This is a genomic window from Vreelandella nanhaiensis (assembly GCF_003990185.1).
GTDB lineage: Bacteria > Pseudomonadota > Gammaproteobacteria > Pseudomonadales > Halomonadaceae > Vreelandella > Vreelandella nanhaiensis.
On record NZ_RZHF01000004.1, the window covers coordinates 1 to 57,391 of the forward strand.

Genomic DNA, 57,391 nt, shown 5'->3' on the forward strand with positions numbered 1-57,391 from the left:
GACGTGGAGGTTCAAGTCCTCTCCTGGGCACCATTGAATGGTCCCGTCTGCATCATTACCTTCTTTACTCTCCCTGTTATTATTTTATTGCCTGTTTATCTAGTTTAGAAGCCGCCATTCTCACTTTGCGGCATGCATGTGCACTACCCCTTACTTTTCCCTAAATTTAATTAAAGATCTAGCAGTATGGGTCAACATTTAGATAGCTGGGAAGTAGCGCTAGCCTGTAGCGGTTTACACCACTTCCCAACGGAAAACTCATACCTTACTAAAACCGCCCCGGACGTTTTGAAACCTCTTCCAATGCCCACCCCTGAGTGCGCAGCTCACCTTCCAGTATGGCTTCAATTTCCGGCGAAAGGTTTGGGAAGAAATTGAGCCCGGTGCGCTCTTCTATCTCGTTGATAGTGACCAGATAGTCTTCCAGTGGCTCATTGCCGCGTACATCTTGTGGCATGATAAAGGCCAGGGCCAGCGGCGCTTCATTATGCGGGGCGACGATGATTTTATAAAACGCCTCAGGCACTTCGACAAAGCCTACCCGGTTAAACACATTATCCATGAAGTGCTCAGGGAAAATCGGGCCAGTAATGACCTGCAAGCGGCCAAAGCGCGGTACGAAGTGGTCCATGACCGACTCTTCCAGTCGCTGCCAGAGCTGACGATTCAGATTGGGCCGCTGGGGGGTCATGTTACTCATTAAAAACGTATCCACTTGAGCGCTGCGTCCGTGAACTGCGGCAATGGCATAGTTAGGCGCCATGTGCCCCCGGTCGTATCCACTGCGTGAATAGCTGTCTGCTTTTATCGGCCACAGGGTGCGCCAATCAGCTTGAAAGCTGGGTCTTGGGCCGATACGAGTATCTTCAGGTACGGCTTCCAGTTGATAGCTCACCCAAAGCGGATTCACACGCACATCAGACCAGCCCACCAGAAACCCATCGTTGCGTAATACACGGTGAAACGTAGTAGGATGAAAACCATCCCAAGTAGGTACGCCCATCCAAGTGTAGTCATCTTGATGCTGGCGCTCTTGAAACTCCCATAATCCGGCACCAGCTACTACAAACAGTACGGCAATACCCAAGCGTCGCCCTTGCTGACGCAAGCGCAGAAGCGATCTTCCCAAGTTCCCCACTCCCTACTCTTTAATTTTTTATCTCTTGCTTATAACGCGCAGCCATTGCCATGGCTGGTGCCTATTCCAAAGTTACCAGCCAAGTGAAAACATGGTTTCAAGATCATGACGTGAATGTACCTGCATGGCATTAAGCGTTTCCGTATCACTGATGCCCTCCACCGCATTAAGACGCTCGGTGACAAGCTCAGCAAGGCTTTCAAAATCCCGGGTACGCGCAATGGCTACCAGGTCGTAACGCCCACAGGTGGAATACACTTCGCTAATGCCTTCCACATCCGCTAAACGCTCGGCCACCGCTTTAACTTGGCCTTTTTCGGTATTGATCAAGATAACTGCGTTTTGCATGGCGCCCTCACTAAAATGTAAGTGATACGGAAAAGAGACTGGAGTATAACAGGCCTGATTTAATCCGCAGCTTGCGCTGCACATGACCAAGCACTGTATCTTGGCCTTTTTGGTCATACACTGCGCCAATACACGCTAGCATGACTTTATATAAAGAGTATCGGGCGAAGAGTGGTATGGATGGATAGCATGAAGGGATAGTTTGACGTCATTAGCTGTCTTAGATGCTCTGACAGTTGTCGTTGGCGGCTCAAAAAAATGCAAATAAGCATCCGGTAAATAGTAAAAGGTGGTCTACCATCCGGTCACCGTGGCACAAACAGGTAAGCGATCTTAAGGAGAAATCATGGTAAATCAAAGCCGTCGGCATTTTTTACGTAGCAGCGCACTGGGTTTAGCCGCCCTGCCCTTGGGCCTGGGGATTTTATCCAAAACGGCCTTTGCGCAGTCGCTTCCGCGTCTTGACCCATCCGCTCCCAGCGCGCAGGCGCTAAATTATGTCGAGAAAGCCAGCGACGCCAGCGATCATCCTGCTTTCGAGTCAGGTGAGCGCTGTGATAACTGCATGTTTTATACCCAAGACACCCAGGGCTGCCAGCTTTTTCCCGAGAACAGTGTGGCACCCGGCGGCTGGTGCCAATCCTGGGTGGCTCAAGGCTAAGCCAGCATATCTATTGAGAGTGCGATTTTTACTTTTTCTCTTTGGGCTCCTCCTCTACTGGCCAATGATAGCGGTGCGTAACGCGCCCTTCATCCATGGATATCAGGCGGACAGGAAATCCCCAAAGCTCATGCAAATGCCGGATAACGGGATAAACGCTGCGCCCGAGCGGGCGTCGGCTATCTTGCACATGGTGTAGCGTCAATGAACGATCGCCACGAATCGCTGCCTCCACCACCTGCACGTTCGGCTCTTTCACGGAGAGCGCGTACTGAGTGGAAAGCGCATCGCGCACCCGCCGGTACCCCTGCTCATTATGAATGGCTGCCACTTCAAGCGTTTCTGACTGATCATCATCCACAATTAGAAAAAGCTTGAGATCCCGCATTACCTTGGGTGATAGGAATTGCTGTATAAACGATTCGTCCTTGAAGTTGCGCATGGCAAACTCAAGTGTCGTGCGCCACGGCGTACCGGCAATGTCCGGAAACCACTGACGATCTTCATCCGTAGGTTCCTCACAGATTCGCTGGATATCCCTGAAGATGGCAAATCCTAGCGCATAGGGATTGATACCGTTGTAGTAAGGACTGTCGAAATCAGGTTGATGGATCACCGCTGCGTGAGATTGCAGAAACTCAAGCATCAAGCCCTCATCGACATCACCCTCGTCATACAACCGGTTCATTAATGTGTAATGCCAAAAGCAGGCCCAGCCCTCGTTCATTACCTGGGTTTGACGCTGCGGATAGAAATATTGCGCCAGCTTACGCACAATCCGCACGATTTCACGCTGCCAGGGTGCCAGCAGAGGAGCGTTTTTCTCGATAAAATAGAGCAGGTTTTCCTGAGGCTCGGACGGGTAGACTCCGCCTACATGCAGGCCCAGCGGGTCTTCATCACTATTCAGACTGCCGGGTAACGGCGAGGCGTCAGGGGGTGGCTCAGGAATCGTCCGCCACAGCATATTGACCTGGGTTTGCAGGTACGCCTCACGTTCATCCTGACGCTTGGCCTCTTCCTCGGCGGAAATGGGCGAAGGGCGCTTGTAGCGGTCAACGCCATAATTTTGCAGCGCATGGCAGGCATCCAGAAGCTGCTCGACCGCATGCACACCGTGGCGCTCTTCGCACTGAGCAATGTACTGCCGCGCAAACACCAGATAATCGACGATCGAATCGGCATCGGTCCAGGTACGAAACAGGTAGTTGCCCTTGAAGAACGAGTTATGGCCATAGCAGGCGTGAGCCATTACCAACACCTGCATCATCAGGGTATTCTCCTCCATTAGATAGGCGATGCAGGGATTGGAGTTGATCACAAGCTCGTAAGCCAAGCCCATCTGGCCGCGCTTATAGGCCTGCTCGACAGCAAGAAACTGCTTGCCAAACGACCAGTGATGATAGCCTACCGGCATGCCGACACTGGCATAGGCATCCATCATCTGCTCGGTGGTGATCACTTCAATCTGGTTGGGATAGGTATCCAGGCGATACTCATCGGCAAGCGCTGCCAGCTTGTCATTAAAGCGTTCAAGTACATTGAAGTTCCAGTCAGAGCCAGTGGCAATGGGCTTTTGCGACGCATTCATGGCGCACTCCTCAACACATGGTTCACGCACTTAATCTGCTTGACTCAAGCGGCGCTTAAACAGTTCACGGAAAACAGCGTAGATCTCACTGGCTTCAACTATCTGACGCATGGCAAAATGTTCAGGAAAGTGGCCCGCCACGCTTTCATACTCGTGCCACAATGACTGATGATCGTGAGGGGTAATTTCCACATAGGCGTAATATTGAAGCTGTGGCATAAGCTGCTTCACCAACAGGTCGCGGCAGGTGTTGGAATCGTCATCCCAGTTATCCCCATCCGAAGCCTGGGCAACATACAGGTTCCATTTCTCAGGTGGGTAGCGAGCTTGAATAATGCTATTCACCAGCTTTAACGCACTTGAAACAATCGTTCCCCCGGTTTCCCGAGAGTAGAAAAACTCCTCCTCACTCACCTCGCGTGCCGCGGTATGATGGCGTACAAACACCAGTTCCACTTTCTCGTAATGCTTTTCCAGAAACAGATACAACAAGAGAAAGAAGCGCTTGGCGATATCCTTGTGGTTCTGCGTCATTGATCCGGAAACGTCCATTACGCAAAACATGACGGCCTGACTTGAAGGCTGCGGCTGAGCACTGAGTTGGTGGTAGCGCAAATCGTAGGTATCGATGAAGGGCACCGCTTCGATCCGTTTTTCAAGGCGCTCGATTTCCGCCTTCAGCTCAACGATTCGTGTAGGATTGCGCAGCACCGAATCCTTACGTTCTTCGTCTTCCAGCGCCTGTTGAGCCGCTTGCAAAGCGCGCTTGATCGGCGCGCGCATGGCAATCCGGCGGGCATAAGCTTCACGCATGGAGCGGGTAATACTGATGCGCGCAGGTACCCCATCGCGAGACAAGCCCGCACGCACCATCTTTATCTCCTCCATTGACTTGAGCGGCTTGCGCTGCAGATGGGGAAGCTCCAGACCGTCAAACACGAATTCCAGAAACTCTTCGCGGGTTAGCGTAAACGCAAACTCATCGTTGCCCTCCCCTTGATTGGAAGCGCCACCCTCGCCTGCGCCACCTCCGCCTCCCTGGCCGCTGGGCCGGCGAATTCTGTCACCTTCTAGAAATTCCTTATTGCCCGGCGAGACAATACTACGTGCCCCGCCTGGGCCATGTTGGAACACCGGCTCAGAAATATCCTTGGTCGGAATAGAGATTTTTTCGCCGCGCTCCATATCGGTAATGGAGCGGCGGTTCACTGCCTCTTCCACCGAGCGCTTGATATGCTTGCGGTAGCGCTCCAGAAAGCGCTGCCGGTTAACCGCGCTCTTGTGCTTGGCGTTCGGTCTTCGATCTATAAAGTAGGTCATGCGACCTCCTTAAACCCGGAAGGTAGGCGTTACTATTGCGACTTGCGTACGCGCAAATACCACTCTGAAAGTAGCCGTACCTGCTTCTCGGTATAGCCGCGTTCCACCATTCGGGCCACAAAGTCCTCGTGCTTTTTCTGATCCGACTTCGAGGCTTTGGCGTTAAACGAAATTACCGGTAAAAGCTCTTCCGTATTGGCAAACATTTTGTGCTCGATGACGCCTTTCAGTTTTTCATAGGACTGCCAGCTGGGGTTCATGCCGTTGTTCTGGGCCCGGGCACGCAGTACAAAGTTCACCACTTCATGGCGGAAGTCTTTCGGGTTGGAGATACCGGCAGGTTTCTCAATTTTCTCAAGCTCCTCGTTAAGCGATTGCCGATTTAGAAGCTCGCCGGTTTCCGGGTCGCGGTACTCCTGATCCTGAATCCAGAAATCTGCATAGGTGACATACCGGTCGAAGATATTCTGGCCGTATTCGCTGTAGGATTCGAGGTAGGCGGTTTGAATCTCCTTGCCGATAAACGCCACGTAGCGCGGCGCCAAAAACTCTTTGATAAAGCCCAGGTAACGATCAAATACTTCAGAGGGCAGTTGCTCGCGCTCCAGGGCCTGCTCAAGCACGTACAGCAGGTGCACGGGGTTGGCGGCCACCTCATGGCTGTCAAAGTTGAATACCTTGGAGAGAATCTTGAACGCAAAGCGCGTGGAGAGCCCCTGCATACCTTCATCCACCCCAGCGGCGTCACGGTACTCCTGGATCGATTTAGCACGCGGGTCGGTATCTTTCAGGTTCTCGCCGTCATACACGCGCATCTTGGAATAGATGCTGGAGTTCTCCGGTACTTTCAGGCGCGAGAGCACTGAAAACTGAGCCAACATGCGCAGCGTATCCGGCGCGCAGGGAGCGGCGTTGAGCGAGGAGTCCTCCAGAAGCTTCTGGTAGATCTTGATCTCTTCTGAAACACGCAGGCAGTACGGCACCTTGACGATATATACTCGGTCGAGAAACGCCTCATTGTTGCGGTTATTGCGAAATGCCTGCCACTCGGATTCATTGGAGTGGGCTAAAATAATGCCATCAAACGGGATAGCTCCCATGCCTTCTGTGGGGTTGTAGTTCCCCTCCTGAGTAGCGGTCAACAGTGGGTGCAGCACCTTGATGGGCGCTTTGAACATCTCCACAAATTCCATCAGCCCCTGGTTGGCGCGGCACAGCCCGCCTGAGAAGCTGTAGGCATCCGGGTCATCCTGGGAGTAGAGCTCCAGCTGGCGGATATCCACCTTGCCCACCAGCGAAGAGATATCCTGATTATTCTCATCTCCGGGCTCGGTCTTGGAAATCGCGATCTGATTAAGGCGGGAAGGATAGAGCCGCACCACGCGAAACTTAGAGATATCACCGCCATACTCCTTCAAGCGCTTGGCCGCCCAAGGCGACATCACATTTTTAATATACCGCTGGGCAATGCCGTACTCTTTTTCTAGAAGTTCGCCATCCTCTTCGGGTGAAAACAGCCCAAGCGGCGACTCATAAACCGGCGACCCCTTGATGGCATAAAAAGGGATACGCTCCATCAGTAATTTTAAACGTTCAGCAAGCGATGACTTGCCGCCACCGACAGGCCCGAGCAGATAGAGAATCTGCTTACGCTCTTCAAGGCCTTGAGCGGCATGGCGGAAGTAAGCCACGATCTGTTCGATGGCTTCCTCCATGCCATGAAATTCGGCAAACGCCGGATAACGGCGTATCACCTTGTTGGAAAAGATACGCGACAAGCGCGGATCCTTTGCCGTATCGATAACATTGGGTTCGCCGATGGCTTCCAGCATACGCTCGGCAGCGCTGGCATAGACCTTGGGGTCACGACGACAAAGCGCCAGATACTCTTCAAGGCTCATGTCTTCTTGCTGAACGCGGGCGAAACGGTCTTGAACGTGATCAAAGATGCTCATGGAAATCTCCTATGGCTATCCCCAGGCAGTCACCACCAAGACAAGTATTGTTATTGTGGTGTGCCAATCGAGGTGTCGCTCTATTAGCGTAGCCAGCATTAGCAAAATGTGATGACGAAAACTTCAACGCAAGCGTATACCAGCCTTGGCGGGGCACTAGCGCGAGCCAGGATTAACAATATAAGATATTGATAAATATAATTTTTTACACAAAACTCAATAGCTAAATAGCGTTTAACGCTTGAATAAACATGCATCAAAAAAACGCCGCTGGGAGGCAGCGGCGTGATAAAGATTAAAGCGAAAGGCCCGTGCGGGCTTCACGCATCAACGACTGTTTTCAAGCGCGACCTTGATGTCGGCAATCAACAGGTCGAGCAATTCAACGGTCGTGTTCCAGGCACACACAAAGCGCGCACCACCTGCGCCAATAAAGGTGTAGAACGTCCATCCTTTGGCTTTCAGCGCGTTAATCGTATGCGCTGGCAATTCAACGAAGACGCTGTTGGCCTGGGTGGGGAACATGAGCGACACCCCTGGCAACGCTTGCAGCCCCTCGGATAGATAGCTGGCCATGGCATTGGCATGCTGGGCGTTGGTTAGCCAGGCACCGCTTTCCAGCAATCCAAGCCAAGGCGCTGAGATATAGCGCATCTTGGAGGCTAGCTGGCCCGCCTGCTTACAGCGATAGGAAAAGTCTTCCGCCAGGTCGCGGTTAAAGAACAGGATAGCTTCGCCCATCGCCAGGCCGTTCTTGGTCCCCGAAAAGCACAGCGCATCAACACCTACCTGCCAGGTCAGCTCGGCAGGCGTGGCATTCAGACTTGCACAGGCGTTGGCAAAGCGTGCGCCGTCCATATGCAGGCGCAAATCATGCTTATCAGCAATGGCACGAATTGCCAGCAGCTCCTCACGGGTATACACAGTGCCCACTTCAGTGGCCTGGGTCAGCGAAACCACCTTGGGCTTGGGGTAGTGAATATCGCTGCGTCGGGTAACCAACGCCTCAATGCCTTCAGGAGTAAGCTTGCCGTTAGCCCCCGGCGAGGTCAGCAATTTGGCTCCATTGGAAAAGAACTCAGGGCCGCCACATTCGTCAGTTTCAATATGTGCAAGCTCATGGCAAATCACGCTGTGGTAGCTGCGCCCCATCGCCGAAAGCGCCAGTGAGTTGGCGGCCGTACCGTTGAAAACAAAAAACACGTCGCAATTGTAGTCGAACATTTCACGAAAGCGGTTCGCGGCACGCTCGGTCCAGCGGTCATTGCCATACGCCAAATCATCGGCCTGGTTTGCTTCCAGCAAGTATTCCATGGCCTCTGGGCAGATACCGGAGGTGTTATCGCTGGCTAAAAAACGGGGTGTACACTCCGAAGTCATGACGATTATCCTTTTCCCTGACGTTGTTTTTCACTGACACTGTTTTTCACTGACAATGTTACAGCGCAAGCTGGGTGCCACTCGCGCCTTAAGCACCACTTTATGCTTAATAAGGTGATGGGCCTGTCAGTCTATCGCCATTTGCGGATAAGCGTTACCTGCTACTCTCAACGACTTCAAAGCGCCGCGGCCAGACGCGTACCTTGGTCGATAGCCCGCTTGGCATCCAGTTCCGCGGCCTCATCGGCGCCGCCAATGATGTGTACAGCCTTACCGGCAGTTTCAAGTGGCGCGATCAAATCACGCACCGATTCCTGGCCCGCGCACACCACGATAGTATCCACATCAAGCACCTGCTCTTGGCCGTCGCGGCGGATATGTAGCCCCTTATCATCGATTTTCAGGTATTCACAGCCGGTCAGGGTTTCAACGCCTCGCGCTTTCAGCGACGCGCGGTGTACCCACCCCGTGGTTTTGCCCAAATACTTGCCCGCCTTGGACGTTTTACGCTGAAGCATCACAATCTCGCGAGAGACAGGTGGGGCCACGGGTGCTTTCAAGCCGCCCCGCTCGCTAACCGCAAGATCCACCCCCCATTCATCGCACCAAGTGTCGATATCTAACGCCGTATGCTCTTGATGGGCGAGCAGCTCCGAGACATCAAAACCGATGCCGCCTGCGCCAATCACGGCTACTCGGCGCCCCACCTGGGCAGGGTTTTCAATTGCTTCGGCGTAGCTGATCACGCTTTCATGATCGGCCCCGGGTAACGAAAGCGTGCGCGGACGCACCCCGCTTGCCAGTACGACATCGTCAAACTCAGCCAACACTTCCGGCGTGGCGGAGGTGTTCAAGCGCACCTCGACGGCATGCTTTTCGAGCATGACGCGGTAGTAGCGTAGGGTTTCGTTAAACTCCTCCTTGCCAGGAATCTTACGCGCATAGTTAAACTGCCCGCCAAGCTGCGCACGCTTCTCGAACAGCACCACGCTATGCCCGCGGCTGGCAGCAGTAACCGCGGTGGCAAGGCCAGCTGGCCCACCACCCACGATCGCCACGCGCTTGGGCGCAGCAGCAGGTTCAATAACAAGCTCGGTTTCATGGCAGGCGCGGGGATTCACCAAGCATGAGGTCAGTTTGCCGGCAAAGGTATGATCCAGGCAGGCCTGGTTGCAGGCAATACAGGTATTGATCTCATCTGCCAGCCCCGCCTTGGTCTTGCTGACCCAGGCAGGATCAGCCAGAAACGGCCGGGCCATGGACACCATATCGGCATGGCCTTCGGCCAGCACCGCTTCGGCCACACTGGGCATATTGATTCGGTTGGTGGTCACCAATGGAATCGAAAGCGCGGCTTTCACCCGCCGGGTCACCTCGGTGAAGGCCGCACGCGGCACGCTGGTTACAATGGTGGGCACCCTGGCTTCATGCCAGCCAACACCCGTATTGATCAGGTTCGCGCCCGCCGCTTCCACGGCTTGGCCAAGTGTGACAATCTCTTCCCAGGTGCTGCCCTCTTCCACCAGGTCGATCATGGAGAGGCGAAAAATCACCATAAAACGTTCGCCCACGGCCGCCCGAATGCGCCTGACAATCTCCACGGGAAAACGCATGCGGTTTTCAAAACTTCCGCCCCACATATCGCTTCGCTGGTTGGTGCGTCGGCAGATAAACTGGTTGATCAGATACCCTTCCGATCCCATGACTTCCACACCGTCGTAGCCGGCCTTTTGCGCCAGAAGCGCGCAGCGCACATAGTCGTTAATCTGCTGCTCGACCTCATCACTATCTAGCTCACGTGGCGTGAACGGATTGATAGGTGCCTGAATGGCAGAGGGGGCCACCAAATCCGGCGAGTAGGCGTAGCGCCCGGCGTGAAGGATCTGCATGCACAGATGCCCGCCTTCGGCGTGTACCGCTTCCACCACCTGGCGGTGCTCTGCCAGATGTGTGTCATCGGTCAGCGCATGAGCACCCTGAAATACCGCGCCTTCCGGGTTCGGTGCAATACCTCCGGTCACGATTAAGCTTACCCCCGCCCGCGCCCGCTCAGCATAAAACGCTGCCAGCCTGGCAAAGCCTTCGGGCGCCTCTTCCAGGTTGGTATGCATGGAGCCCATCAGCACGCGATTGGGTAGCGTTAAATGACCAATGGTAATCGGCTGAAAAAGATGTGGGTAGGCAGGCGCACGGGTCATCACGGTTCTCCTTGGCATTATTCAAACAAGCGTATGACATCCTTGGCACCACGTACAGCCCCAGGGCTTGCTCCAGGCGGTAAAGCACGTAACATTACCCAGCTAACGACAAGGAAAACTGCGATGCCCCTGATTTACTTTTTACCCCCGCTTGCCACCGTGCTGATTTGGTCGGGCAACATGACCATCAACCAGTTAACGGTGGGTGCCATTGCGCCCAGCAGTATCGCCTTTTTACGTTGGCTACTGGCGCTTATGGTCATGACGCCTTTTGTGCTACCTGCCGCCATTCGCTATCGCGATGAAATAGGCCGCAACTGGTACAAGCTGGCCGCGCTAGGGCTTTTGGGCATGGGGTTATGGCAAGGGCTTGCCTATGTGGCGGCGGAAACCACCACGGCCACCAATATGGGAATTTTGGCTGCCATGGTACCGCTTCTCACTGTGCTGCTGAGTGCGCTTATTCTGCGTGAGCCACCCACGCTTGGCGGTGTTATGGGTGGTGTGCTGGCCTTTATTGGCGTGACTGTGCTACTTGGCCGTGGCAATCCCCTCTCGCTGCTTAACCTTGAGGTTGCCCGTGGCGATGCGCTGATGGTGGTGGCTGCAAGCTGCTACGCGCTTTACGGCGTCATGCTCAAACGCTGGAAAATGAACTTACCGCCCTGGGTGATGCTCTATGCCCAGGTATGTTTTGCGGTGCTGTTCCTGCTGCCCCCTTACTTGATGGGTCCCATGACCCCGGTGGATAGCCAGAATATCGGGCTGATTGTGTATGCGGGCATTCCTGCCTCCGTTATTACCACCTACTTGTGGATGCGCGCCGTCCGCCAGATTGGCGCCAACCAGGCGAGCATTTTTATCAATCTGATGCCACTGTTCAGCGCGTTGATTGCCATGGCGATGCTTGGCGAGCAGGTGGCAGGCTTTCACTTTACCGGTGGACTTCTGATTCTGGCAGGCGTGGTCATGGCGCAGACCCTGACCCGCCCGCTGGTGCGAAGAGTAGCGGCAAATAAGCCAGGCAGCGCCTAGCCATCCTGTACTAAGCTGTTTTCTTTTTTATTCTGGAACCCCCTGATATGTCGCTAGAAGAACTGCATCTGAATCTGCGCAACCTGACGAGCGATGATTACGATCAGCTCAAGGCATTGATGGACGCTGTCTATCACGATATCGGCGGTGCCTGGCCCAGGCACACGATCGACAAGCTGATTCAGGAATTTCCCGACGGCCAGATTGCCATTGAAGATGACGGCAACCTGGTTGGCGTAGCGCTGACGGTGCAGGTGGATTACGACGAGTTCTCCAACCCGCACAAGTATGACGACCTGATTGGTCACCGTGAAACCATCCTCAATAACCAGGAAGGCGACGCAATGTACGGGCTGGATGTGCTGATCCACCCGGACTACCGCGGCTACCGCCTGGGGCGGCGCCTTTACGAAGCGCGCAAGGAGCTGTGCCGCTCGCATAACCTCCGCGCCATCCTGGCCGGCGGTCGAATCCCTGAGTACTACCAGCACGCCGAAGAACTGACCCCCGCTCAGTACATCGACAAGGTCTCCCGCAAGGAGATTTACGATCCGATTCTGTCGTTCCAGCTGGCCAACGACTTTCAGGTAAAGCGCCTGCTGCGCAAATACCTGCCCGAAGACGAGCAGTCCAAGGGCTACGCTACACTTCTTGAGTGGAACAATATCCTTTTTGAGCCAGCCGAGAACGTGCTGGATACGCGCCCTACCCAGGTGCGCGTGGGCGCCGTTCAGTGGCAGATGCGCGAATTTGCCTCAGTCGAAGCCGCGCTCCAGCAGATTGAGTACTTTGTCGATGCGCTTTCGGATTACCAGAGCGACTTTGCCGTCTTCCCGGAGCTTTTTACCACCCCGCTGATGGGCTTGCAGGACCGCGCCGCCCAGCAGGACCAGATGGGTGCCATCCGCTTTCTGGCAAGCTTTACCGAACGTTTTAAAGCCGAGCTTTCGCGTATGGCGGTTTCCTACAACATCAATATTGTCGGTGGTTCGATGATTGAGGTAGGCGAGGACGACCGGCTCTACAACGTCTCCTATCTCTTCCACCGCGACGGCGATGTGGACAAGCAAGCCAAGCTGCATATCACTCCCCAAGAGCGCCGCGACTGGGTGATTGAAGGCGGCGATAGCCTACAGGTATTCGATACCGATGCAGGCCGTGTGGGCATTCTGATCTGCTATGACGTGGAGTTTCCGGAGCTCGGTCGCCTGCTGGCCGACCAGGACATGGATATCCTGTTCGTGCCTTTCTGGACCGACACCAAGAACGGCTACTTGCGGGTTCGACACTGCGGTCAAGCGCGTGCCATCGAGAACGAATGCTATGTGGTGCTATGCGGTAGCGTGGGCAACCTGCCTTCGATTGAAAACCTGGATATCCAGTACGCTCAGTCGGCGGTCTTTACCCCTTCTGACTTCGCCTTCCCCCATGATGCGGTGCTGGCGGAAACCACGCCCAATACCGAGATGATCTTCTTCTCGGATCTGGACCTGACCCGCCTGACCGTGGTGCGCGCTGAGGGCTCGGTGACGAACCTGAAGGACCGCCGCAAGGATCTATTTGACTTACGCTGGCGCGACTGGTCGCTGAAGTCCGGCTCTAATCGGGATGAGTGAGGTATGAGGTAAAAAAGAAAAGCCACTTCTACCCATGCAAAAACGCCGCCCTTTTGGGCGGCGTTTTTGTTTTAGTCACTGACTTCTTCAATCGGGCCAGACCAGATGGGCGGGTACACGACCTTTTGCGTCAAATGCAACGCCTTCATCACGCAACTTTTGGTGCTGACGGGCAGCGCCACCATGATCGGCGAGTTTAAGAGAGGCAGCAATTACCCGATGCCAGGGCAGCTCATGACCATCGGGCAAGTGGCGCATGGCAGAACCTACCATGCGCGGAGTGGCCCCTTCGGTCATGGCGGCGATACGCCCATACGTGGTGACTCGCCCCGCTGGAATCTGATCGACGATGGTATAGATCTGCTCCAAGAGCTCGGGGCGTGCCATGACTGACTCTCCATCATTATTTCAGGCGGGCCGTGATTACCTCAGGCTAGCGGGCTTACAGTGCTTCAACCAGTTGATCGATTGCCTGGAAAGCCTCTTTTAGCGCCGCATCACGCTGTGCCTCGCCCATGTTTAAACCTTCTGCGTACACCACTTCAACATCGGTAATGCCCATCAAGCCTAGCATGCTCTTCAGGTGCGGCGTTTGACTATCCATTTCCGTACCCGCATACATGCCGCCACGTGCAGCCAGGATGATCGCCCGCTTGCCTTCGATCAACCCCTTCGGGCCATTTTCCGTGTAGCGGAAGGTTTCTCCGGCACGTAGTACGCGATCAAACCAGGCTTTAAGTTGCGAAGGGATACCCAGGTTGTACATCGGCACCGCAATCACCAGCACATCGCTCGCCCGCAATTCTTCCAGCAGGTTATCAGATTGAGCGGCCAGCGCTTTTTGCTCGTCGCTGCGCTTATCAGCCGGTGTCTGCCAGGCACCCAACTCGGCGATATCTAAGTGAGGAAGCGCATTGGCGACCACATCGCGTTTAGTAACAGTTACGCTGTCACGGGCAGCCGCTCGGCTTTCAAAGTGGTTGGCCAGGGCGATAGATTGACCGTTTTCACCAAGTACGGAAGAGGTTACCAATAGGGCGCGAGTCGACATGAAAATACTCCAGACACATAATAATTAAGAGAATGGGGACTATTTTACGGTGGTTTTGATTAATCAAAAGCGCAATGATCTGCGTGTTATATTCGATAAAATCGAATCGTTATGCCCCATAAAAAACCCCGCACGCGGCGGGGTTGTTAACTGGCTGGCGTTACTACTTTTTAGGCCATGCTTTGGGGTCGACCTTATTAGCCAGTTTGGGGAACTGGCTGGGGTCGAAAGTGGGCTCTTTGCCCGCCTTTAGCTGCGCTTCATAATCCCGGAACAGGGAGAAGGCCGTGGGCGAAAGCAACAGAATTGCCACCAGGTTGATGATAGCCATCATGCCCATGGAGAGATCCGCAAAATTCCAGATCGCACCCAGGCTTGCCACCGAGCCGACCATGATCATCGCCAGCACCGCCAGACGATAGATGAAGACGGCTACCGGTGCGCGACGACCGGCCAGGTACTCGATATTGGACTCGCCATAGGAGTAGTTGGCAATCACCGAGGTAAACGCGAAGAGCAAAATGGCGATAGCCACGAACATAGCGCCCCAATCGCCCACATGGCTGGATAGCGCCATTTGGGTCAATTGAATGCCGTTATTCTCGTTACCGGCCAGAAGTTCAGGCCCTGCCATGATAATAATGGCTGCGGTTGCCGTACAAATAACCAGCGTATCCAGAAATACGCCCAGCATCTGGATAAAGCCCTGCGCGGCCGGATGGTTCGGGCGCGTGCTCGCCGTTGCCGCCGCGTTGGGCGCCGAGCCCATACCAGCCTCATTGGAAAACAGACCGCGCTGAATGCCGTTCATGATGGCCTGTGAGACGGCATAGCCCACGGCGCCACCCGCCGCCTGTTCAATACCAAAGGCGCTTCGCACAATGGTCATGATAGCCGCCGGAAAGTCACTGATATTAAGCGCAACCACAACCAGCGCCAGCACCAGGTAAAGCAGCGCCATCAGCGGCACAATCAGCTCAGCCACCTTGGCGATGGACTTCAAACCACCAAAAATGATGGGTGTCACTACCGCGACCAAGACTAACCCCATGGCCCAGGTGGGAACGGCAAATGCCTGCTCCATGGCCTGGGCGATGGAGTTGGCCTGCACACTGTTGAACGCCAATCCAAACGCCACAATCAAACAGATGGAAAACAACACCGCTAGCCAGCGCAAACCTAGTCCGCGCTCGATGTAACGGGCGGGGCCGCCACGGAAGGTGTTATCACCGTGATCCGTTTTATAGGCCTGTGCCAGGGTGGATTCGATAAAGCTTGTCGCCATACCGACCATCGCGGTCATCCACATCCAGAAAATCGCACCTGGGCCGCCAAAATAGATCGCAACCGCTACACCCGCCAAGTTGCCGGTACCTACGCGTGCGGCAAGGCTCGTGGAGAGCGCCTGAAAAGAGGATATACCTTCACCGGCATCACGAGAGGTTCGCAGCAGCTTGAACATGTGGCCAAAATAACGTACTTGGATGCCGCCCGTTCGTATCGTGAAGTAAAGGCCTGCACCGATCAGCAGATAGATCAGCACACTGCCCCATAACAGACCGTTGCCGCGATCGACGAACGCGGTCAACAGCTGAGGAATCGAAAAATCCATACCACACGCCCTTTTTAACTTATCGAAAGCGCTTCATTCTTCACGCCTGCACCAAAATGGCAAGAAAATTGGCGTATTTATTCGTAAAACGCTTGAAATAGACGCTAACTCTTATTTAGCGCCAGCTATTCAACTAAGATCACTTCGGAATAAATAAAAAAGCATAGCCGCGAGCTAAAAAGCCTAATAGCTTCTTAAAGATCTAGTGCCTCGCAGCCATTCAAGGTAGTCAATATACGCCGCGACCCGCCTTGGTCGCGGTGTTCGCCCAGCCAAATGCCTTGCCACGTGCCGAGCGCTATACGCCCATCGCGCACGGCTAACGTTAATTGAGTCCCCAAAAAACTTGCCACAACATGGGCTGGCATATCATCCGGCCCTTCAAGAGTATGGCGAAAGTAATCAAGCCCGTCGGGTACCAGCCTGCGCATAAAGGTGTCCAGGTCATGACGAACATCTGGGTCGGTATTTTCATTAAGCGTTAACGATGCCGAGGTGTGCATTAACTGCAGATGCAACATCCCCACACTGCACTCGGACAAACACGGCAGCGCATGCACCACCTCATCAGTAATAAGATGAAAGCCGCGTGCCAATTCCGGTAGATGAATTTCCTGCTGATGCCACATAAAACACTCCTTTGTCTTTTACCGCGTCAGGAGCACGTCAAAGCGCGCCCTTCTTGTCAGGTTCACTTCACCATAGCCTAATCGCAGGGCTAAGATACCCGTCATTGCGATTAGTTTTCTTCATGGCTGGCACGCACTATGCAAATATGGCTTGGGTGAGATATATCCCTACATCGTTTACCCGCCCATAATGTTTTGGGGTATGCCAGTTGTAACGACTTTATGACACAGCCGCCTTAACAGCGGCTGCTCGCAGGGAAGGCATATAATGAAACATCTGCTTGGAAGCAGCATCACCAGCTTGCTTATTCTTACCGGCTGTACCGGCATCCCCGACGGTACCGAACCGGTCACAGGCTTTGAGCTTGAACGCTATCTGGGCCAATGGTACGAGATTGCCCGGTTGAACCACTCATTTGAAGAGGGTCTTGATTGCGTTACGGCGACCTATAGCCTGCGCGATGACGGTGGCGTACGCGTTATCAACCGTGGCTACAACCTGGAAAAGCAGGCCTGGGAGGAAGCCGAAGGTCGCGCCTACTTTATTGATGAAGAAAACGTAGGCCGCTTGAAGGTCAGTTTTTTTGGCCCCTTCTACAGCGGCTACAACATCCTTGAGCTGGATGATGACTATCAGTGGGCGCTGGTATCCGGCCCTGATCGCGACTACCTGTGGATTTTATCGCGCACGCCTGAGCTGGATAACGATACTGAAACCGCCCTGCGCCAGCGCGCCGCCGAGCTGGATTTTCCAACCGACGAACTGATTACTGTGGAGCATGGGAACGCCTGCCCGGATCATTAAATGCGTCAGCCTCGGGTAACGGTGGCACCCGCCCGGCAATCTCCCGCTCCAGGTAATCAATAAACGCGCGAAGCCGGGTGGGCACATGTCTACGCTGTTCAAAAACAGCGTAGAAATCAGCCCGCACGCCCTGCCAGCCGGGCATTAACGGGCGAAGCGCACCGCTGGCTAGATGCTCGCTTGCATCCCACCAAGAGCGCAGCATGATACCGTGCCCATCCAAAGCCAAGCGGGTAATCACTTCTCCATCATTACTCGCCAGCCGCCCGCCGACCTTTACCGACTGAACATCACCGGGCTTGCCGCAGCGCTCAAAACGCCAAAGCGGAAAATCCGTGTCGTTCTCCCGGATCACCAGACACGCCTGCCTTCCCAGATCCGCCGGGGTAGCCAATGGCGGCATCCGGGCAATATAGCCAGGTGCAGCACACAGCACGCGTCGATTGGCGAGAATAGGCCGGGCGATCAGACGCGAGTCCGGCGGCTCGCCAATACGAATGCCTATATCAAAGCCGTGATCGCTCAGGTTAAGCGGAAAATTGGTCAGCTCCAACCAACCGTCAACCTTCTTGTGAGCCGAGCAAAACGTGGATAGCAGCGGAGCAATATGCCGTCTGCCAAAGCCAAAAGTTGCGTTTACCCGCAGCCGCCCGCCCAGCGCATGGCGCTGGTTATCACCCAGTGAATTTTCAAGCTCTCCCAGCTCATCCAGAATCAGCGCCCCACGAGCCAGATAGCGCTCGCCCTCCATCGTGAGCGTTAGCCGCCGCGTCGTGCGCGCTGCAAGCTCCACCCCCAGACGTGCTTCCAACTGTTTTAACCGCTTGCTTACCGCTGACAGCGAAAGCCCCAGCTCGCGGGCCGTCGCGGTTAAGCTGCCGGCTCGGGCCAGCTGTTGAAAAAACGCCAGATCATCTAACGCCGACATAGATTCTCTACTTTCAGGCAACAATAGCTTGCATGGTAACCTGATTATTTTCATTGCCATAGCCACTACACTTAGCTTGTCGTTATCCTCTCAACAAGAAGTCAGGAGTTCACATGGCCCACCGTATTGCAGTCATTGCCGGCGACGGTATTGGTACTGAAGTGATGCCCGAAGGCCTGCGCGCCCTCGAAGCCGCTGCCAAGCGTTTTGATATTGCCCTTGAGTTCACCACCTTTGAGTTCGGCAACTGCGATTACTACCTGGAGCACGGCAAGATGATGCCGGACGACTGGTTTGAACAGCTTAAGGATTTCGATGCGCTGTTCTACGGCGCAGTGGGCTGGCCTGACAAGGTGCCTGACCATATTTCGCTCTGGGGGTCGCTGCTGCAGTTTCGTCGCCAGTTCGACCAGTACATCAACCTGCGCCCCTGTAAACTGATGCCCGGTATCAAAAGCCCCCTTGCCGGTCGCGAGCCGGGCGATATCGACTTTTACGTGGTACGCGAAAATACCGAAGGTGAATACTCAAGCATCGGCGGCAAGATGTTCGAAGGTACCGAGCGCGAAATTGTCATTCAGGAAACCGTGATGAGCCGCACAGGCGTTGACCGGGTGCTGAAGTACGCGTTTGACCTAGCGCAAACTCGCCCACGTAAAAAGCTCACCTCGGCGACCAAATCCAACGGTATCTCCATCACCATGCCCTACTGGGATGAGCGCGTGCTGGAAATGGCCAAACAGTATCCGGAAATCAACGTCGATAAATTCCATATCGATATCCTGACCGCCAATTTTGTCCTGCACCCGGACTGGTTCGACGTGGTAGTCGGCAGCAACCTGTTTGGCGATATTCTTTCCGACCTGGGCCCGGCGTGTACCGGCACCATCGGTATTGCGCCTTCAGCTAACATCAACCCCGAAGGCAAGTTCCCCAGCCTGTTCGAACCAGTACACGGCAGCGCCCCGGATATCGCAGGCAAGGGTATCGCCAACCCGATTGGCCAGATCTGGTCTGGCGCCATGATGCTTGAACACCTTGGCTATAAAGAAGCCAGTGATGCGATGGTGGCGGCGATTGAAAACGTGCTCTCCGAAGGTGATCAGAACGTACTCACCGGTGATATTGGCGGGAAGGGCACCACCAAAACGCTGGGCGAAGCGATTGCTGACGCCATTGCCCAATAACGTTTATTTGTCATGATAACCAGCTGCCCGAATGAAATATGTCGGGCAGCCGTATGCATGACTTATAGCAGCTTATGTTCTACCTTTTGTTTGAGACAGTATTTAAGACAGTTTCGGATTCGCTTCTCCAATAGCGCTAATAACAAAAGCTAGGACAATCCCATGAAACTTGGACGTCGTCAGTTCCTCTCGGCAACGGCTGGCTTAGCCGCTGTCGGTACGTCACCTTCACTCTTTGCTTTTCAAACTTCACAGGGCGCTGTTCCTGATCGCTACCCTATTGAGGCCTGGAAAGTCGAAGATCCACGATTCAATGATTACATGATTTTCAATAGCCCCCTGGAACGCCACTGGAGCGGGGGGCTATGGACAGAAGGGCCGGCATGGAATGCCGTGGGACGCTACGTTGTATTCAGTGATATCCCTCGGGCCCTGCAAATGCGCTGGGACGAAGCGACCGATCAGGTCAGTGTTTTAAGACACAATGTTGGGTACTCCAACGGCAATACGTTCGATCACCAAGGACGACTCGTGTCTTGCGAACACCACCCGTCACGCGTATTACGCTACGAATGGGATGGCGCTACCACGGTGCTGGCTGAGCGCTATCAGGGTAAACCACTGAACGCGCCTAACGATTTAGTGGCACTGCCTTCCGGTGGTGTGATCTTCACCGACCCAGGATATGGCGCTCATTTCGACTACGAGGGTAAAAAGCGCGCCTTGGAGCTCGAAACAGCGATCTATTACGTCGATGATAGCCTTGATGAGCCGATCAAGCTCACCGAGGACATCCATAAACCCAATGGAATCGTGCTGGCCCCCGATGGTCGCGGGTTCTACGCCAGCGATAGCGCTCCAACCCACTTTGAAGAGCCGGCCCGGATCATTCGCTGGTCGCTTAGCGAGGATGGGCGAAGCGTTAGCGACCGGCAAGTGATTGTCACCAGTGAAGACACGATTTTCGACGGCATGGCCTGCGATATGGACGGCAATATTTGGTCGAGTGCCAACGGTGGCGAAGGCATCGACGGCGTAGTGGTATTCTCGCCGGAAGGAGATCTTTTAGGGCGTGTACTACTGCCTGAGGTTTGCTCCAACGTGTGCTTCGTCGGCAAGGATCGCAATCGCCTGTTCATGACGGCCAGTCAATCTGTCTACACCGTTTACACAGCGACTCGCGGAGCGTAGATATTGACGATATCTCCGGCCCTACAGCTCTACATTGGGTTTGGACCGACGATGCTCGCGTACAGGCTATAATAGAGCCTCACTAGATTTAGCTAGTGAGGCTTTCGCTTTACAAGCTATTAAAGTTTAGCGATTACCCAGCTAACTTCGCCGCAATTTTTGCGACATGCTCGCCCTGAAAACGGGCGAGTTTCAACTCGCGTTCGCTGGGCTGGCGGGAGCCGTCGCCACCGGCAATCGTTGCAGCGCCGTAAGGGTTGCCACCGCTCACCTCTGAAATATCGAACTGCTCTTCAATGCCGTAGCCGATAGGCACGATCACCATGCCGTGGTGGGCAAGCGTCGTCCAGGTAGATGTGACCGTCATCTCTTCGCCACCGCCCGTACCCGTTGAGGTAAACACGCTAGCTACTTTTCCGCGCAGTGCGCCGCTTGCCCATAATCCGCCCGTCTGATCCAGGAAAGTACGCATCTGGCCTGACATATTGCCAAAACGGGTGGGCGTGCCAAAAATAATCGCGTCGTAATCGGCAAGCTCTTGAGGAGTGGCTTCCGGCGTATCGTAATCCTGCTTGCCACCTGCACTTTTAAAAGCATCCTGAGGCATGGTTTCAGGCACTCGCTTAACAGCTACCTCCACGCCATCTACCCTCTTCGCGCCTTCAGCAACGGCCTTAGCCAGGGTGTCAACATGGCCATACATGGAATAGTAAAGTACCAATACCTTCGACATTGTTTACTCCTTCAAACTGTGTTCTAGAGGCTTTAACGGCATTCCCTACGGGAATAACTACACCATAGCCTAGCGTGAAGCTTATAAAAGCGAAGGTTTTCATCCACTCCTTCCGATTCTTTCGAAGGCCCTTTCCTTGCGCAGATAGAAAGCTACGACTAGTTTTTAACAATTGATTTTGTTGTAAATGAGAAGGAACTCATAAAATGACCATTTTTGATGCTCTGCGCAAAGACCATGACCTTCAACGTGACCTACTGGCCCGCTTGATCGAAACCCATGGCGACAGCGAAGAGCGCGATACGCTCTACAAGCAGGTAAAACACGAGCTGCAACATCACGCGGCGGCCGAAGAAAGAACGTTTTATATCCCGCTGATGGAGCTGGACCTGACCCAGGACAAGGCCCGTCATAGCGTTGCCGAACATCATGAAATAGATGAGCTGCTCGAACAGTTGGATAGCACCGAGTACAGCGCTTCAAGCTGGCTGACCTACGCCAAGCAACTACAGCACCTGGTGACTCACCACCTGGATGAAGAAGAGCAGGAAGTCTTCCAACTGGCCGGGCGCGGTCTGGAAAACGCGCAGAAAACTTCGTTTGCCGATGACTATCAAGAAGAGATGCAGCGCTTGCGTGCCGGGTAACATTTCCACTGATTCATAGGTACTACTCTTTCAAACGCCCGTACTTATGCGGGCGTTTCAGTGTCTGGCCTTACACCCAGACACCCGCCTTTTTCATAACCACGACGTCAACGCTTGCCTAGCCCTATGGGCATGTTAAACATGACACGTAGATATTTAACTAATAACAAGAGGCCGCACATGCTGGAGCACTGGTTCGACTGGATGCTTGATGGACAACCGCCCGCACAGCAACGTGGCCAATTTGCCAGTGGCAGTTATCAGCTTCACGCCCCAGGGGTGATGGAGCTTGTGCCTGATACCTTAACGCCCAATGCGCACAGCTGCGTTTTTTCAGCGGCCATTCACGGCAATGAAACCGCACCAGTTGAGCTGCTGGGCAGCTGGCTCAGCGCTTTGGAAGCAGGCACCATCAAGCTTGGCGCCCCAGTCCTGGTGATACTTGGCAATATTCCCGCCTTGCGCGCTCAGAAGCGCTTTATCGATACCAACCTTAACCGTCTTTTTAAACGTGACCTGGCAGACAGCGGCGCAGAGCCTGATCGCGCCCGGGAGCTGATGGCCGCCGTGGATCAATTTTTTGCCACACATGAGGCGCTACCCAAACTGCACTACGATTTGCATACCGCTATTCGGGGCAGTCTTTACCCACGCTTTGTAGTCGAGCCTTTTTCCAGCACGGCCACCACGCCTGAGCAATGGCAGTGGTTGGCGGCTGCCGATATGCAGGCGGTACTTCATCAGCATCAGACAAGCTGGACGTTTTCACACTACAGCAGGCACTACCATCAAGCCCAGGCATTTACGTTTGAGCTAGGCCGTGTGGCGCCTTTCGGCCAAAACAATATGACGGCCCTTGCTCCCATGCAGGCGCTGCTAACCACGCTGAGTGAAGGTAAAATACCGCCACGGCAATCCCCGAGTAACATGACGTTTTTCCGGGTGCAGCATGAACTGATGCGCCAAGCCGAGGATTTTACGCTCTGTTTTGATACCCATACGCCCAACTTCAGCCGATTTGAACCGGGCACCCGCTTGGCCTGTGATAGCGTGGCGGGGGATTTCATTGTGGGTGATACTCCTTTACACGTGGTGTTTCCCAATGCCAGCGTGGAGATAGGCGCCAGAGCGGCGCTTTTGGTAGCGCCGACTCAAACTGCATCTTGAATCAAAAAAACTTTATTAGCTTTTTAATAACAACAACCTAGAGGCCATTCACTGCCCCAGCATGCGTCGCATTTAGCAGGCTCCCTACATTTATCGTATAAGGAAAGCACGCAATTTCTGCTGGGCCTGATAGAATCGCCACTTTTTCGCGCCAGCCGCACTAAAGCCTTCGCCAATTAAACGCGTTGCTACCGCGGCAACTTTGTACTGGAGCCTATGTTTATGGCCGCTACCCCTCTTGAAGTGCGTAATATCAAAAAGCGCTTTGGCGATACCGAAGTCCTGAAAGGTCTCTCACTCGAAGCACAAAAAGGTGATGTGATCACACTGATTGGCGCTTCAGGGTCAGGCAAGAGTACCTTTTTGCGTTGCATGAACCTGTTGGAGCAGCCCGACGAGGGCGAGATTATTCTCCACGGCGACTCTATTCGGTTTAAGCAGACCCGGCACGGGCGCGAACCAGCCGATATGAAACAGGTCGTGCAAATGCGCGCCAAGCTATCGATGGTATTTCAGAACTTCAATCTCTGGGCGCACATGACGTTGCTTGAAAACATCATAGAAGCGCCGATCCATGTACTGGGTAAATCCAAGAAAGAGGCAACCGAGCACGCCTATGTACTGCTGGAACGTGTGGGCTTGACCGCACGCGCCCATGCCTACCCGGCGCAAATGTCTGGTGGCCAGCAGCAGCGCGGCGCTATTGCCCGCGCGCTTGCCATGGACCCTGAGGTGATGCTGTTTGATGAGCCCACCTCAGCACTTGACCCGGAGCTTGTAGGCGATGTGCTCAAGGTCATGCGCGATCTGGCCAATGAGGGGCGCACCATGGTAGTGGTCACCCACGAGATGAGCTTTGCCCGAGATGTTTCAAGCCAGGTGATCTACCTTCATCAGGGGTTGGTCGAGGAGGCCGGCACGCCAGGTGAGGTTCTGGGCAACCCGCAGTCGCCACGGCTAAAACAGTTTCTTACCCCTAATTACTGATCTGCGAGGCTACCATGCTGGATTTGCAAGGGTACGGGCCCCGATTGATCGAAGGCGCCGGGGTCACCGTCCAACTGGCCGTTTTATCGCTGCTTTTGGCCATTACGCTAGGGCTTTTTACCGCCACGGCCAAAATGTCACGCAACTGGTTGCTGCACGGTATCGCGACCGTCTACACCACCCTGATTCGTGGTGTACCGGACCTGGTACTGATGATGCTGTTGTTCTACGGTGGTCAAATTGGCGTTAACGCCATCAGTGATATTCTTTACTACGATTTCGAGATTGATCTTTATATCAATTTTAATGCCTTCGCCGCTGGAGTGTTGACCATCGGGTTTATTTTTGGCGCCTACATGGGTGAAACCTTCCGGGGCGCTTTCATGGCGGTGGATAACGGCCAGGTAGAGGCAGGCAAGGCCTACGGCATGAGTAGCGCCTTGGTGTTTCGCCGCATTCGCTTTCCACAGATGATGCGCCATGCGCTGCCGGGGCTTTCCAACAACTGGATGGTGCTGCTTAAAACAACCGCGCTCGTTTCGGTGATCGGCCTGACCGATATGGTTCGTGTAGCAGCGGAAGCTTCTCGAGCCACTCACGAGCCGTTTGTGTTTTTAATTCCTGTAGCGGTTGCCTACCTGTTGATTGCCAGCGTCTCAGAGTGGATCTTCGCCCGGCTGCAAAAGCGCTACGATATCGGCTTCGGGGAGCATTGACATGCCAGATATTTCCGCTTGGTTTAATGACCTTCTATCCGGCAATCTGATCTTTACGCCCACTACGCTGGGTTATTACTGGACCGGGCTTGTTACCACTACTCAGCTGGTATTTCTATCGCTGGTGATTGGCCTGGTACTCGCCGTACCGTTGGCTATCATGCGCAGCTCCCGGCGTAAATGGATCAGTCTACCCGTATACGTTTACACCTACGTATTTCGCGGTACCCCGCTGCTGGTTCAGCTGTATATTATTTACTATGGTGTGGTGTTTTTTGACGGGATTCAGCAAAGCTTTCTATGGCCTATCTTCCGTGAGGCGTTCTACCCGGCGCTGATCGCTTTTACGCTAAACACCGCCGCCTATACCACCGAGATTTTCCGAGGCGCCATCAAGGCAACGCCCAAAGGTGAAATCGAAGCGGCACGCGCTTACGGTATGTCTCAGGGTTTGATGATGCGGCGTATTATTATCCCCAGCGCTTTTCGCCGTGCCCTGCCCGCCTACGGTAATGAGGTGATTTTCATGCTTCATGCCAGCGCCATTGCAAGCGTGGTGACCCTAATGGATCTGACCGGCGCCGCCCGGTATGTCTATTCACGGTTTTATACGCCCTTTGAACCGTTTTTGTTCGTGGCGCTTATCTATCTCTGTCTTACGTTTGCCATCCTGTTCTTCTTCCGCTTTCTGGAGAAGAAATTACTGGCTCACCTTAAGCCACAAACCCTTTGAACGGTCAGGCTTAAGCACAAGCGTCAAACAAACGTTGGTTCACACGATGTTTTTCTCTTTTCGCCAACCTCAACCTGGGTTACGTTAAAGAGGATTACTTTGTGTGAACCTGTTTTACAACGGAGTTTAATAATGAAAAAACTGCTATCGGTTTCCTTGATCGGTTTGACTGTCGCTGCGGCCTCTACTGCCCAAGCTCGCGACTACGATCACGTGCGTATTGGCGTTGATGTTCCTTACGTGCCGATGGAGTACCGCACGGCTGAAGGCGACCTGACCGGTTTCGACATTGATCTCGGCAACGCCATGTGCGAACAAATCGGCGTGACCTGCGAGTGGATCGAGCAAGAGTGGGACGGCATCATCCCCGGCCTTCTGTCACGCAACTATGACGCCGTCATGTCCTCCATGACGATCAACGACGAGCGTCGACAGCAGGTTCTGTTCTCCGACCCCTACATCACCATGCCGTCAGCCTGGTTTGCGGCAAGTGATCTGGATATCGACGAAGCCAATGAAGAGACCCTTGAAGGTCTGACCATCGGTGTTCAGCGCGGCACGCTTCAGGACAACTACGTTACTGATAAATACAGCAGCGTGGCCAATATCAGCCGTTACTCCACTGCCGATGATATGGTGTTGGATATGGACGCGCAACGTCTGGATATCGTCTTCCTCGACTTCCCGATCGGCCAGTCAACGCTGGTAGAAAACGACAACGGTGACTACACCATCGTCGGCGAGCAAATCACCGAGCCTAAAGAATACTTTGGCGATGGTTTTGGTATTGCCTTCCGTCAGCGTGATGAGGCGCTTGCCGAGAAATTTAACGAGGCACTCGCCACGCTGAAAGAAGACGGCACCTATGACGAGATTTACGCTCGCTACTTCGGCGAGAAGTAATCTTTACCCTCCCCGGCTTCGCCCGGGGAGGTTCTCACCTTATTTCTCCCCTGCATTCATCCTTTCTCACCCCTTGCCTGATATTTACCGCTTTTTGGGCGTTTATCGCCGCTCGGTTTTGCCTGGCTTGCTCTCAAGATGAACAAATTCAGTGAACTAGCCGTGCTACTATCAGTCTTTCAAAGCAGGCTAGTGACCAACAGGGAGGTTTTATGGCTAATGCATTGTCACCGTTACGACCCTCTTCCCACTGGACGGGATGGGGCCAGTGGCTCGCGCTGATCACCATGACGGTAGATCATCTTACCCGCTACGTACTCCCTTGGGATTTGAGCTGGGCAGGCTCTTCCATCGGCCGAATTGCCTTTCCGTTATTTGCCGCCATGGTGGCCTGGCATGGGCTGTTCAATACACGTAATCCACTGCGCTATTCACGGCGCATTCTCATCATTGGCCTAGTGGCACAAGTACCTTACATGCTGATGCCGCGGGCCTCCGACGCACTGATTCTTAACGTCTGCTTTACTCTGGCCAGCGGCTTGGCCTTGGGCACGCTGGTTCGCCAAGGCTGGCAGCATTACCAGCGAGAAACGCTGGGGTTTGGCTGGCTTCTGCTAGGAGCGGCGGTGGGAGTCACGCTTTGGTACCTGCTGGGTTTCTGGGTAGAGTACGGCCACAACGGCCTGCTGCTAATTCCGCTATTCATGTTTGCCATGCACGCGCTCAGCCAGTCGGACACGCATTTTCAGGCGCGTTTGTGGGCAGGGCTTGCCGCATTCCCGGTACTTTGGATCGCCGGGCAGATGAACGCCTCGGATATGGCCAAATCGTTTACCGTGGGTACTTGTGTCCTGGTGCTGATACTCGCCGCAGGCGCAGCTCGCCGCATCCCTGCTGTGCAACTTGCCATGCCACGCAGGCTCTGGCTTGCCTGGTATCCCGGACATTTCGCATTAATCGCCCTGTGGCTACTGGTTAGCGGCCGGGTTGCCTTGGGCTGGTAGGTTTCAAGCGTGCCTATAAAACAAAAAAGCCGCCTCACATAGAGGCGGCTTTTGCATTACAGCGTGTTGGTAAAACTCCACTCGACCGGTGGGGCATCCGGCAGCAGCGCCTGACAGGCACGGACTTTTTCCAGCAGCTCCGTATGGGTAGCCGCCACCACGTTAACGTGGGCCAGCTTGCGCCCTGCCCGCTCGGCTTTGTCGTAACGGTGCAGGTGCGTATTGGCAAGCGCCAGCATGGCCGCGTTGTCACCTTCCCGGCCGATCACGTTGACCATGCAGGTGGGCGCAATAGCCTGGGTGCTGCCCAGCGGCAGCCCCTGAACGGCCCGCAGGTGGTTCTCAAACTGGCTGGTCACCGCGCCATCCATTGTCCAGTGGCCAGAATTATGCACCCGTGGCGCCATTTCATTAGCGAGCAGGCTGCCATCGCGAGTCTGGAACAGCTCAAGAGCCAACACGCCCACGTAATCCAGCTCATCCAACAAGGTGCGAATATACGTATCGGCGGTTTGTTGCATCTGAACGTCCAGGTCCGGCAAGGGCGCGACCGAGTAACGCAGAATACCGTCCACGTGCTGGTTTTCCGCCATGGGGTAGAAAACCACCTCGCCGTCGCGGCCGCGTACAGCAATCATCGATACTTCACGAACAAAATCGACAAACGCTTCAACGACCAGCTGCGCATGACCAATACTTTGCCAAGCTGCGGCCGCCTCTTCAGGCGCCTTTAATACCGCCTGGCCTTTACCGTCGTAACCTTCAGTGACGGATTTCGCCACCACCGGGCAGCCAAGCTCACGGGCAGCGGCTTCAAGCTGCTCGGCGCTTTCTACTACACGGTACGCCGGGGTGGGGATATTCAAGCGATCAAACAGGGCCTTCTCTTCAACCCGGTTCTGGCATACCTCAATCGCCCGGCTGCTGGGGTAAACTGGCTTGTGCTTTTCGATCTCCTGCACAAGCGTCACCGGCAGATGCTCGAACTCATAGGTCACGACATCGACCTTGGCGAGAAACTCGGCCAAGTGCTGATTATCCGGATCGACAATAACCTCACCAACACCCGCGCTGGGGCTGCCCGTGGTATCTAGGAAGGTAAACCGGTTGCCCAGCGGATAACCCGCCAGCGCCAGCATGCGGCCTAGCTGGCCCGCGCCTAAAACGCCAATGTTCATCTGGTGTCTCCTTATTCTGCATCCGGCGCAGGGCGCGGGTCCGGGTTATCCAGTACCAGTTGGGTCTGTTCGGTACGAAAGGCTTCGACGGCATCGCGCACGGCGCTGTCTTGCAAGCCAACAATCTGCGCGGCGAGAAGACCCGCATTGGTAGCACCGGCCTTGCCAATCGCCAGCGTACCGACCGCAATGCCACCTGGCATCTGGGCGATAGACAGCAACGAATCAAGACCTTTCAGCGCCTTGGACTCAACCGGCACACCCAGCACGGGCAGCGGCGTTTGCGATGCCACCATGCCCGGCAGGTGGGCTGCGCCCCCGGCACCTGCCACAATCACCTGCAGGCCACGTTCAGCAGCACTTTTTGCATAGTCAAACAGCAAGTCGGGCGTTCGGTGGGCGGAAACCACGCGCGTTTCATAGGCAACGCCCAAACGCTCCAGCATCGTCACCGCATGCTCCATCACCGGCCAATCAGATTTGGACCCCATGATGACGCCCACTTTGGGTGCGCTATTCGACGACATGCCATTTCTCCCCGGCCACTGGCCTTATAAAATGATAAAAGTGCCGCACGCCGACAGAGGCTGTGCACATAAAAATAAGGCGAATAGTTTACCAGAGCTGGGGCGCAAACGGGTGTTCGCAAATGTCGTGAAATTTTCATCAAATTAAATATTGAAAAGCACCTGTGTTGGCGGCATTGTGTACATGTCATTTCAGACCTATGGAGTCACATGAGTACGGCATACTCAACTGCTCGCGCAGAAACGCTGGATCCTCCGCGAAGCAGCCCTGACCTCGATGTCAGGGACCTAGAAAAACGCACGCGTCTGATGCGCATCATTACGCGTTTGATTGCAGTTTCAGATCTTGGAAGCCGGGAAATCGCCCGCCAGGCAGGGCTCCCAGTGCAAAAGGTAAGCGACCTGCTCGCCGGCCGGCTTGAGCACCTGGATATTGATGAACTCAATGTCCTGCGTCGAACACTAGAATTGGAGGCGCCATAGCAGCAGCCCTCCTTTGACCCAATCGACAAACGCCTCGCAAATGCGAGGCGTTTTTAATTGCATCAATTAGCAGGCAGCCATCTAGTCTTCCCGCTGCTCGAACTCTTCCGCAGCCTGAATCGCTTCTTTCTCAGAAGTATGTTCAGAAACCACAACCTCATTTTCCGGCTGGGATACATCCACCACTTGCCAGCCAGTAATAGTCTCTTTCAGGTCGCTGACATCAAACACAGGATCGATACGGGCTTGTCTGGTAGACATTCTACTCTCCTCAGGTTTACGATAATTGGCGTATTACCAGCGTAGAAGACAAAACCATCAAGGGAAAAGGTACTGGGCCGCTTTTGATTAATGGCAAAGTCAGGTGTAAACGTTCGGCCCGAAGAATCCCCCTTACCTATAGCGTCGATATAAACAGACCGCCGAACGCAACCATTACAACTACCGCCCAGGCGGGAAGTTTCCACACTGTCAGCAGCAAAAAGCCTGTTAGCGCCAGGGCAAATTCATAAGGCCCTATCACGGCGCTCGTCCATACCGGCTGATAAAGCGCCGCCCCCAGAATTCCTACCACCGCTGCATTGGCGCCGCGCATTAGCGCCTGAGCACTGTCCCACTGACGAAAGCGGTTCCAAAATGGCAGCACACCCACCAAGAGTAAAAACCCAGGTACAAAGATTGCCAGCAGGGCCAATAACGCCCCGGCCAGGCCATTAATACCCGGCACGAGCGCCCCTAAATAAGCCGCAAAGGTAAACAGCGGCCCTGGTATTGCCTGCGCCGCCCCGTAGCCGGTTAAAAACGCATCCGGCGTTACCCAGCCTGACTGCACCACTTCGGCTTCCAGCAAAGGCAGTACCACATGCCCACCGCCAAATACCAGCGCCCCTGAGCGGTAAAACGCGTCGATAAGATCCAGCCAAATAGCGCTTCCCGCCAACAGCGGCAGTATAATCAGCAGCCCCGCAAAGAGACCCAGCGCTATGACGCCTACAAAACGCGACACTCCAAAGTGAAGCGCCGCGTTTTGTGAAGCAGCAGCGGCTTCGCGACACATCACCAAACCCACCAGGCCACCGAGCACAATGGCACTTACCTGACCAAGCGGTCCACTTACCCCTACTACCGTCAACACGGCCAGCAGCGCAATACCTGCGCGGGTTTTATCGGGGCACAGGTTACGCGCCATGCCCCACACCGCGTGAGCCACAATGGCTACCGCAGCTACTTTCAAGCCGTGAATAATGCCACTGGCAAGCGGGCCATCCAGCAGCGCTGCCCCAAGTGCAAACAGCAGCAGCACAAGCGCCGAAGGCAGTGTGAAGGCAAGCCATGCAGCCCCCGCCCCCCAGGGCCCTGCGCGCAGTAGCCCTATGGCAAAGCCCACCTGGCTGCTCGCCGGGCCGGGTAAAAACTGACAGAGTGCGACCAAATCCGCATAGGCAGTCTCAGAAAGCCAGCGACGGCGCTCTACAAATTCGGTACGAAAATAGCCCAGATGCGCCACAGGCCCGCCAAAGGAAGTCAAACCGAGCAACAAGAAAACTCTGAAGACTTCGCCGATATGGGCACGGGCGGCCATTTGTTGCGTCATGGCACCGGTTCCTTGAAAGAAAAGGCCAAGCATAAACGTCACGTTTGACACGGTGATGACAATGAATGAATAAAAGAAACAACGCTAAGACTGAGTGATGCACAATCCGTAGCGCGTGGTAACGTTTTGCGAGGCACGAGCAAATAAGGCACCCGCGGGAGGCGGCGCTAAGCCACCTTGGCCGTACCACCAAACCCAACCCCGGCAGCGTCCCGCGGGTGCGCTGGCGCTTATCACGCGCTACGTAATAGCGCTTGCCCCGGCCCCGTGAACGAGGGGCAGTCCTTATTCGCTTTGGTCGGTGACCGCGCCGGTGCTAGCCGAGCTTACCAGCCTTGCATACTTGGCTAGCACACCGCGGGTATAGCGCGGTTCTGGCCGCTGCCAGGCTGCCTTACGGCGCATTAATTCGTCGTCAGCCACATGCATCTCGATGGTATCCGCCTCGGCATCAATGGTGATGCGGTCACCATTTTCCACCAGCGCCAGCGGGCCGCCTTCAAACGCCTCTGGCGATACGTGGCCCACCACAAAACCGTGGCTGCCGCCGGAGAAGCGTCCATCGGTAATCAGCGCGACGTCATTGCCCAGGCCGCGCCCCATGATCGCGGAGGTGGGCGTGAGCATTTCGCGCATGCCGGGGCCGCCTTTGGGGCCTTCATAGCGAATCACTACTACATCGCCTGCCACCACGGTGCCGTCGTTAATGCGCGCTTGGGCTTCTTCTTCAGAGCCGAACACCCGCGCCGTACCTGAAAAGCGTACGCCCTCTTTGCCGGAAATTTTAGCCACCGCACCTTCCGGCGCCAGGTTGCCGTACAGAATCCGCAGATGGCTTTCGGCTTTAATCGGCTTATCCAGCGGCGCGATGATTTGCTGGTCGTCAGGGTAAGGTGCAACGTCCGCCAGGTTTTCCGCCAGCGTATTGCCGGTCACCGTTAAGCAGTCGCCATGCAAAAGACCTGCGGCTAACAGGTTCTTCATCAGTGGCTGAATACCGCCCAGGGCAACAAGCTCACTCATCATGTAGTGGCCGCTAGGACGAAGATCCGCCACTACCGGCACTCGCTTACCGATTTCAGTAAAGTCGGCAAGCGTCAGCTCAACACCGATAGTGCGCGCCATGCCGATAAGGTGCAGTACCGCGTTGGTAGAGCCGCCCAGGGCAATCACTACGGTAATCGCGTTCTCAAACGCCTTGCGGGTCATGATGTCCGAAGGCTTGATATCCCGGGCCAGCAGTTCAAGCACCGCCTCGCCCGCGGCTTTACAGTCGTCGCGCTTTTCCTGGGAAATCGCGTTTTGTGCTGAGCTGCCCGGCAGGCTTATGCCTAGTGCTTCGATAGCTGATGCCATGGTGTTGGCAGTGTACATACCACCACAGGAGCCGGGGCCGGGAATCGCGGTTTCCTCAATCTGCTTGAGTTCGATCAAGTCCATATCACCCCGCGAGTGGGCACCCATGGCCTCAAACACCGAGACGATATCGGTATGCCCCTTGCCCGGCATAATCGTGCCGCCATACACAAACACGCTGGGGCGATTCAAGCGCGCCAGCCCCATCACACAGCCCGGCATGTTCTTATCACAACCGCCAATGGCCACCAGGCCATCAAAGCCTTCGCAGCCCGCCACAGTCTCGATAGAATCCGCGATGACCTCCCGCGAGACGAGCGAGTACTTCATGCCTTCAGTTCCGTTGGCAATGCCGTCAGAAATGGTGATGGTATTGAAAATAACGCCTTTACCACCCGCGGCATCGGCGCCATCACGGGCTTGTTCAGCAAGCTCACCGATATGGCTGTTACACGGCGTCACCATGCTCCAGGTAGAGGCCACGCCCACCTGGGGCTTTTTGAAATCAGCGTCGTTAAATCCTACCGCGCGCAGCATGGCGCGACTGGCGGCTTTACCCACGCCATCAACCACCGGGGCGGAATGGCGGCGAGTATGGTTCGGTGTATCGGTCATGGGGCACTCTCTTGCGTTATTCACGGTGTAAACACAGCTTGAGGTGTTATTCATCATCCCGCAATACGTTTAACTTATGGCACCATAGTACTTGTCTTAAGTACTGTGTCTTAAGCACTGTGTCTTATCGCTACTCCCGTGAAGGAAATACCGCCGCATGTCGCCACCCTCCCTGCTTGCCAATACATCGTCCCTTACGCCGGGTTTTATGGTGGTTCATGCCAACCGCCTGGAAGACCTGCGCGGGCTGGCGGTGGAGTGGATGCGCCTTCACCCGTTAGGCCCGCTTGAGAACGAGACAATTCTGGTACAGAGCAACGGCATCGGGCAGTGGCTAAAACTGGCCTTGGCGGAAGACCCAGCGCAAGGCGGGGCTGGCATCGCGGCGGCGCTGAACGTTACGCTACCCGCACGCTTTTTATGGCAGGCCTACCGCACAGTGTTAACGCATTTCACCGGCGACGCCCAGGCGGTGCCTGAAACCTCGCCGTTTGATAAGTCGCGTTTGGTATGGCGCCTGCTGCGTTTACTGCCCAGCCTGGCTGAGAAGCCCGCCTTTGCCCCGTTGGCCCGGTTTCTGGAAACCGACCGCGACCAGCGCAAGCATTATCAGTTGGCCGAGCGCTTGGCAGACTTGTTCGATCAGTACCAGGTGTACCGCGCCGACTGGCTTGAGGCCTGGGCACGGGGTGAGGACGTGCTGATCACCGCCCGCGGCGAAGCGCGCCCGTTGGATGAACACCAGCGCTGGCAGCCGGAGCTATGGCGTGCCCTACGCGACGACGTTTCCGTCACCCAGGGCGAGGCCGGCCTTAACAGCAGCCGCGCTCAGGTGCATAGCCGCTTTTTACAGGTCGCCGAACAGCTAAAAGGCCAGGGCTGCCCGCCGGGCTTACCCCGTCGGCTGATTATTTTTGGTATCTCATCGTTGCCCCAGCAAACGCTGGAAGCCCTGGCGGCGCTTTCGCGCTGCTGCCAGATCGTGCTGTGCGTGCATAACCCCTGTCAGTTTTACTGGGCGGACATCATCGAACACAAAGATTTGCTGCGCGCCAACCGCTACCGCCAGCAGCGCAAAACGGGCATGCCCGAAGCGCTGGACGTACTCGGCGATGGCGATGTGGACAGCGCCCTGCACCTGCATGCCCAGCCGCTCTTGGCGGCTTGGGGCAAGCAGGGGCGCGACTACCTGCGCCTGCTGGATGAGCACGACGATGCAGGCAACTATCAGACCCTGTTTGAGCAGCAGGCGCTGCGTATTGATATGTTCGAGCCGTTCAGCACACCGGAACACAGCTGCCTGCTCAGCCAGCTGCAAGATGATATCCGCGAGCTGCGCCCGGTGGCCGAAACTCAGTCCACTTGGCCTGCGGTTGATGTCACCCAAGACGACTCGATTGTGTTTCATATCGCCCATGGCCCCCAGCGCGAAGTGGAGATTCTTCACGACCAGCTGTTGGCCGCGTTCAGCGCCGACCCTGAACTACGCCCGCGGGATATCATCGTCATGGTGCCGGACATTGACCGCTACGCGCCGCATATTGAAGCGGTGTTTGGCCAGTATCGCTCAAGCTACCGCACCGCTGGCCGCGACGACCCGCGCTATATTCCCTATACGCTTTCAGACCAGGCCAGCCGCCACCGTCTGCCGCTGATGATTGCGCTTGAAAAGCTATTGCGCCTGCCGGAACTGCGCCTTTCGGTGAGTGACCTGCTTGACCTCTTGGATGTGCCCGCCCTGCGCGCCCGCTTCGGCATTGAAGAGCGCGATTTACCCACGCTGAACCGCTGGATTGAAGGTGCGGGCATCCGCTGGGGGCTAAACGCCCAGCAGCGCACCCAACTTGATTTACCCCAGGGCTTGAGCCAGAACACCTGGGCATTTGGCCTGCGCCGCTTGCTGTTGGGCTACACCGTGGGCATAGCCGATGCATGGCAGGGGATTGAACCGTTTGACGACATCGGCGGACTTGAAGCCTCGCTTGCCGGGCCCCTGGCAACGCTGCTTGAGAAGCTGGAAACCACCTGGGAGGTTTTCTGTAAGCCTACTACCGCAGCCAACTGGGTTATCCGGCTGCGCGAGCTGCTGGAAACCTTCTTTCTTACCGATGACGCCGAAGAAAGCGTGATGCTGACCCGGCTTGAAGGCGCGCTTCAGCAGTTATTCGACAGCACCGAAGAGGCTGAGCTTAACGATGATTTGCCGTTGTCCATGGTGCGCGAACACTGGCTCTCGCAAATTGATGAGCACAGCCTTTCCCAGCGCTTTCTGGCCGGGGCGATCAACTTCGCCACGTTAATGCCCATGCGTGCGATACCATTCAAGCGGGTGTGCCTGCTGGGCATGAACGATGGCGAATACCCACGCTCCCAGCCGCCGCTGGATTTCGACCTGATGGGCAGCGACTACCGCCCCGGCGACCGCTCCCGCCGGGAAGATGACCGCTACCTGTTTCTAGAAGCGCTGCTTTCCGCGCGCCAGCAGCTCTATATTAGCTGGGTGGGCCGCAGCCAGATCGACAACAATCCCATGCCCCCTTCGGTGCTGGTCGGCCAACTGCGTGACCACCTGGCTGCGGGCTGGATAAGCCAACACCAGGATCAAGAGCCGCTCATTGACGCGCTCACCACCGAGCACCCGCTGCAGCCATTCAGCCACCGCTATTTTGCCGCGGGCGCCAGCTCGTCATCGCAGGCACGGCTGTTTACCTATGCCCATGAGTGGCACGCGCTGCACGCCCCACAAGAGAGTGTTGATGAAAAACCAAGCGTTCTGCCCGCCTTTGAGCAGGAAATTCCGCTTACCCTGGCCCAGCTAGGCAGCTTTCTGCGCGAACCGGCCAAGGCGTTCTTTAATACCCGCCTGGGGGTTTATTTTGAGCAGGAGGTTCTTACCCAACTGGACGTTGAGCCGTTCGTGCTTAACGGCCTGCAGCACTGGCAGCTGCAGGACCAGCTGATTGCCGCCCAGCGACGCGCGGTGGATAATGGCGAGCCCCGCGAAGAGGCCATGTATGCCGCGCTTGAGCGCATCAAGGGCCAAGGCGTGCTTGCTGTAGGCGCCTTTGGCGAGCGCATGCGTGAATCGCTGGCCGAACCCATGCAGGCACTATTTGATGATTACCAGGATGCGCTTGCTGAATGGCCCTACCCGGAGGAAGCGCCTCAGGCGGTCACGTTTAGCGCCCATGCGCTTTCGATTAACGACTGGATTAACGAACTTCGCGTGGATGAGGACGGCAACCGCTGCCGCCTGCTGCTGGTCAGCAACAGCTTGATCAGCCAGGGACGCGGCCGTGGGCAGTACCGCTGGCAACATCTATTGCGACCCTGGGTGGCCCACCTGGCCGCCAACGCGGCATCGCCCATGACCACACAGCTTCTTTCCAAGGCAGGTCATGTGCGTTTTGCGCCGTTAGACGCGGAGGCCGCACAGGGTCACCTAAAAGCTATTTTGCAGTGCTGGCAGGATGGCATGGCAGCGCCCCTGCCGCTGGCGCCACAAGCGGCATTTGCCTGGTTGAGCAAAGAGGGCAATCAGGAAAGCACGCCCGAGAGCGACGCCTTCAGCGCAGCGGCAAACGCTTATGAAGGTGGCCGTTTTCAGACCGGTGAAGTGGCGCAAAGCGCCTACCTCGCCCGCCAATGGCCCAGCTTTGAGTCGCTATTTAACGCACGTACCGGCGAATCTACCGGCCAGGGCCACACCTTCGCCTCACTGGCAGAAGCGCTTTACGCGCCCCTATATCGCGCAGTGAAAGAATAGTACCGCGCGGTGAAAGAATAGTACCGCTCGGTAAAGGAATAGCGGTCCGCCTAATCTCGCTGGTTAACCAGAAATATCCGTTTGGCCAGCGAGATCATCTCCGGGTCGCCGGTGTTCTTTTCGGGCACATCAGAAAGCTTGATGACCGGCAGCCAGCCTTGGCCTTCCGGGCGCGCCTCGACCATCTTGATCACCATGTTCATGGGCTCCTCGCCAACATCGTTGGTGAAGTTGGTGCCGATACCAAACGCCATGCCGATACGGTCCTTGCAGAAGGCATGAATGCGCTCGATCTTTTCTGGGGTGAGTGCATCGGAAAAGATGATCGCCTTGCTCATCGGGTCAATGCCCAGGCGCTCATAATGAGCAATTGTCTGGGAGGCAAAATCGATAGGGTCGCCGCTATCGTGGCGCACGCCGTCGAACAGCTTGGCAAACTTCTTATCGAAGCTGTCGAAAAAGGCCCGCGTGGTAAACGTATCGGTTAGTGCAATGCCCAGGTCACCTCGGTACACATCCACCCAGTGCTCAAGGGCCAGGCTGTTGGCCATCTTGAAACCGAAACGGGCACCGTGGAACATGAACCATTCATGGGCATGGGTGCCGATCGGTTTGACGCCGTGGCGCATGGCTAGCAGCACATTGCTGGTGCCGGTAAACGATTCACCACCGTGATGGTGAAGCGCACCCACCACGCGGTCGTGAACATCAAAGGAGAAGCGTCGCCGGGTACCGAATTCAGCGATTTTGAGCCCCATGCGACGGTAAAGCTCGATCTTCTCCTGAGCTCGCTGCTCGATCACCGCATCCACTTCAGGCGTGACCGTAATCCCGCGCAGCCGATACCAAAGCTCGCTGATCAGCGCCATCAGCGGCACTTCCCAGAGAATGGTGCGATACCAGGGGCCTTCGATCACCACGGAGAGATCCGCCCCCTGCTGCTCGATGATGACCTCAGTGGGGTCGTACCGGAACCCGGCAAGAAAATCGAGATAGGTGGGGTCCAGATAGGGGCACGTGATTTCGAGGTAGCGCTTTTCTGCCTCGCTTAAGCGAAGCACCGCCATATTATCGACTTCACGGCGTAATGCAGCGCCGAACCCTTCCGGAAAGGCATGCTCGCCGCGATTAATGAAAGCGTAGCGCGCGTGGGCATACGGGAAGCGTTTAATCACGGCATTCTGCATCGTGATTTTGTAAAAGTCGTTATCCAGAAGCGAGGTCAGCATGGAGTCTCATCATCAACGTGAACAGAAGCCGCGGTAGCGTAAACCGATTGCCCCCAAAATGGCTAGCCGACAAGATTAGCAGGTGACGGCGCTGGCTCCCAGCCCAACCCGTTCGCCTGTGTCTTTTGCTCCCTAACGGCCATCGCGATATAGTGCCCCAAAACCGCCCCTTATTTCCCATCCGGGGCGTGTTGTTTTGCGCCTGCTCCTGGAGATCAGTGATGAGCTACCCCGCCCCACTCAACCCCTTGAGCTTGCCCCTGCACGGCAGCCGCCTGATTGAAGCCAGCGCCGGTACCGGTAAGACTTTCACCATCGCGCTTTTATACGTGCGACTGGTATTGGGTGGGCGCAGCAAAGAGGACGATGACGCCTTTATTCGCCCGCTGACCCCGCCCGAGATTCTGGTGGTCACGTTTACCAACGCCGCGACTCAGGAGCTGCGCGAGCGGATTCGTAATCGGCTGGTGGAAGCCGCCGAGGTCTTTCGTAATGAGGCAAGTGCTACCCAGCAGGCCGGTGACAAGTTGCTGCTTGCGCTGCGCAGTGAGTACCCACCCTCGGCTTGGCCCGCCTGCGCCCGGCGTTTAGCGCTTGCCGCCGAGTGGATGGACGAAGCCGCGGTGTCCACCATTCACAGCTGGTGCTACCGCATGCTGCGCGAGCACGCCTTTGATAGCGGCAGCCTGTTCTCGCTGAATCTGGAAAACGACCAGCGCGAGCTGGAGCAGGACGTAGTGCGTGACTACTGGCGCAGCTTTTACTATGCCCTGGAGAACAACGCGCTTGAGAGCATTGTGGGCTACTGGCAGTCCCCCGATGACCTGCACGCCAGCCTGCAGCGCCTGTTGCCCGAGTGCGACGCACTCGGCGAGCAACGCCCGGAGCCTGCACAAACGCTGACTACCTGCCAGGCCGCCCGTGCCGCCAAACTTAATGAGTTAAAAGCCCCTTGGGCTGCCTGGCTGGATGAGCTGGTGCCCGCCCTGGAAGAGGCCGCCAAGCAAAAAGCTTTCAAAGGGCAAAGCTTCAATGCTAAAAGCCGCGCCAACTGGCTGGGGGCGCTGCGCGAATGGTGCACAGGCGACACAGACCGCCCTCAGCTTACCGATGCCGCCTGGAAGCGCATGACGCCTGACGGCATGGCCGATATTTGGAAAGTGGGCGCGCCGCCTTGCCCTCATGTATGGGAAGCGCTTGCCCAGCTACCCGGCGAGCTTAACGCCCTGCCCGAGCCACGTAATGACCTGCTGATTCACGCCGTGCAGTGGTGCCGCAAGCGCCTGGAGCGCGAGCAGGAGCGCCGCGCAGAGATGGGCCCCAACGACCTGCTCACGCATCTGGACCGCGCCCTGCAAGGCCCCAACTGTGATGCGCTGGCCGCACAGATTCAACGCCAGTTCCCGGTCGCGCTGATTGATGAGTTTCAGGATACCGACCCGATTCAGTACCGTATTTTTAACGCGGTGTATAAGGTGTCTAGACCACGCCGTGACAGCGCGGTGATGCTGATTGGCGATCCCAAGCAGGCCATTTACGCCTTCCGTGGCGCGGATATTTTCACCTACCTGAAAGCCCGCCAGGACACTGCTGGCCGCCACGTCACGCTGGGCACCAACTTCCGCTCCTGCAAAGCGATGGTCGATGCGGTGAACCACTGCTTCCACTACGCCGACCAGCACGACACGGGCGCGTTTTTATTCCGTGACGAAGGCGGCGATAACCCGCTGCCGTTTTTACCGGTGGGCGCCAAAGGCCGCGACGACCAGCTGGTGCTAAACGGCGAGCCGCTGCCCGCCATGACGCTGTGGCAGCTGGACGCTGACGAGCCGCTTTCCAAAACCGCTTACCAGCTTGAAATGGCCGAGCGCTGCGCTTCGCACATGACGATGTTACTGGAGGCGGGCCGCAAGCAGCAGGCAGGTTTTGAAACCGCGGGTAAGCTAGCCCCGCTAAAGCCTTCCGATATGGCGGTGCTGGTCAACGGCCTGCAGGAAGCCCGCGCCATTCGTCTGGCGCTCGCCAGCCGGGGCGTTAAAAGCGTTTACCTATCGGATAACGATAAGGTGTTTAGCTCGCCCATCGCTCAGCAGCTGGAAACCTGCCTGCGCGCCTGCGCCGAGCCCCAGGCCAACTCACGCCAGGCGGAAGCCAAGCTGCGCGCTGCCCTGGCGACGTCACTACTTGGGCTTAGCCTAAGCGAGCTTGACCACCTCAACCAGAGCGAGCTTGCCTGGGAAGCGCGGGTGGAGCAGTTCAGCCGCTACCATCGCCTGTGGCAGCGCCAAGGCGTGCTGCCGCTGGTGCGTAAGCTGATGGTGGATTTTAATATCCCCGCCCGGCTGCTTGAGTTTACCGACGGTGAGCGCTTGCTAACCGATTTGCTGCACCTGGGCGAACTGCTTCAACAGGCAAGCCAGGAGCTGGACGGCGAACATGCTTTGATTCGCTTTCTTTCTGAGGCGATTGCCGACCCGGAAAGCCACGGCGACAGCCATAAGCTGCGCCTGGAAAGCGATGCGGATCTGGTCAAGGTGGTGACCATTCACAAATCCAAAGGGCTTGAGTACCCGCTGGTATTCTTACCCTTTATTGCCAACCACCGCCCCACTAAACAGGGCGATGTGCCGCTGCGCTGGCACGATGGCGAAGGCAATTTACAGCTAAGCCTAAGCGCCGATGAGGAAACACTGGCCACCGCCGACCGCGAGCGTTTAGGGGAAGATTTACGCAAGCTTTACGTGGCTCTTACCCGCGCCCGCCACGCCACCTGGTTGGGGCTCGCGCCGTTAAAAGATGGCGAAGGCAGCGCCCTGGGTCACTTGCTCAATGGTGGCAGCGCCATTGCCCCCTGCCAGTTTGGCGAGGCGCTTAGCGCGCTGGTGAACGAAAGCGAGATTTCCCTAAGCTCCGCACCAGAACCCACATCGCTGCGCTTTACGCCCGCCCAGCAGCAAGAGTCGCTGGGGTACGCACGCACGCCCTCACGCTCCGCCCGCGAGCAGTGGTGGATTGCTAGCTACTCGGCGCTGCGCACCACCGCCGCCGTTTCAGGGTTGTCATTCAACGCGGCCGCCTCGCCTACGCCGGAGCCCACCACACCTCAGGAAGCGACCACGTTTGAAATGCTGGATGAGCCGCAAGACCTGCTACAAGGCTCCCCGCTAATCGGTAGCGCGCCGAGTGTAACCACTCACTCCCCTCTTCACTCACCCCTGCAGGTCGACAGCGACCAGCCAAGTGCAGCTACCAGCCACCTGCACCGCTTCCCGCGCGGCCCCGGCCCCGGCACCTTCTTGCACGGCTTGCTGGAGTGGGCAGGCCAGCTGGGCTTTGCCAAGGCGCTTGAAGATGCCGCCGCCCGTGAAGACACCCTGCGCCGCCGCCTGCAGCTGCGCGGCTGGCAGGCGTGGTATGAGCCGCTGGCGGGCTGGTTTGAGAATCTGCTCAGCACCGCGCTGCCACTTCCCCGCCAGCACGGGAACGTGGCGCTTAATCAGCTAAGCGGCTATCAGGTAGAGCTGGAGTTCTGGTTTGCCGCCCATCAGGTGGATACGCAAGCGCTGGATGCGCTGGTTAGCCAGCACTTACTCCCCGGCATGGCCCGGCCCGCGCTGGATGCCGACACGCTCAACGGTATGCTGAAAGGCTTCATTGATTTGGCGTTTGAGCACAACGGGCGCTTTTACGTGCTGGACTGGAAGTCCAACTATCTGGGCGCGGATGACAGCGCCTACACCTTTGATGCATTGAGTGCCGCGCTGCTTGAAAAGCGCTACGATCTGCAAGCCGCGCTTTACCTACTGGCGCTGCACCGGCTGTTAAAAGCCCGCCTGCCGGACTACAACCCGCACAAGCATCTGGGCGGTTCGTTAACGGTATTTTTGCGCGGCAGCCGTACCATCGCGCGCGGTGTACACCCAGAGCCCGCGCCGGTTGAGTTAATCGAAGCGTTGGATGCGTTATTTGCAGGCACGGCCAGCAACATAGGCCTTAAGGAAACGGCATGAAAGATGTATACACTCTTGACCTGTTCGGCGACAGCGAGCCGCCAGCGCCCAAGGCCGTCTCCCCAAAACCGGTTAGCCGTGCGGTAGACGCTCATGCCGATAGCCATGCCGTGGAACCTCGCACCCTACAGCCGCACCCTGCGCTTAGCGATATGGGCGCCCTACTGGCACTTTGCGAGCGCTGGGTAGCCAGAGGCTGGCTGCGCGACCTGGACCGCGCGCTGGTAAGCTTCTTCGCCCGCGAGGCAGGCCAGGTGCCACCGCTACTCCTGCTCGCCACCGCACTTGCCAGCCACCAATTGGGGCGGGGCCATGTATGCCTGGATTTAAGCGCCACGTTAAGCGCGCCGGATTTCGCCCTTTCGCTACCGCCTGAAGGCGATGATTTGAGCGACCCGCCGCCGCTTCCCAGCGAAGTGCTGGCCACGCTAACGCTTGCCGAGTGGCAGGCGGCGCTTGAGCACCCCGCGCTGATCAGCAACGGCCACGGCAACACGCCGCTGGTGCGCTCGGACGCCCCACACACCACGCGGCTTTACCTGCGCCGCTACTGGCAGTACGAACAGACCCTGCATCAGGAAATCACCGCGCGGTTAAGCGTCACTGGCGCAGGGCCAGCTCACAAGGCAAGGCTCACCATTGGCCGCTCTTTACTGCTTAAAGACGCCCTGGATACGCTATTCCCCGCCACCGACACGCTGGACTGGCAGAAAGTAGCCTGTGCGCTGGCGGCCCGCAGCCACTTTGCGATTATTACCGGCGGCCCCGGCACGGGTAAAACCACCACCGTGGTACGCCTGCTCGCCCTGCTGCAAACCCTGCAACTGGCCCACTCACCCGAGCAAGCGCTGCGCATTCGCCTGGCCGCCCCCACCGGCAAAGCCGCCGCCCGGCTCAATGAATCCATCGCCGGGCAGGTAAGCAACCTGCCCATGAGTGCACTGGAATCGCTACTAAGCGAGCGCGCCGGTACAAAAACTTCCAGCGCCGTCACGATACCTACGGAAGTCACCACCCTGCACAGGCTGTTGGGTGCAAGGCCGGATACCCGCCACTTCCGCCATAACCCCAACAACCCGTTGGCGTTGGACGTGCTGGTGATCGATGAAGCCTCGATGGTGGATATCGAAATGATGACCGCCGTGTTAAGCGCTCTGCCCGCTCACGCCAAGCTGGTGCTGCTGGGCGATAAAGACCAGCTCGCATCCGTTGAAGCCGGTGCCGTACTAGGTGATTTATGCCGCCGCGCCGAGGCCGCCCACTACACGCCGGAAACCGCCCAGTGGCTTGCCGAACTCACCAGCCAGCCGCTACCCGAAGCGCTGACCTGCCCCAACGGCCAGGCGCTTGACCAGGCGATTACCATGCTGCGGGTAAGCCACCGCTTTGACGCCGCCAGCGGCATTGGCCAGTTGGCCGAAGCGATCAACCAGCCGTTAAGTGCCACGCTCAACGAGCGCGATAAACAGAATGCAGTTCACAGCGCCCTGCGCCACGGCTACGCCGACCTGCATCATTTGGTGCTGGGTGGTGAAGACGACAACGCCCTGGAGCGCTTGGTGGTTACCGGCTCCCCCGAACGCTTCCCCAATGCGGGTAAAGGCAGGTGTGATAAGAGAAGTAACCAAGAGCTGGCCCCGCCCACCGGCTACCGGCACTACCTGACGACGTTAAAAAAACAGCGCCCCGATGCAACGCTAACGTTTGAGGATAACCGTGCCGCCTATAACGACTGGGCCTGCAACGTGCTGAAAGCCTATAGCCACTTCCAACTGCTTTGCGCGCTGCGCAAAGGGCCGTGGGGCGTGGAAGGCTTGAACTTACGCATCGCTAAGGTACTGCGCCGCGAGAAGCTTCTAAGCGCAAGCGATATAGAACTGGAGAAAGGCTGGTATGAAGGCCGCCCGGTGCTGGTCACGCAGAACGACTACAGCCTAGGGCTGATGAACGGTGATATTGGCATTACGCTGACAGTGCCCGACCCGCGCATGCCCGGGCGGTTATTACATCGAGTCGCCTTTCCGACCAGCGACTCGGAAAACCCCATCCGCTGGGTGCTGCCTTCCCGCCTGCACGCGGTAGAAACCGTCTTCGCGATGACGGTACACAAATCCCAAGGCTCGGAGTTCTTACACACCGCCCTGCTGCTACCCCAAACGCCCAACCCCATTCTGACGCGGGAGCTGGTCTACACAGGCATCACCCGCGCCCGCGAATGGCTGACCTTGGTAGAGGCCAAACGTGGGATTTTGAATGATGCGGTTGTGAGGGAGGTTATGCGGATTAGTGGGGTTGGAGGTTAATCAAACTGAGAGCATCGGTTCTAGCAGTGTCAGTTATCGGACATAAACGGTCTTATAGGCGACAATGTTATAACGCTCGGCTCAGCTGCGGCAGATATGAAACGTGCTTTGCATTATTGTCTGAACGCTAATAAGTAAAACAAAACATGCGTAGTACTGTCCGTCAGACTAAAACTTTTTGTTATGAGTCATTTCTTTGAATCTCCAAGAATGCATTCCCAACATCTTCTTGATAGTCATCCATAATCTTCATGAGAACAATATGGTCTATCGTAGGCTCTAGCGCTAATAAAGCACATGTTATTTGACATAAACTAATAGCAGTTGCGTGCGCAGGGTCTGTCATTCCTGAATTACTCTGCCCAACAAGCAGAATGTCTTCTTTGGCTTCACGTAGGCCAAGACGACTTCTCATTCCCTTTGAGCCCGCATGTGCGTTCTGACTAGCCCATTTATAATAAGGGCGCATGTGATCCAAGCCGACATCCTTTTCTATCGCAGTGAACCCTACACGCCTATGATTGGGAAATATATTTGAAGCCCACCCGTAGTGATCCCCAAACTTTTTTCCATAATGCGCAATAACCTTATCGTATTCCAATTTGCAACTATCTATTTCCTCTCGTGAGGCGGCTTTTTCCTGAAGTCTGTCTTCGTACTTTTTGTGTTCAAGCATCCCATCGTATGAATCAACAATATCATGAAAATAAAATCTTTCAGCACACTCCTGCCCGTGCTTTGCTATAAACATTGCTGTTGCATTGACTTCATGTAGCGCTCTCCACCTTGCATGAGCTGCATCAGCAAAACCAGACTTAAGAAGATGCAGAATCTCTTGAGCTATATGGCAAGCTCTTGCATGATGCCGGACGACAATATCGAATACTAAATCATTATTCTTTACAGCTGTTGCTCGATATGATGCATTAAACTCTTCTCCTGCCTCTGTACAAATTACAATGTGGGTTTCAAGTAAATCAAATGCTTTAGACCAACGTTTAATGTTACGTGCTTCGAACCCTCTGGCTAGAGTTCTGTGTTCTTCTAGCATCTTCTTCGTTGATTTCTGAAGATTACCTTTGATTAAGTCTACTGCTTCCGGTGTTACATTAGCTATTAGTTGCGTAATATCAATTTTTTCTGCTTGTTCTGGATTAGCCACTATTAGGTCATTAATTGTTTTTAAAAAAGCTTTCTGTAACTTTTCCATTCAATACTCCTTAAAATTTATAACAGGTATTAGACTACACATACTCTGATTGGATAAACTTACTGATAAATGCATTAATCGCCTGAAAGCTCGAACGTGTGATCACGTCTTGTTGCCACGAAGCAAGCGATCGATAGGTCTCCTGCCACGCCAACTCCGGTAGTCTGAAAGCGAGGTAATCCAACGCGACAGCGGCGGCGATATCACCGAGGCTGAGGGTCGAGTCCGTTGGCGCTTCGCCAAGCTCGCGATTCAACTGCTCCAGCAGCCTCTCAATAGCACGCTTTTATCAACCTCATTACCCTCATGCTTTCGCGCAATCACCATCTTAAACGCGGCACCCATCAGATTCTGGCCTAGCCCCGCCAAGTGCAGTATCTCTTCCAAACGGTCGGCGGGTAGCATGGGCCTGTGTGGATAAGCTTTATCCAGGTAAACGGCAATCAGCATCGATTCACTTAGCGTGGTGCCCTCCTCCGTGATCAGTGCGGGAATGCGCCCGGCGGGGTTGGCCTTTAACAGCGCGGGGTCATCGGCCCATAGGTCACACCAAGCACGCGTAGGGCGAGGTGGCGTTCAGGTAGAGTTCCATGGTTACTTCCCTAGCTGCTCGCTTAGCGCAATGAAATCCTCCGCTACGAAATCCCACGCTTCCTCGGCGGCTAAATCTTTTTGCTGCTGCGGGCCGTACTCCGTGGGCCGGGGGATGAACGCCGTTTTCATCCCGAGTGCCCGAGCGGCCCGCAGGTCGGCGTTGTGCGCGGCGCACAGCATCACCTCTTCCGGCGGCAGGCGCAGCAGGCGGCAAGCGCCCAGATAGACTTCCGCATCCGGCTTGTAGTGCTCGAACAGCTCGGCGCAGAAGATCATGTCCCAGGGCAGCTCGGCGTGGCGGGCCACATCCACCATCAGCGAAACGTTGCCGTTGGTCAGCGTTCCGATAATGTAATCTTCTTTCAGTCGCTTAAGGCCGCGCTGCACGTCCGGCCAGGGCGTGAGCTGATGCCAGAAGGGGTTAATGCGATCAATGGTCGCTTCATTCAGCACAATGCCGTGTTGATCGAGAAGTTGGACCAAGCTTTCGCGGTGTAGATCATCAAGGTTCGTCCAGGGGATCTCGCCCTTGCGTACCCTATCCATTGAAGGCGCGTAAAGCTGCCGCCATTGATCCGCCAGCGCTTCACCGGGCAGCTCGTACCCCAGCTCTTTACCAAGTTCTGCGAACTGATGGATCAGGCTGGAGCGCCAATCGACAACAGTGCCGAACACGTCAAAAACGATGGCTTTCATTAACGCCTCCTTTGTCTGATGCTCTTATTAGTCTTGGTAACGTTATAGCAATCAGCAAGTGCCAGCCGAGTATGCTTTGCTTTATTTAACACCTACGAAAGGAAGTGGCGGCCAAGACAGCCAGCGATTACCCCGCGCTTGGTTAAATTTATCCGCAAGCCCGGCAGGTTTCGGCATGCTCTGCCATAGTGAAAGATGACCCAGCCGCCGTACTCATGGAGAAGAGAACATGACCCGTACAACACGCGTAGAGCCCGTCAGTGAAGATCAAGAGGATGCCATCATGGGTTTAGCGTGGCGTGTCATAGACGTTACCGACCCCGACGCCCCACAGGAAATCTCACGCCATAACCTGGAGCCCGAGGCTATCGAAGCGGCGCGGCTCTACGAGGCCGAACCCTCAAACGAACCAGGGTCCGACCCAGACGATACTCAGGATGACGACGCCTCGCAGGAGGGCGTGGGTAAGCGTGACGAATAACTCTTTCAAGATTTATGAACGGTTAGCAGGTTCATGCACCACCTAGCTGGCCTGCCACCACTCCATTATCTGCGGCTCGAGCTGGCCGGTGGGCGGTAGCTGCCCATCTCGCGCAAAGTCGGCCCATAGGGCGCGCAGGCGCTGGCCGTGCTCAAGCAAGGTGGCTTCATCCACGTGTTTTACCAGGTCGGCATACTGCCAGCTGGCGGGCTCGCCCAGCAGCAGCGGAAGCTCAATCGTGTGGGCGGCGCCAAACGGGTAGCGGCCCTTGCCCCAGTCCAGCCTGTAAACGTAGGCGTTGCCACCCGCTTTCGCGTGTCGGCGGGCAAATTTGAGCGCATCCCGTTTGTACACCTTGTGCGTCGTGGAGGCCACCATCGCCCTGGTGGCCGTCTCGCCTATTAAAGGAAGCTTACGCAGCCGCATCAGGTTGGGTGACATCACCAGAAACATGGCGGTTTCTTCGGCAGTGTGGCCAATGAAGACGTCAAACTTCGGTGCGACGCGGCGCCAGGCAGCGTCAGCCTGGGATTCAGCAGGTAGCGGATAGTGGCCGTACTGACTGCCAAACGGCATGGATGATTTCAGCCCAAACCCCCGTGCGGCTTTCGCCACATGAGGCTGTACGCGCAATATCTCATCCAGGGGGGCATCATCTTTTAAGGTCACGGCTTTTTGGCTCATCTTAGCGCTCATTTTCGCCCGACCGCGGCTAATACCCAGCGGCGCACTTTGGATGATAACGCGCTGAAAAAGCCCTTCAGTGCCTTCAGCAATCATCAAATGGGCCGCCGCGTCCCCGCCAGACGAATGGCCGAACAGGGTGACATTGCTGGGGTCGCCGCCCATGGCCGCGATGTTGGTGTTGATCCAACGCAGGGCTGAAATAATATCCAGCAGCCCCAGGTTGGCAGGCCGGTTGGCGTAGCCGCCCAGAAAACCCAACAGGCCAAGCCGGTAATTCACAGCGACCACGATCACGTCTTGTTCAAGCGCCAGCGGGCGCACGTCGAACACCGAAAGATCCCCAGCGCCAAACACATAGGAGCCACCGTGTATCCATACCATCACAGGGCGCGGCCCCGTGGAGGGGCTATCCGGCACGGTGACTGACAAATGCAGCTCACCTTCGCGGGGGTGAAACTCTCGGGCGCTAACGCCGAGTGCTTCATTCAGCTCAGGAATCGTGTTTTGCGGTAAGGCGGGCGACCACTTGGTGGCGTAGATGAGATCGGTGGCTGGCGGTTCGTCTTCTGGGGCGCAGAAGCGCTGAGTGCGGGCGTAGAGAATGCCCGTCGCGCGTATAACGCCACGATCCCGCCAGCCGATGATCTCGCCAGCGGGAATGGTAAAGCGCGGGGTGTCTTGCTCAATAGGCTCGGCGTGGTGCATGTGGCTCCTTGAGGTTTGAAAGTTATCACTAATGAGTAGCCTATATCGTCGCGGGCTGAAGCCAGCTCCTACAAAAAAGTGTGTAAGCTATTTGCGTTAGCTGGCGCGGTCATCATGGCACCAGCCATTGCCCTGCCCAATTATCCGTCCGCTTGAACGCTGCGCGGCGGTGGCATTGGCCCAGGTGTAGCGCTTCTATAGCCTGAATATCCAACCACAACACCGCAAAAGCGCTTTTGTCTGGCGTCTTGGTATAAGCCAATGAATCAGCAATCGGCTCACCCGGCGCCGGGCTGCTGCTGTAGGCGCTGCGTGTGTGCTCGGGCAGGCGCTGCCACTGCTCGCTTACTGATTCGCCGGTCAGGATGGTGACGTTGGCCTTTATACGTATTTGCAGCTGCTCACCAGCATCCCATACGTGTAGCGCGGCAACGGGCGTGGCGCTCAGAGCATTGACCTTTTCTGAGTGAATATCCGTATAGATGGCAAGCGTTGCTGCCTGCTTATCGGCGCCTCGTAACACCACCGTGCGCGCTTGCGGCATGCCGTTTTCACTTACGGTGACCAAGGTGGGATGGCGAGCCGGTGTGTGGCGATCACCGACACCCTGGATCAGGCGCGCCCAAAGGTGGTCATAGAGTAGCGGCAGTTTTTCTGCCCAGGGGTGAGAGCTTAATGCCATGAGGGGCCTTACATTGATGGCTGTAAAGACATCTTAAGCGCTTGATAGCGATTGGGCTTGTCGCATTTGAAAATATATAGCGAAGCTCTTACGCTTCGCCCCGCCGCCGTTGATAAACGAGTAAAGCGCGATATCCGCTCGAAACTCCCAACCCAGATTGCTCCAGAAGCGCTTACCCGCTTCGTTTCCACCAGAATCATCAAGTGGGATTTTTGGATGCCTTCGTTTTTAAGCGCATCCAAGCAGAGCTTTACCAGTTTTGAGCCGATGCCCGCATTGCGATGGGAGGCCGCGATCGCCAAATGCTGAATAAATCCCCGGTGGCTGTCATGGCCGCCCATAATGGTACTCACCACCTTTCCCTCTGCTTCGGCCACAAAGCTTAAACCGGGGTTACGCTGCAAGTACCGGTCAATGCCCCCGCGGGAATCCGCATCGCGCAACCGCACATCTTCTGTTCTTAGCCATAGCGCCACGGCGGCGTCGTAATCTTCAATCGTCATAGGGCCGGTAGTGCATCAGGTGGCTCTCAACAGGTAGCGACATCATCTTGATCGTTCTGCTGGGCAGGGTTGGCAACATCATCTTCTGCTCTGCCCACTTCAGCAAGGCATCCAGCGCCGGGCAGAGCGTTTGGCCCCACTCGGTGAGGCGATACTCCACTTTCGGCGGCACCTGTGGATAGACTTTGCGGGCCACAATTCCATCCGCCTCTAACTGGCGTAGCTGTTGAGCCAGCATTTTCTGGGAGATGCCTGGGATGAGTTTTTCAAAATCTGAGTAGCACTGAACGTTGCCATCAAAGAGATGGAAGAGAATGATGAGCTTCCAACGCCCTTTGAGACAGACGCATCCGTTGCCCTAGCTGAGCGGCTTGCCCAGCAGGCAGGCACCGATTACGAAAGCGGCAAGCAGGTCATCATAGAATCGCTGGGCGGCATTCCGATTGGCCCACCCTCAAAACCTGTTGAGGTGGCCAATCTGATTGCGTTTCTGGCGTCACCGTTGGTAGCCACCACGAGAACGGAGTACGTGATCGGTGGCGGCGCCGTGACAGTTACTTGAGGGGTAACGCAGCTTTATGCGACTCACTTATAGACAATGCTAGCGTTTCTGATAGCAAAAAAGTCAGGGATCATATAGCAGAAGCGCCCCGGCCGGAGCGCTTCTCACTGTTCAGTCGCTTAGAAAGAGGTCCATTGCTCGGTGTGCTGCTGGCTCCCCAAGGCGCGAGTGGCCGGCTGTTGAGCGATCTGTGGCTGGCTGCCGCTGCGTCGTCCTATCGGTAGTGCGGCCTGGTGCTGCCCCATGGTCGCCCCTCTAAAAAATGACACCTCACTCAACAATGCCGCCGCTTGAATTTGCAGTGAACGGCCTGCCGCGCTTGACTCTTCCACCAGGCTCGCATTCTCCTGGGTGACACTGTCCAGCTGCGCAATGGCCGTGTTGACTTGCTCGATCCCTTGAGACTGCTCGCGGCTGGCGGTGGCGATCTCACCCATCAATACCGAGACACGCTGTACACCGCTGACGATTTCTTCCAATGACTTACCCGCTCGGTTAACCAGGTTAGAACCATTGTCCACTTGGCCGATACTCTCATCAACCAGCTGTTTGATCTCCTTGGCCGCATTGGCACTGCGCCCGGCCAGATTGCGTACTTCGTTGGCAACTACCGCAAATCCGCGCCCCTGCTCACCCGCACGAGCCGCTTCAACCGACGCATTCAGCGCCAACAGGTTGGTTTGGAAAGCGATCTCCTCGATCAAGCCCACAATACCCGCGATCTTGCGGCTTGAGGCATTGATCCCCTCCATCGCTTTCACGGCTTGGCCTGCAATCTCCCCACCAGCGTTGGCCTGCTGGCTAACGTCGAAGACGAGTTTGTCGGCTTCGGAAGCGTTGTCTGCGTTCTGCCGCACAGTGGAGGTGATTTCATCCATTGACGCTGCTGTCTCTTCAATGCTGGCGGCCTGTTGCTGAGTCCGGCTGCTCAGATCTTCAGTTCCCCGGGCAATGTCATCTGCGGCAGTATTAACGGACTCGGCGTTATGACGCACCGACATCACTACTTGGGAGAACTTGGCTTCCATGGTTTGTAACGCCGCCAGCATGTCACCGAATTCATCTTTGCTGGTGATGTCGATTTCGTTATCCAGCTTGCCCTCTGCCATAGCGTTAGAAAGTGCTTGCGCCTTGACCAAAGGTGTCATGATCCCACGAATTAGCCATATCGCGAGTAGAATGCCAGCGATAACCGCTGCCGCCATCGCACTGATGACGACATTACGCGTCCAAGCATAGTCTTCTGATGTCTGCCTGTTGTATACAGCAGCTTGAACTCTGTTGCGATCGATCAGTGCCTGGACAGTCGTTAGTACCTTCGGGTACGCATTATGCAGTGTGGTATTAGCAATCTGCTGCGCGGCGTCAAAATCATTGTTGATCATTGCCGCGCTGATGTCGTCGATACCGGCACGTAGATTCACCAAAGACATCATAAAATCGTTGGCGATAGCGCGTTCGGTAGCGTCGGAGACACGATTGGGGTAGTAGTCGTTCCAAGCAGTATCGAGAATGGCATCGTTTTCAATCACTTCCTGCTTCATTGCAAGTGCGGAAGCTGGATTTCGATCACGCTGTTCCTCCGTTATCTTTACTCGGGTGCTGAGCAACGCTTGGTTGACTTGGCTCAGGCTCGCCAAAGTAAGCACGTTTTCCTCATAGGTGACGGTGACGGCATCGTTCGTCTTGCTGAGATTGTATAGGCCGATCGTGCCAACCAGGATCAGCATCAGGATACAGGCGCCCAAGCTTACGGTAAGCCGCAGCTTGACGCTTCGATTCAGAAATAACATGGAGGTCATGGGGAAGGCATCTCATAAAGCCCGCAGCGCACTGCCTTGGGTCATTGAAAGCAATCGCGTCACGGCTAGCACTCAGGTGGAGCACGTATGGCTATCAGCAATTGCGGGTAATAACAGTGTGGATTTATCGGCCCCCGTGGCGATTAGTTTAATTTTTTAAGCGAAAAACAAGTCAATTACTTACAAGACCAATGGCCAATGTCTTACAAGACCAATGGCCAATGTCTTACAAGACCAATGGCTAATGTCTTACAAAGTTAATGGCCAATACCTTACATAATTGCAAGCGAATGCCTTAGGTTCTGTCTGAAAGGTCGGCCTCATGCATCGTTTAGCGCCACCATGGTTTTAAAGCTACTGTCCAGCTTGTTGTCACCCGTATTGAGACAGCATTTTTCCTTCAACCAGCCAAACAGACGCTCCTCCACGTTACGCTGGCGATATGATATTTCGGTCGGTCAAATTGATGTGGAAAGCCAGGCTTCGGGCGTCGATGCATACGTCGCTTTGGGATGCTGGGGCGCATGCCGTAACGTGGGCAGTAATGGCCACCCATGATGGTGCCCACTACTTCTCCCTCTGCTTCCGTCGCAAAGCTTAAACCGGGGTTACGCTGCAAATAGCGGGCAAACGCCCTCGCGGGAATCCGCATCACGCAGCCGCACACCTTCGGTATTCAGACATAGCGCTACGGCAGCGTCGTAATCTTTAATCGGCATGAGGCGGTAATGTAAGAGCAAGCTCTTAATGGTTGGCGGCTCTAGGTGTTAGCCTGCGCTTAGAAACCGATGCCCAGACGCAGTGCTTGCAGGCCATCAAACCTGACGCTTACTTCATCAGAAAACACGGGGTGGCCTTCCACAGTTAAATCCAGGTCAGCCTGCGTTCCGCGATAGGTAACGCTTACCGTAAGGTTCGCGAAGGTGCTAATAGGCGCCAGCACGCCGTACTCAACGTTATCAACACTTACGGAAGATAGGCCACGGTTATCCAGCTGTTGCTGAACTTCCTGTTTAACGGCATGGCCGTAATAGAAATACACCCCGGTATAGCCTAGAGCGACCAGTACAATCAGTGAAATAAGCTTTCCCATTATGCCCTCTTGATTACAAAACTTGGGTTGCCAGTATGGCAGGTAGTTGAGAACGCCGATAATGCCTGCGGGAATAGGGGCGCACAAGCATAAGACAATGGGGTTTCTTATTAGCTTGCGTGTACTTAACCAGTTGGTAGATAGCTTTGGCTATGCATGTTCTCGCATGGCTTGAATATCAGCGATATCGACGGGCCGTGAAAGTATCGCTTTATACTCAATCAAATCTTCCCTCAACATAAGAGGAAGTTCTAGCCCCAGTAGGCTGACGGTATGGGTGCGGGAGAAATCGATAGGTAACGACACCCACGCTTGATTGGCGGCATCGAAAATTTGCGCGCCTTCAGCGTTACCCACCTCTACTTTTATATTTGCATACTTGAATTGAACGTAGGTGAGATCCCAGCCCTCTTCACAGTAGCGCGTCGCGGCTTTAGATATATACGCCCACCCCGCCTGAACCACTGATGAAAAGTGCTCGCCGGGCACAAAAAGGTCGATATCGCTCAGCTCTCGCTTAGCGCCATAGCCTTGCGCGGCGAGTCCTCCGCAGATAACAAACGGGATATGTTGATCTCTTAATAATGTCACTATCCATTGCGCTGCTAGTTGATGCACAACTCAGGCTCCGTCTTAGTCGTTATTAATTTCTCTACTCACCCCATAGGCGTTAAGCGCAGCCTGAATTTGTGCTTGCTCGGTCGTCTCGGAGGGGTATAAACGATAGCTAGGCGCGATAATGGGCTCTACTGCAGTCACTTTTATAACGAACACGCTGGAAATGGGAAAACGATCACCAGCCATTACACTAAATGGCTCAGCCCAGCCGGGATACTCAGGTTCAAAAGGTTTTATCTCAACGGCACAGCCCGTTATTTTGAAGCCCTTTTGAACAAAAATATCAATGAAGCTTAAACTCACTTTCTCGTTGGCTACGATGTTTTTGGCAGACTTGGGGGAAGCGATATTAGCAATCACGATATAGTCACGGCCTGCAGCAATAAACATCTCTTTGGGAGAAACGTTCGGCTGACCGTTTTCATCAACGGTAGCCAACCAGCAGAGTACGCTGCGCTCTATTGAATCTCGAACATTCGCTGTTAAAAGCGTCGTCATTTTCCCCCCCTTACTTTTTTAAAAGTACGATGCAAAGTTCTCTGCTACTGCGCCTTTTTCAATGGGCAGCTGGGCCAAATCAATCGTGGCATTACTCGTCTTCATTTGAGCTCGGTTCCGGAGGAGTTACTCAAAGAGTATCTACTCTTTTTTAGCGAGCAATAATCCTATGCCTGCACTGGCTAACAAGCCCGCACATAGGCGGTTGAATAATTGGCGCCGCTTGGGTTGAGAAAACCAGTTGCCAAGAAAGCTGCCTGCGTAGGCATACCCGGCAATTGCCACCCATTCCAGTAACAGAAAGAGCGCTCCTAATATTAAGAACTGCTGTCCGACGTTACCAGCAGGCTCAATAAACTGCGGTAGAAAGGCCGTAAAAATCAGAATAGCTTTAGGATTACCCACCGCGAGCAGAAACTCTTGTCGCGCCAGTCCGAAAAAGCTCAAGCGTTTGGCTTCGCTATTCTCTTCCTCAGTGGTGTCGGCATCCCACAATTGATACGCAAGCCAAAGCAAGTAAACGCCACCAACGACCTTAATCATCAAAAATATCTTTTCAGAGGTATACAGCACGGTTGCCAAACCAGTCGCGGCCAGCGTAATCATACCTATGAAAGCGACCAATCGACCAATACCGGCCAAGCAAGCTACCCCGACGCCATAACGTTTGGCGTTAGTTAGCGAAAGGAGATTATTAGGGCCGGGTGCCATATTGAGAGCAAAGCAGGCAGGAATAAAAAGTAGCAGCGTGGTGAGGTTCATGAGTGTCGCCTGTGTATATTCGGGGTCAGACCATGCAACAAATTAAATTTAATTATATAGCCTAACCCAAACGACGACTGTGTTTTACTGAGATAAGCCCACTGAATCGCACGATCTAACATCCCAGAGGGCAAAGAGGCCATGAATGCGGAAGCTTGAGCCAGGATATCTTCTTCCATGAGCGCAGTAATCTAAGGGGTACGACGCACAGTTGCACAATAGTCGAGCGTCCCTAGCCCGTTGAAATCAATTCGCCAGCGGCTATCACGTGTTGAAGGGCCAATAATACAACGTTCAGGGTCAAATAAAGGCACGGCTCGGCCGCTAACGAGGATATCGAACGGCAGGTGTTCTACTAGCCGTTCGTAAAGATAACCTCACTTTCTTAAATAAATGCCGTTTGGTGAAGCATGCAAGGCATCTTGTAACTCTTCTGTTGGCAGGTGTGGCAACGCCCCCGCCAGAATCGCAAGGTCAACCCCCTCATGTTTCAGGGCGAAAAGCAGATGGGCGAGTAGAGAGGCCTCTGACGCACGTCCAGCAGGTACCGCTATCTCCTGCTCCATAAACATAATGGGCGTAACGGGGCGCACCCGAGCAGGCCAAGCGGGTGGACATCCCCCAAAGCTAAATGCTCATGAAGGTAGGCAACCAAAACAAGATTTTTTTATTAACTTAGCGCAGTTTATATAGTCAACTTTACGTAACTAATCACTCATCAGAAACTAGCAGGTCGGCACATTATAAAGGCAGGCCCAACGGCCTGCCCTTTATGCATACGTTTGCTGCGTTACTACGTCAGTTAGCTAACTTGCGGCTCACTCACTTCGCGGCATTCCCGAATGCTTTCGGCCAAGTCGCGGGCAAGGTCATGCACTCCTTTGACGGCTTCATCAGGCGTTGCGGCGTGCTCGATGCAATCTACCAACGCAGAGCCAACCACTACCGCATCGCTGAACCGGCCAATGATGGCGGCCTGTTCGGGCGTGCGAATACCAAAGCCGACGGCGATGGGAAGCTTCGTGTGTTCACGAAGATTGCTCACCGAGCGCTCGAGCTTTTCGGGAGTGGGGGCGCTTCCGCCGGTGACGCCAGCTACCGAGACGTAGTAAACAAATCCGGAGGCGTTACCCAGCACCTTGGGCAGGCGCTTGGTGTCCGTGGTGGGCGTGGCCAGGCGGATAAAGTCGATGCCGTGCTGAGCGGCGGGCTGGCAAAGTTCGTCGTCGTGCTCAGGCGGTATATCGACCACAATCAGGCCATCCACGCCGGCGCGGGCGGCATCCGTTAAGAAGCGATCTACGCCATAGCGGTAAATCGGGTTGTAGTAACCCATTAACACGATGGGCGTGGTGGTGTCTTTTTCGCGAAAAGCGCGCACCATCTCCAGGGTTTTGGCTTGGGTTTGGCCTTCTTTTAGCGCACGCAATGCGGCTTTTTGAATGGCGGGGCCATCGGCCATGGGGTCGCTGAACGGCATGCCCAGCTCGATTACATCTACCCCGGCGGCGGGCAGGCCGTCCAGAATACGCTGCGACGTAGCCATATCCGGATCGCCCGCCGTAACGTAGCTCACCAACGCCGGACGGTTTTCGGTTTTGAGCGCAGCAAAGCGTGCTGCAAGACGCGCGTTGGGGTTCATAACGTTCTCCTTAGGTACGCTCGTTTGAGTAGCTGCGCTCATTTGAATTTCTCTCCCAGGTAGTGGGCCACGCTCATCATGTCTTTATCGCCACGCCCGCTCAGGTTGACCACCATCAAGTGATCGCTGGGAAGCTTCGGCGCCCGCTTGGCGACTTCGGCCAGGGCGTGGGCGGACTCAAGGGCGGGAATGATCCCTTCCAGGCGGCAGCAGGTTTGAAACGCTTCAAGCGCTTCATCGTCGGTGGCCGATACATACTC

The 57,391-nt window shown here is 55.6% G+C and carries 53 protein-coding genes and 2 pseudogenes (1 of these 55 cut by a window edge); 19 read left to right on the forward strand and 36 right to left on the reverse strand.

Annotated features, from left to right (window positions below):
• Positions 1–268: 268 nt before the first annotated feature.
• Complete coding sequence (locus ELY38_RS00385; protein ID WP_185858896.1) at positions 269–1,129, reverse strand: DNA/RNA non-specific endonuclease; 861 nt, start codon at positions 1,127–1,129, stop codon at positions 269–271.
• A gap of 81 nt (positions 1,130–1,210) precedes the next feature.
• Positions 1,211–1,486: an Lrp/AsnC family transcriptional regulator gene (locus ELY38_RS00390; RefSeq protein ID WP_044628486.1), complete on the reverse strand. Its 276-nt coding sequence runs from the start codon at positions 1,484–1,486 to the stop codon at positions 1,211–1,213.
• 346 nt (positions 1,487–1,832) lie between these two features.
• Here ELY38_RS00390 and ELY38_RS00395 point away from each other — a divergent pair, with 346 nt between their 5' ends.
• A complete protein-coding gene (locus tag ELY38_RS00395; protein WP_127059554.1) occupies positions 1,833–2,147 on the forward strand; it encodes a high-potential iron-sulfur protein in 315 nt (104 codons plus the stop codon).
• 28 nt (positions 2,148–2,175) lie between these two features.
• Here the strand turns inward: ELY38_RS00395 and ELY38_RS00400 are convergent, their stop codons facing one another.
• The 5 genes from ELY38_RS00400 to ELY38_RS00420 form a co-directional block, all read right to left on the reverse strand.
• Positions 2,176–3,738, reverse strand: coding sequence for a SpoVR family protein (locus tag ELY38_RS00400; protein ID WP_127059555.1), 1,563 nt, complete (start codon positions 3,736–3,738; stop codon positions 2,176–2,178).
• 30 nt (positions 3,739–3,768) lie between these two features.
• Positions 3,769–5,058: a YeaH/YhbH family protein gene (locus tag ELY38_RS00405; protein ID WP_127059556.1), complete on the reverse strand. Its 1,290-nt coding sequence runs from the start codon at positions 5,056–5,058 to the stop codon at positions 3,769–3,771.
• 32 nt (positions 5,059–5,090) lie between these two features.
• Positions 5,091–7,013, reverse strand: a complete 1,923-nt coding sequence (locus ELY38_RS00410) for a PrkA family serine protein kinase (RefSeq protein ID WP_127059557.1) — start codon at positions 7,011–7,013, stop codon at positions 5,091–5,093.
• A gap of 327 nt (positions 7,014–7,340) precedes the next feature.
• Positions 7,341–8,393, reverse strand: coding sequence for a threonine aldolase family protein (locus ELY38_RS00415; protein WP_127059558.1), 1,053 nt, complete (start codon positions 8,391–8,393; stop codon positions 7,341–7,343).
• Between the two features lie 176 nt (positions 8,394–8,569).
• Positions 8,570–10,591: an NADPH-dependent 2,4-dienoyl-CoA reductase gene (locus tag ELY38_RS00420; RefSeq protein ID WP_127059559.1), complete on the reverse strand. Its 2,022-nt coding sequence runs from the start codon at positions 10,589–10,591 to the stop codon at positions 8,570–8,572.
• A gap of 123 nt (positions 10,592–10,714) precedes the next feature.
• Here ELY38_RS00420 and ELY38_RS00425 point away from each other — a divergent pair, with 123 nt between their 5' ends.
• Entirely contained in the window at positions 10,715–11,626 is a 912-nt protein-coding gene (locus tag ELY38_RS00425; protein ID WP_127059560.1) for a DMT family transporter, read from the forward strand.
• A 47-nt stretch (positions 11,627–11,673) separates the two neighbouring features.
• Positions 11,674–13,242 (forward strand): bifunctional GNAT family N-acetyltransferase/carbon-nitrogen hydrolase family protein, encoded by a 1,569-nt coding sequence (locus ELY38_RS00430; protein ID WP_127059561.1) that lies wholly within the window; start codon positions 11,674–11,676, stop codon positions 13,240–13,242.
• An 87-nt stretch (positions 13,243–13,329) separates the two neighbouring features.
• Here ELY38_RS00430 and ELY38_RS00435 read toward each other — a convergent pair whose 3' ends face one another.
• From ELY38_RS00435 to ELY38_RS00450, 4 genes are all read right to left on the reverse strand, one after another.
• Positions 13,330–13,629, reverse strand: coding sequence for an MGMT family protein (locus ELY38_RS00435; RefSeq protein WP_127059562.1), 300 nt, complete (start codon positions 13,627–13,629; stop codon positions 13,330–13,332).
• A 55-nt stretch (positions 13,630–13,684) separates the two neighbouring features.
• A complete protein-coding gene (locus ELY38_RS00440) occupies positions 13,685–14,293 on the reverse strand; it encodes an FMN-dependent NADH-azoreductase (protein ID WP_127059563.1) in 609 nt (202 codons plus the stop codon).
• A 163-nt stretch (positions 14,294–14,456) separates the two neighbouring features.
• Complete coding sequence (locus ELY38_RS00445) at positions 14,457–15,905, reverse strand: alanine/glycine:cation symporter family protein (protein ID WP_127059564.1); 1,449 nt, start codon at positions 15,903–15,905, stop codon at positions 14,457–14,459.
• 194 nt (positions 15,906–16,099) lie between these two features.
• Complete coding sequence (locus tag ELY38_RS00450; RefSeq protein WP_127059565.1) at positions 16,100–16,534, reverse strand: secondary thiamine-phosphate synthase enzyme YjbQ; 435 nt, start codon at positions 16,532–16,534, stop codon at positions 16,100–16,102.
• Between the two features lie 268 nt (positions 16,535–16,802).
• Between ELY38_RS00450 and ELY38_RS00455 the strand changes: the two genes are divergently transcribed.
• Entirely contained in the window at positions 16,803–17,339 is a 537-nt protein-coding gene (locus tag ELY38_RS00455; protein ID WP_127059566.1) for a lipocalin family protein, read from the forward strand.
• Here the strand turns inward: ELY38_RS00455 and ELY38_RS00460 are convergent.
• Positions 17,302–18,267, reverse strand: a complete 966-nt coding sequence (locus ELY38_RS00460) for a LysR family transcriptional regulator (RefSeq protein WP_127059567.1) — start codon at positions 18,265–18,267, stop codon at positions 17,302–17,304. The genes ELY38_RS00455 and ELY38_RS00460 overlap by 38 nt on opposite strands.
• Positions 18,268–18,380: 113 nt before the next feature.
• Here ELY38_RS00460 and ELY38_RS00465 point away from each other — a divergent pair, with 113 nt between their 5' ends.
• Positions 18,381–19,454: a tartrate dehydrogenase gene (locus ELY38_RS00465; RefSeq protein WP_127059568.1), complete on the forward strand. Its 1,074-nt coding sequence runs from the start codon at positions 18,381–18,383 to the stop codon at positions 19,452–19,454.
• Positions 19,455–19,616: 162 nt separating this feature from the next.
• A complete protein-coding gene (locus tag ELY38_RS00470) occupies positions 19,617–20,645 on the forward strand; it encodes an SMP-30/gluconolactonase/LRE family protein (protein ID WP_127059569.1) in 1,029 nt (342 codons plus the stop codon).
• Between the two features lie 133 nt (positions 20,646–20,778).
• On the opposite strand, the gene wrbA is transcribed toward ELY38_RS00470, so the two are convergent.
• Positions 20,779–21,378: an NAD(P)H:quinone oxidoreductase gene (wrbA, locus tag ELY38_RS00475; protein WP_127059570.1), complete on the reverse strand. Its 600-nt coding sequence runs from the start codon at positions 21,376–21,378 to the stop codon at positions 20,779–20,781.
• A 206-nt stretch (positions 21,379–21,584) separates the two neighbouring features.
• On the opposite strand from wrbA, the gene ELY38_RS00480 reads away from it, so the two are divergent.
• The 7 genes from ELY38_RS00480 (at position 21,585) to ELY38_RS00510 (ending at position 27,535) form a co-directional block, all read left to right on the forward strand.
• Positions 21,585–22,025 (forward strand): hemerythrin domain-containing protein, encoded by a 441-nt coding sequence (locus tag ELY38_RS00480; RefSeq protein ID WP_127059571.1) that lies wholly within the window; start codon positions 21,585–21,587, stop codon positions 22,023–22,025.
• Positions 22,026–22,205: 180 nt separating this feature from the next.
• Complete coding sequence (locus tag ELY38_RS00485) at positions 22,206–23,192, forward strand: succinylglutamate desuccinylase (RefSeq protein ID WP_127059572.1); 987 nt, start codon at positions 22,206–22,208, stop codon at positions 23,190–23,192.
• Between the two features lie 216 nt (positions 23,193–23,408).
• Complete coding sequence (locus tag ELY38_RS00490; RefSeq protein ID WP_422822302.1) at positions 23,409–24,179, forward strand: ABC transporter ATP-binding protein; 771 nt, start codon at positions 23,409–23,411, stop codon at positions 24,177–24,179.
• A gap of 14 nt (positions 24,180–24,193) precedes the next feature.
• Complete coding sequence (locus ELY38_RS00495) at positions 24,194–24,895, forward strand: ABC transporter permease (RefSeq protein WP_127059574.1); 702 nt, start codon at positions 24,194–24,196, stop codon at positions 24,893–24,895.
• A 1-nt stretch (position 24,896) separates the two neighbouring features.
• Entirely contained in the window at positions 24,897–25,628 is a 732-nt protein-coding gene (locus ELY38_RS00500) for an ABC transporter permease (RefSeq protein ID WP_127059575.1), read from the forward strand.
• 132 nt (positions 25,629–25,760) lie between these two features.
• Complete coding sequence (locus tag ELY38_RS00505) at positions 25,761–26,531, forward strand: transporter substrate-binding domain-containing protein (protein ID WP_127059576.1); 771 nt, start codon at positions 25,761–25,763, stop codon at positions 26,529–26,531.
• A 212-nt stretch (positions 26,532–26,743) separates the two neighbouring features.
• Positions 26,744–27,535 carry a TraX family protein gene (locus ELY38_RS00510; RefSeq protein WP_127059577.1) on the forward strand — a complete coding sequence of 264 codons (792 nt, stop codon included), beginning with the start codon at positions 26,744–26,746 and terminating at the stop codon, positions 27,533–27,535.
• 56 nt (positions 27,536–27,591) lie between these two features.
• Here ELY38_RS00510 and ELY38_RS00515 read toward each other — a convergent pair whose 3' ends face one another.
• Positions 27,592–28,713, reverse strand: coding sequence for a 5-(carboxyamino)imidazole ribonucleotide synthase (locus ELY38_RS00515; protein ID WP_127059578.1), 1,122 nt, complete (start codon positions 28,711–28,713; stop codon positions 27,592–27,594).
• 11 nt (positions 28,714–28,724) lie between these two features.
• Entirely contained in the window at positions 28,725–29,240 is a 516-nt protein-coding gene (gene purE, locus ELY38_RS00520; protein WP_127059579.1) for a 5-(carboxyamino)imidazole ribonucleotide mutase, read from the reverse strand.
• Positions 29,241–29,450: 210 nt separating this feature from the next.
• On the opposite strand from purE, the gene ELY38_RS00525 reads away from it, so the two are divergent.
• Positions 29,451–29,723: an XRE family transcriptional regulator gene (locus tag ELY38_RS00525; protein ID WP_126950272.1), complete on the forward strand. Its 273-nt coding sequence runs from the start codon at positions 29,451–29,453 to the stop codon at positions 29,721–29,723.
• Between the two features lie 81 nt (positions 29,724–29,804).
• Here the strand turns inward: ELY38_RS00525 and ELY38_RS00530 are convergent, their stop codons facing one another.
• The 3 genes from ELY38_RS00530 to ilvD all read right to left on the reverse strand — a co-directional run bounded on the left by ELY38_RS00530 (position 29,805) and on the right by ilvD (position 33,288).
• Positions 29,805–29,984: a hypothetical protein gene (locus ELY38_RS00530; protein ID WP_127059580.1), complete on the reverse strand. Its 180-nt coding sequence runs from the start codon at positions 29,982–29,984 to the stop codon at positions 29,805–29,807.
• A gap of 136 nt (positions 29,985–30,120) precedes the next feature.
• On the reverse strand, positions 30,121–31,317 hold the full coding sequence (gene chrA, locus ELY38_RS00535; protein ID WP_127059581.1) for a chromate efflux transporter: 1,197 nt from the start codon (positions 31,315–31,317) through the stop codon (positions 30,121–30,123).
• 285 nt (positions 31,318–31,602) lie between these two features.
• Positions 31,603–33,288: a dihydroxy-acid dehydratase gene (gene ilvD, locus ELY38_RS00540; protein WP_127059582.1), complete on the reverse strand. Its 1,686-nt coding sequence runs from the start codon at positions 33,286–33,288 to the stop codon at positions 31,603–31,605.
• Positions 33,289–33,445: 157 nt separating this feature from the next.
• On the opposite strand from ilvD, the gene recC reads away from it, so the two are divergent.
• Positions 33,446–37,054, forward strand: a complete 3,609-nt coding sequence (gene recC, locus ELY38_RS00545) for an exodeoxyribonuclease V subunit gamma (RefSeq protein ID WP_127059583.1) — start codon at positions 33,446–33,448, stop codon at positions 37,052–37,054.
• Positions 37,055–37,104: 50 nt separating this feature from the next.
• Here the strand turns inward: recC and pncB are convergent, their stop codons facing one another.
• Positions 37,105–38,283 carry a nicotinate phosphoribosyltransferase gene (gene pncB, locus ELY38_RS00550; RefSeq protein WP_127059584.1) on the reverse strand — a complete coding sequence of 393 codons (1,179 nt, stop codon included), beginning with the start codon at positions 38,281–38,283 and terminating at the stop codon, positions 37,105–37,107.
• Between the two features lie 221 nt (positions 38,284–38,504).
• Between pncB and recB the strand changes: the two genes are divergently transcribed.
• Positions 38,505–42,293, forward strand: a complete 3,789-nt coding sequence (gene recB / locus ELY38_RS00555) for an exodeoxyribonuclease V subunit beta (protein WP_127059585.1) — start codon at positions 38,505–38,507, stop codon at positions 42,291–42,293.
• Positions 42,290–44,596, forward strand: a complete 2,307-nt coding sequence (recD, locus tag ELY38_RS00560; protein WP_127059586.1) for an exodeoxyribonuclease V subunit alpha — start codon at positions 42,290–42,292, stop codon at positions 44,594–44,596. Before recB ends, recD begins: the two co-directional genes overlap by 4 nt.
• Before the next feature lie 181 nt (positions 44,597–44,777).
• Here the strand turns inward: recD and ELY38_RS00565 are convergent, their stop codons facing one another.
• The 5 genes and pseudogenes from ELY38_RS00565 to ELY38_RS00575 form a co-directional block, all read right to left on the reverse strand.
• Positions 44,778–45,806, reverse strand: coding sequence for a DUF5677 domain-containing protein (locus ELY38_RS00565; protein ID WP_127059587.1), 1,029 nt, complete (start codon positions 45,804–45,806; stop codon positions 44,778–44,780).
• Positions 45,807–45,840: 34 nt separating this feature from the next.
• Positions 45,841–46,062, reverse strand: a complete 222-nt coding sequence (locus tag ELY38_RS19565; RefSeq protein WP_340148024.1) for a glutathione S-transferase C-terminal domain-containing protein — start codon at positions 46,060–46,062, stop codon at positions 45,841–45,843.
• A complete protein-coding gene (locus ELY38_RS19250) occupies positions 46,059–46,256 on the reverse strand; it encodes a glutathione S-transferase family protein (protein WP_246009030.1) in 198 nt (65 codons plus the stop codon). Before ELY38_RS19250 ends, ELY38_RS19565 begins: the two co-directional genes overlap by 4 nt.
• A gap of 18 nt (positions 46,257–46,274) precedes the next feature.
• Positions 46,275–46,328 (reverse strand): annotated as a pseudogene (locus tag ELY38_RS19570) (hypothetical protein); the annotation flags it as partial.
• A gap of 72 nt (positions 46,329–46,400) precedes the next feature.
• A complete protein-coding gene (locus tag ELY38_RS00575) occupies positions 46,401–47,096 on the reverse strand; it encodes a haloacid dehalogenase type II (protein WP_127059588.1) in 696 nt (231 codons plus the stop codon).
• Between the two features lie 229 nt (positions 47,097–47,325).
• On the opposite strand from ELY38_RS00575, the gene ELY38_RS00580 reads away from it, so the two are divergent.
• Entirely contained in the window at positions 47,326–47,577 is a 252-nt protein-coding gene (locus ELY38_RS00580; RefSeq protein ID WP_127059589.1) for a hypothetical protein, read from the forward strand.
• A 42-nt stretch (positions 47,578–47,619) separates the two neighbouring features.
• Here the strand turns inward: ELY38_RS00580 and ELY38_RS00585 are convergent, their stop codons facing one another.
• From ELY38_RS00585 to ELY38_RS00600, 4 genes are all read right to left on the reverse strand, one after another.
• Positions 47,620–48,969, reverse strand: a complete 1,350-nt coding sequence (locus ELY38_RS00585) for a carboxylesterase family protein (protein ID WP_127059590.1) — start codon at positions 48,967–48,969, stop codon at positions 47,620–47,622.
• A gap of 112 nt (positions 48,970–49,081) precedes the next feature.
• A complete protein-coding gene (locus tag ELY38_RS00590; RefSeq protein WP_127059591.1) occupies positions 49,082–49,651 on the reverse strand; it encodes a pyridoxamine 5'-phosphate oxidase family protein in 570 nt (189 codons plus the stop codon).
• 8 nt (positions 49,652–49,659) lie between these two features.
• Positions 49,660–50,154 (reverse strand): GNAT family N-acetyltransferase, encoded by a 495-nt coding sequence (locus ELY38_RS00595; RefSeq protein ID WP_246009031.1) that lies wholly within the window; start codon positions 50,152–50,154, stop codon positions 49,660–49,662.
• A complete protein-coding gene (locus tag ELY38_RS00600; protein WP_340148028.1) occupies positions 50,144–50,473 on the reverse strand; it encodes a winged helix-turn-helix transcriptional regulator in 330 nt (109 codons plus the stop codon). Before ELY38_RS00600 ends, ELY38_RS00595 begins: the two co-directional genes overlap by 11 nt.
• On the opposite strand from ELY38_RS00600, the gene ELY38_RS00605 reads away from it, so the two are divergent.
• Positions 50,459–50,716: an SDR family oxidoreductase gene (locus tag ELY38_RS00605; RefSeq protein ID WP_246009032.1), complete on the forward strand. Its 258-nt coding sequence runs from the start codon at positions 50,459–50,461 to the stop codon at positions 50,714–50,716. The genes ELY38_RS00600 and ELY38_RS00605 overlap by 15 nt on opposite strands.
• 119 nt (positions 50,717–50,835) lie before the next feature.
• On the opposite strand, the gene ELY38_RS00610 is transcribed toward ELY38_RS00605, so the two are convergent.
• From ELY38_RS00610 to trpB, 8 genes and pseudogenes are all read right to left on the reverse strand, one after another.
• Entirely contained in the window at positions 50,836–52,518 is a 1,683-nt protein-coding gene (locus ELY38_RS00610; protein ID WP_246009033.1) for a methyl-accepting chemotaxis protein, read from the reverse strand.
• 320 nt (positions 52,519–52,838) lie between these two features.
• Positions 52,839–53,062, reverse strand: a pseudogene (locus ELY38_RS00615) (IS5/IS1182 family transposase); the annotation flags it as partial.
• A gap of 234 nt (positions 53,063–53,296) precedes the next feature.
• Complete coding sequence (locus tag ELY38_RS00625) at positions 53,297–53,611, reverse strand: hypothetical protein (protein WP_127059592.1); 315 nt, start codon at positions 53,609–53,611, stop codon at positions 53,297–53,299.
• 150 nt (positions 53,612–53,761) lie between these two features.
• Positions 53,762–54,229 carry a nucleotidyltransferase family protein gene (locus ELY38_RS00630; RefSeq protein ID WP_127059593.1) on the reverse strand — a complete coding sequence of 156 codons (468 nt, stop codon included), beginning with the start codon at positions 54,227–54,229 and terminating at the stop codon, positions 53,762–53,764.
• Positions 54,230–54,244: 15 nt separating this feature from the next.
• Positions 54,245–54,727 carry a pyridoxamine 5'-phosphate oxidase family protein gene (locus tag ELY38_RS00635; RefSeq protein WP_127059594.1) on the reverse strand — a complete coding sequence of 161 codons (483 nt, stop codon included), beginning with the start codon at positions 54,725–54,727 and terminating at the stop codon, positions 54,245–54,247.
• A gap of 141 nt (positions 54,728–54,868) precedes the next feature.
• Entirely contained in the window at positions 54,869–55,489 is a 621-nt protein-coding gene (locus ELY38_RS00640; protein ID WP_127059595.1) for a LysE family translocator, read from the reverse strand.
• A gap of 802 nt (positions 55,490–56,291) precedes the next feature.
• A complete protein-coding gene (gene trpA / locus ELY38_RS00645; protein WP_127059596.1) occupies positions 56,292–57,131 on the reverse strand; it encodes a tryptophan synthase subunit alpha in 840 nt (279 codons plus the stop codon).
• Between the two features lie 38 nt (positions 57,132–57,169).
• Positions 57,170–57,391 carry the final stretch of a tryptophan synthase subunit beta gene (gene trpB, locus ELY38_RS00650; protein WP_127059597.1) on the reverse strand. The gene runs 984 nt beyond the window's last position, so 222 of the gene's 1,206 nt are visible here — the last part of the coding sequence; its start codon lies beyond the right edge, outside the window; it ends in the stop codon at positions 57,170–57,172.

Coding starts and splice junctions, on each gene's coding strand:
- ELY38_RS00430 (WP_127059561.1), top strand. CDS start 11,674: ATGTCGCTAGAAGAACTGCATCTGAATCTGCGCAACCTGACGAGCGAT.
- ELY38_RS00495 (WP_127059574.1), top strand. CDS start 24,194: ATGCTGGATTTGCAAGGGTACGGGCCCCGATTGATCGAAGGCGCCGGG.
- ELY38_RS00525 (WP_126950272.1), top strand. CDS start 29,451: ATGAGTACGGCATACTCAACTGCTCGCGCAGAAACGCTGGATCCTCCG.
- recB (WP_127059585.1), top strand. CDS start 38,505: ATGAGCTACCCCGCCCCACTCAACCCCTTGAGCTTGCCCCTGCACGGC.
- ELY38_RS00450 (WP_127059565.1), bottom strand. CDS start 16,534: ATGTGGCATCAGCAGGAAATTCATCTACCGGAATTGGCACGCGGCTTT.
- ELY38_RS00625 (WP_127059592.1), bottom strand. CDS start 53,611: ATGGGAAAGCTTATTTCACTGATTGTACTGGTCGCTCTAGGCTATACC.
- pncB (WP_127059584.1), bottom strand. CDS start 38,283: ATGCTGACCTCGCTTCTGGATAACGACTTTTACAAAATCACGATGCAG.
- ELY38_RS00405 (WP_127059556.1), bottom strand. CDS start 5,058: ATGACCTACTTTATAGATCGAAGACCGAACGCCAAGCACAAGAGCGCG.
- ELY38_RS00470 (WP_127059569.1), top strand. CDS start 19,617: ATGAAACTTGGACGTCGTCAGTTCCTCTCGGCAACGGCTGGCTTAGCC.
- ELY38_RS00605 (WP_246009032.1), top strand. CDS start 50,459: ATGGAAGAGAATGATGAGCTTCCAACGCCCTTTGAGACAGACGCATCC.
- ELY38_RS00635 (WP_127059594.1), bottom strand. CDS start 54,727: ATGACGACGCTTTTAACAGCGAATGTTCGAGATTCAATAGAGCGCAGC.
- ELY38_RS00610 (WP_246009033.1), bottom strand. CDS start 52,518: ATGACCTCCATGTTATTTCTGAATCGAAGCGTCAAGCTGCGGCTTACC.
- recC (WP_127059583.1), top strand. CDS start 33,446: ATGTCGCCACCCTCCCTGCTTGCCAATACATCGTCCCTTACGCCGGGT.
- ELY38_RS00415 (WP_127059558.1), bottom strand. CDS start 8,393: ATGACTTCGGAGTGTACACCCCGTTTTTTAGCCAGCGATAACACCTCC.
- ELY38_RS00425 (WP_127059560.1), top strand. CDS start 10,715: ATGCCCCTGATTTACTTTTTACCCCCGCTTGCCACCGTGCTGATTTGG.
- purE (WP_127059579.1), bottom strand. CDS start 29,240: ATGTCGTCGAATAGCGCACCCAAAGTGGGCGTCATCATGGGGTCCAAA.
- ELY38_RS00390 (WP_044628486.1), bottom strand. CDS start 1,486: ATGCAAAACGCAGTTATCTTGATCAATACCGAAAAAGGCCAAGTTAAA.
- ELY38_RS00420 (WP_127059559.1), bottom strand. CDS start 10,591: ATGACCCGTGCGCCTGCCTACCCACATCTTTTTCAGCCGATTACCATT.
- ELY38_RS00445 (WP_127059564.1), bottom strand. CDS start 15,905: ATGGATTTTTCGATTCCTCAGCTGTTGACCGCGTTCGTCGATCGCGGC.
- recD (WP_127059586.1), top strand. CDS start 42,290: ATGAAAGATGTATACACTCTTGACCTGTTCGGCGACAGCGAGCCGCCA.
- ELY38_RS00500 (WP_127059575.1), top strand. CDS start 24,897: ATGCCAGATATTTCCGCTTGGTTTAATGACCTTCTATCCGGCAATCTG.
- ELY38_RS00530 (WP_127059580.1), bottom strand. CDS start 29,984: ATGTCTACCAGACAAGCCCGTATCGATCCTGTGTTTGATGTCAGCGAC.
- trpA (WP_127059596.1), bottom strand. CDS start 57,131: ATGAACCCCAACGCGCGTCTTGCAGCACGCTTTGCTGCGCTCAAAACC.
- ELY38_RS00410 (WP_127059557.1), bottom strand. CDS start 7,013: ATGAGCATCTTTGATCACGTTCAAGACCGTTTCGCCCGCGTTCAGCAA.
- ELY38_RS19250 (WP_246009030.1), bottom strand. CDS start 46,256: ATGCTGATTGCCGTTTACCTGGATAAAGCTTATCCACACAGGCCCATG.
- ELY38_RS00440 (WP_127059563.1), bottom strand. CDS start 14,293: ATGTCGACTCGCGCCCTATTGGTAACCTCTTCCGTACTTGGTGAAAAC.
- ELY38_RS00595 (WP_246009031.1), bottom strand. CDS start 50,154: ATGACGATTGAAGATTACGACGCCGCCGTGGCGCTATGGCTAAGAACA.
- ELY38_RS00490 (WP_422822302.1), top strand. CDS start 23,409: ATGTTTATGGCCGCTACCCCTCTTGAAGTGCGTAATATCAAAAAGCGC.
- ELY38_RS00465 (WP_127059568.1), top strand. CDS start 18,381: ATGGCCCACCGTATTGCAGTCATTGCCGGCGACGGTATTGGTACTGAA.
- ELY38_RS00640 (WP_127059595.1), bottom strand. CDS start 55,489: ATGAACCTCACCACGCTGCTACTTTTTATTCCTGCCTGCTTTGCTCTC.
- ELY38_RS00580 (WP_127059589.1), top strand. CDS start 47,326: ATGACCCGTACAACACGCGTAGAGCCCGTCAGTGAAGATCAAGAGGAT.
- ilvD (WP_127059582.1), bottom strand. CDS start 33,288: ATGACCGATACACCGAACCATACTCGCCGCCATTCCGCCCCGGTGGTT.
- chrA (WP_127059581.1), bottom strand. CDS start 31,317: ATGACGCAACAAATGGCCGCCCGTGCCCATATCGGCGAAGTCTTCAGA.
- ELY38_RS00505 (WP_127059576.1), top strand. CDS start 25,761: ATGAAAAAACTGCTATCGGTTTCCTTGATCGGTTTGACTGTCGCTGCG.
- ELY38_RS00585 (WP_127059590.1), bottom strand. CDS start 48,969: ATGCACCACGCCGAGCCTATTGAGCAAGACACCCCGCGCTTTACCATT.
- ELY38_RS00460 (WP_127059567.1), bottom strand. CDS start 18,267: ATGTCGGCGTTAGATGATCTGGCGTTTTTTCAACAGCTGGCCCGAGCC.
- ELY38_RS00510 (WP_127059577.1), top strand. CDS start 26,744: ATGGCTAATGCATTGTCACCGTTACGACCCTCTTCCCACTGGACGGGA.
- ELY38_RS00435 (WP_127059562.1), bottom strand. CDS start 13,629: ATGGCACGCCCCGAGCTCTTGGAGCAGATCTATACCATCGTCGATCAG.
- ELY38_RS00590 (WP_127059591.1), bottom strand. CDS start 49,651: ATGGCATTAAGCTCTCACCCCTGGGCAGAAAAACTGCCGCTACTCTAT.
- ELY38_RS00575 (WP_127059588.1), bottom strand. CDS start 47,096: ATGAAAGCCATCGTTTTTGACGTGTTCGGCACTGTTGTCGATTGGCGC.
- ELY38_RS00400 (WP_127059555.1), bottom strand. CDS start 3,738: ATGAATGCGTCGCAAAAGCCCATTGCCACTGGCTCTGACTGGAACTTC.
- ELY38_RS00455 (WP_127059566.1), top strand. CDS start 16,803: ATGAAACATCTGCTTGGAAGCAGCATCACCAGCTTGCTTATTCTTACC.
- ELY38_RS00565 (WP_127059587.1), bottom strand. CDS start 45,806: ATGGAAAAGTTACAGAAAGCTTTTTTAAAAACAATTAATGACCTAATA.
- ELY38_RS00480 (WP_127059571.1), top strand. CDS start 21,585: ATGACCATTTTTGATGCTCTGCGCAAAGACCATGACCTTCAACGTGAC.
- ELY38_RS00515 (WP_127059578.1), bottom strand. CDS start 28,713: ATGAACATTGGCGTTTTAGGCGCGGGCCAGCTAGGCCGCATGCTGGCG.
- ELY38_RS00395 (WP_127059554.1), top strand. CDS start 1,833: ATGGTAAATCAAAGCCGTCGGCATTTTTTACGTAGCAGCGCACTGGGT.
- wrbA (WP_127059570.1), bottom strand. CDS start 21,378: ATGTCGAAGGTATTGGTACTTTACTATTCCATGTATGGCCATGTTGAC.
- ELY38_RS00485 (WP_127059572.1), top strand. CDS start 22,206: ATGCTGGAGCACTGGTTCGACTGGATGCTTGATGGACAACCGCCCGCA.